Source organism: Embleya sp. NPDC020886, assembly GCF_044333915.1.
In the GTDB taxonomy this organism is placed as follows: domain Bacteria; phylum Actinomycetota; class Actinomycetes; order Streptomycetales; family Streptomycetaceae; genus Embleya.
Window position 1 is genome coordinate 242373 of record NZ_JBIRRX010000006.1, and the last position, 56978, is coordinate 299350.

The window sequence follows — 56978 nt, forward strand, 5'->3', positions numbered from 1 at the left end:
ACCCCTCCTCAACCCCAAGCCCCCCAACCTCACCAAACATCCGCCTGGACGAACGCCCCACTCCATCCAACCAGCCGGCCGACCCCCCCAGCCCCGCAACCTCACCCCACCCGAAGCCCGCCCGCCCCGCCCCTCACCGCTCCGCCAAGTAGGCCGCCGCCACCGCCCGCAGGTGGTCGTGTCGGCCCTCGTAGGCGCGGTGTCGGCCGAGGAGGGCCTTCGGCAGCTTCCCCACCATCGTGTAGTTCGTGTCGCACACGTTCGCCGCCGGGGCCAGCCCCGTCTGGCTGACCAATTGGTAGGCGTCGAGCAGGTCCAGGTCGAGCAGGTCCGCCGTCCAGTCCACCAGGTCGCGCTGGCTGATCCGGAAGGCGTCCTCCAGGGGGCGGGCCGAGCCGGTGGTGAGCAGGTGGTCGTCGTTCTCCAGGCGCGGCGACACCGGGGCACCGCCCTTGATCAGGTCGACCACGATCACCGTGCGCATCGCGGCCTCGACCGCCGTCCCGCAGACCTCCCCCTCGCCCTGCCGGGCGTGGCCGTCGCCGATCGAGAGCATGCCGCCCGCGACGTTGACGCCGAAGTACGCGGTGGTGCCGGCGCGCATCTCGGGGGTGTCCATGTTGCCGCCGTGCGCGCCCGGGGTGATCGACATCAGCGTCTCGCCGCCGGCGGGCGCGACGCCGACGGTGCCGTGCATCGGGTCCAGCGGCAGGTCGACGGTGAAGTCGCTCTTCCGGGCCCGGAAGCGGCAGATGCCCGCCGCGACGTCCAGGTCGTACACCCACACCCTCTCCTCCAGCGGCGCGTGCAGCATCGCCGTGGTGTTCGTCGCGGTGAGTGCGCCGAAGTGCGGGAAGGTGCTGGAGATGCCCCAGTCGCGGGCGGGCGTGATGTCCACGAAGTGCACCGCGAGGGTGTCCCCGGGTTCGGCGCCCTCGACCGCGATCGGTCCGGTGACCGGATTGAGGTAGGGGAAGGTGCACACCGCGCTGGGCAGGTCGTCGATGCCCTTGACGTTGCCGCCGAAGCAGTCCTCGGTGGACAGTTCGACGATGGTGCCCGGGCGGACGGTGACCAGGGGTCGGCGTCCGCCGAAGGTGTAGGCGTACTGGTGGTAGGTCGGCCTCAGCGAGACGACTTCGAGCAGGGTCATACGGGTTCCTCGACCTGGTCGATGGCGGAAATTTGGGGCCGACGGCCCGCCAGCACCAGGCCGGCGAGGAGGGCGAGGCCGATCGCGAACCAGATCCCGCCCAGCCGTTTCGCGTCGCCGTCGGCGTTGTAGACGACGTAGGCCAGGATCGCGAAGCCGAGTGAGGGCGCGATCAGGTGTCGCCAGTAGTCGCGGCTGCGCTGCCGGACGAGATGGTGCACGACCACCGACACGTGCAGGACCAGGAAGGTGGTGAGCGCGCCGATGTTGACCAGGCTGCTCAGTGTGGTGATGCCGTCGTCGCGGGTGCTGGTGTACAGGCCCAGGGCGAGCGAGATCGCGGCGACGAGCAGCGTGGCGTTGACCGGGACCCGGTGCTTGGGGTGCACCTTGGCCAGGAAGGACGGCAGTTGCCGGTCCCGGGCCATGGCGTACAGCAGGCGCGAGGTCGCGGCCTGGGCCACCAGCGAGTTGGCGAAGCCCCAGGCGATCGCGGTGGCCACCGCGGTGAGCTTGGCCAGCCAGCCGCCCGCCGCGACCCGGGCCGCGTCGTAGAACGCGGTGCCGTCCGGATCGCCGTTGTCGATCAGCGCCTTGGGGTCGGCCACCAGCAGCGAGGCCACCCACGTCTGCACGATGAACAACGTCCCGGCCAGGAGCAGCGCGGCGACCATCGACCGGCCGATGGCCTTGGCCGAGTCCTTGTTCTCCTCGGACAACATCGAGATGCCGTCGAAGCCGAGGAAGCTCAGCGCCGCGATCGAGACGGCGCCGAAGACCAGGCTCCAGGAGAAGGTGTCGCTGTTGTAGATCGGGGTGAAGTCGAAGCCGCGGCCCTTGCCGTCGATCAGGGCGACCACGCCGATCACGATGAACACGATCAGGATGATCAGTTCGCCGATCAGCATGATCTTGTTGACCTTGGCGGTCATCGCCACGCCGAGGTAGTTGACCGCCGTGTTCAGCAACACGAACCCGACCACCCACATCCACACCGGGATCGAGGTGACCAGCGAGTTCATCGCGACGGCGGCGATCAGGTAGAGCAGGCCGGGGACCAGGATGTAGTCGAGCAGGATCATCCAGCCGGCCAGGAAGCCCACCGGGGCGGCGATGCCGCGTCCGGCGTAGGAGTACACGGACCCGGCCATCGGGAACGCCTGGGACATCTGCGCGTAGGACAGCGCGGTGAACATCATCGCGACCATGCCGATGACGTAGGCGAGCGCGACCATGCCGCCGGAGCCCTGGAACACGCCGCCGAAGATGCCGAACGGCGCGATCGGGACCATGAAGACCAGGCCGTAGACGAGCAGATCACGAAAACTCAGGGAGCGGCGGAGCTCTTGCTTGTAGCCGTACTTCTCGATCGACTCGGAACCACCGGACGAACCGGAACCACCGGTCGAGCCGGGTCTTGCGGTCGATGCGGGCGTGGGGACTTCGCTCATGTCGATCTCTCCTCGGGACGACCCCGAGGGGTCTCGAAGAGACCTTAGAACCAGTTATTTCCAAATGGAAGTACTTTCTCGCCGCGGCAACACGGCGAAATCCAGCCCCTCCGCCCGAGCCAGGTACACCTGCCGACGCGGCGGCCCCAACGGTGAGCGCGCCCAGGCCCCACGCGCCGCGTCCGACCCCCCGTCCAACAGCCGATCCACCGCCGCCGCCAACCCGCTCGGCGCGAGCGCGCCCCGCGCGGCCAACGCCGCGACCAGATGCAGCCCGTCGTACAGGCCCTCCGCGTAGGCGTCCAACACCGGCGCCTGCGGACCGAACAACGACCGGTGCCGCTCGGCCAGACCCAACCGGCGATCGTCGGTCTGCGACGCGAACGACTGCATCACCGCGTACATCGCGCCGGTGTCGTCCCCGCCGTACGCCAACAGCCCGTTCTCCTCCAGCGAGCCGGACAGCCGGACCAGGATGCGATCCAGCCCGGCGTGCCGCAACGCCCGATTGAAGTCGACCAGATCACGGCCGATCAGGCTGAGCAGCAGCGCGTCGGCCCGGGTGCTCCGCAGGCCCGCGAACAACTCGTCCAACCCGGTCCGCACCGCGCCGAAGCCCACCCGCCGCTCGTACACCACACTGCTGCGCGCGTCCGCGATCAACCGGCCGGCGGCGGCGTGGATGGCCTGCGGCCAGATGTAGTCGTTGCCGATCAGCGCCCACCGCCGCAGCCGATGGTGCTCGGTGAGCCACCCGATCGACTCGCGCAGTTGCCGCATCGGGTCGACACCCGTGCAGACCACCCCGGGCAACCGGCCGCCGCCCTCGTGCGGCGGGGTGAAGATGTACGGCGTCCGGCCGCCGACCACCGCCTCGATCGCGCGATGCACGTCGCTGGTGTGGAAACCGACCAGCACGTCCACCGCGCCGGCGTCGCCGAGCATCCCGACCTGCGCCGCGACCCGGTCGGGCGGGCCGCCGGCGTCCACCAGGACCAGCTCCATCGGGCGGTCGCGCACACCGCAGGCCGTGTTGATCTCGTGTGCCGCGAGCAGCGCCGCATCCACCGCGGAGGGCCCGATGATCCCCAGCGCACCGGACTGGGGCACCACGAGTCCCACTCGAAGCACCTGGGGATCCCGGTCGGAATACAGCGCGTCGAGCGGCTCGATCAGGACTGTCTCGACGCTCATAAGGCGAGTAAGTATGCTCCTGGGAACGGCCTGGCGAAGGGGTGATGAGCATGTCCGCCGGCGAAATCGCAGAGCGAGCCGTCGCGCCGCCGCTCCTGGTCGAGCTGCTCACCCTCGCGCAGCGCCGCCTCACCCGCACGCTGACCCACGCGTTGGCCGAGGAGGACTGCACCTTCGACCAGTGGCTCGTGCTGCGCGCCCTGGGCGACGGCGAGGGCCGGCTGATGGGCGATCTGGCGCAGCGCCTGCTGATCCCGCACGCCAGTCTGACCCGGATCGTGGACGCGCTGGTGGACGACGGCTGGATCTACCGACGTCAGTCCGGCATCGACCGCCGCCGGATCGCGGCCCATCTGTCCCGACGCGGCCACGATCGCCTGACCCGGCTGAACGCGCTGGCCGAGGCACACGAATCGGCCGTACGAACCGCGTGCGCGAGCGAGGATCCGGCCACCCTGCTCGCCTTCCTGGCCGAACCACGGACCGACTGACGGCGCGTCGGGCCACCCGTCGCCCCCGTCACCGCCCCGCCAAATACCGCGCGGTCACCCCCACCCCCGCCGTCGCCACCTCCGCAGGCACCCCGCTCGCCACGATTCGCCCACCATCGGCCCCACCACCCGGGCCCATGTCGATCATCCAGTCCGCACCCGCGATCACGTCCAGGTCGTGTTCGACCACCACCACCGTGTTGCCCGCGGCGACCAACCCGTGCAATTGACGCATCAACAATTCGACATCCGCCGGATGCAGTCCGGCCGTCGGCTCGTCCAACAGATACAACGTGTGCCCACGCCGGGCCCGTTGCAGCTCGCTCGCCAACTTGATCCGCTGCGCCTCGCCGCCGGACAGCTCGGTCGCCGGTTGGCCCAGCCGCAGATAGCCCAGGCCCACCTCGCGCAGTGTGGTCAGGCTGCGCGCGGCGGCCGGCACCTCGGCCAGGAAGTCGGCGGCGGCGTCCACGGTCAGCCCGAGCACGTCCGCGACGCTCAGCCCCCGGTAGGCGACCTCCAGCGTTGGCGGGTTGTAGCGCGCCCCCCGGCAGGTCGGACACGGCGCGTACGTCCCCGGCAGGAACAGCAGCTCGACCGCGACGAAGCCCTCGCCCGAACACGTCTCGCACCGCCCGCCGTCCACGTTGAAGGAGAACCGGCTCGCGGTCCACCCACGCTCGCGCGCCGCGTCGGTGTCCGCGAACAGCTTGCGGACCGTGTCGAACAGACCGGTGTAGGTGGCCAGGTTCGAGCGCGGCGTGCGCCCGATCGGTTTCTGGTCCACCCGCACCAGGCGGTCGATCACCTCCAGACCGCGGACCGCTCGGATCTCGCCGGACTCCTGCCGACGTTCCTCGTCCTCCTGCGCCCGGGTGCCCAGGTGCTCCGCCGTCACGTCCGCCAGCACCCCGCCGATCAGGCTGGACTTGCCCGCGCCGGAGACCCCGGTGACCACCGTGAACACGCCCAGCGGCAGCCGCACGTCCAGGTCGCGCAGATTGTGCAGCCGCACCCCGGTCAGCGTCAGCCAGCCGGTCGGCGACCTCGGCTCCCGAGCCGGCGGCGGACCCGCCGGGAACAGGAATCGGCGGGTCGCCGAGTCGGCCACCGCGCGCAGCCCGTCCGGGGGACCGCTGTACAGGATCCGGCCGCCGCCCTCGCCCGCGCCGGGCCCCACGTCCACGAGCCAGCCCGCCCGGCGGGCCACCGCCATCCGGTGCTCGACCACGAACAGCGAATTGCCCGCCGCGCGCAGCCGATCGAGCACCACGAGCAGCGCCTCGGTGTCCGCCGAGTGCAGCCCGGCCGACGGCTCGTCCAGCACGTACACCACCCCGAACAGCCCCGACCGCAACTGGGTGGCCAGCCGGAGCCGCTGCAACTCGCCCGAGGACAGGGTCGGCGTCTCCCGATCCATGCTCAGATAACCCAGGCCCAACTCCACCAGCACCGCGATCCGGGCCACCAGGTCGGCGCAGATCGTCGCGGCCGGCTCGCCGGCGTCCCCCGCACCGGCCAACACCTTCGCCGCCTCGACCAGCGGCAGGGCGACCAGCGCGGCGATGTCGAAGCCGGCGAAGGTCACCGCCAGCGAAGCCGGGCGCAGCCTTCGGCCGTGGCACACCGGACACGGCCCGCTGGTCAGGAAACGCTCGACCCGCTTGCGCTGCGTCGCGCTCTTGGAACTCGCGAACGTCTTCAGCACGATCCGCCGCGCGCTGCTGTACGTGCCCTGGTAGTCGCGTTGGATCCGGCTCGCGTCGCGCACCGGGTGCACGGTGACCACCGGTTGGTCGTCGGTGAACAGGATCCAGTCCCGCTCGACCCGGGGCAGTTCGCGCCACGGCCGGTCCACGTCGTAGCCGAGCGTGGCCAGGATGTCGCGCAGATTCTTTCCGTACCAGGCACCCGGCCACGCGGCGATCGCCCCGTCCCGGATCGACCTGCTCGGGTCGGGGACCAGCGATTCCTCGCTCACCTCGTGCACCCGACCCAGGCCGTGACAGTTCGGGCAGGCGCCGGCGACGGTGTTCGGCGAGAACGCGTCCGAGTCCACCGGCTCCGCGCCGGGCGGGTAGTCGCCGGCCCGGGAGAAGAGCATCCGCAACGAGTTGGACAGCGTCGTGAGCGTGCCCACCGTCGAGCGCGAGGTGGGCGCGGACCGCTGCTGACGCAACGCGATGGCCGGCGGCAATCCGCTGATCTCGTCCACGTGCGGTGCGCCGACCTGCTGGATCAGCCGCCGGGCGTAGGGCGCGATCGACTCGAAGTAGCGCCGCTGCGCCTCCGCGTACACCGTGCCGAAGGCCAGCGAGGACTTGCCCGATCCGGACACCCCCGTGAACACCGTGAACACGTCGCGCGGGATGTCCACGTCCACGTTTCGCAGATTGTGTTCGCGCGCCCCGCGCACCCGGACGAACGGATCGTGCTCGGTCATCACACCGCTCCCTGCGCCACCGGCCGAAGGTTGTCCTATGCCCGCCGAACGGTGATCCACAACCGTCGCGGACCGACACCGGGAGCGCGCCCCGCCCTCTGCCACCCGGGATCGAGGACCGGGACGCACTGGTGATCGTCGGGCTCCGCCACTAACGTCGGCGCGCGCCGGATGGTCCGGGGCGGTCGGGCGGTGGCAAGGGGGCGGCGATGGGGCTGGAGGCGGTCGAGCCGCGGACGCCGGTGTTGGTCGGGGCCGGGGTGGCGCGGCAGCGCTCGGCCGAGGCCGGGGCCGGCGTCGGCGAGTTGGAGCTGATGGCGCGGGCCGTCGAGGAGGCCGCCGAGGGGTCGGGCGCGCTGCTGCGGGCGGTCCGGCAGGTGCTGGTGCCGCGCGGGACCTGGCGGCACGGCGATCCTGGCCGCTGGCTGGCGGACCGGTTCAAGATCGTGGACGCGCACAGCACGTTGGCCGAACTGGGGGTCCTGCAACAGTCGTTGATCACCCGGGCATGTGCCGAGATCGCCGCCGGGCAGGCCGACGTGGTGCTCGTCGTGGGCGGCGAGGCGGCGCATCGGCGACTGCGCGCCCGGATCGCCGGGCTCGAACTCGCGGATCCGGTCGCGGAGGGTGTCCCGGACACGGTGTGGGCGCCCGGCGCGGACATCCTGGCCCGGGTCGAGATCGATCGCCATCTGGCGGTGCCCGCGCGGCAGTACGCGGTGATGGAGTCGGCGATCGGGGCCGCTCGGGACCGGTCGCCCGCGGACGACGCGCGCGAGATCGCCGCGTTGTGGGCGGACTTCTCGACGGTCGCCGCCGACGCCGGGCAGGCGATCCGGGGCCGCGCGGTGCAGCCGGACGAACTGCTGGCACCCACCGGCCGCAACGCGTGGTTGGCGAGCCCGTACTCGAAGTGGCACTGCTCGCAGATGAACGTCGACCAGGCCGCCGCGCTGCTCCTGTGCTCGGCCGAGGCGGCGCGCCGGTTCGGGGTGGCCCGGGACCGGTGGGTGTTCCCGACGGCCGCGGCCGAGGCGAACACCATGGTGCCGCTGGTGGCCCGGCCGGACCTGGGCCGCTCGCCCGGATTCGCCGAGGTCGGCGCGGCACTGGGCGCGGGGGTGCGCGACGCGACGCACCTGGACCTGTACAGCTGCTTCCCGGCGGCGGTCCGGATCCAGCGGCACGAGCTGGGTCTGACCGGGCGCCCCGGCCGGGAGTTGACCGCGACGGGCGGGATGGCGTTCGCCGGCGGGCCGCTCAACAACTACGCGTTGCAGGCGACGGTCGAGGTGACCCGACGGGTGCTCGCGGGTGGCGACGGGTTGGTGACGAGCGTGTCCGGGATGGTCACCAAGCAGGCCGGCGCGTTGTGGTCGGATCGGCCGGCCGCCGACGGGTTCCGGGCGATCGACGTGCGCGCGCAGTTGCCGAGCCGCCCGGTGGACCCGGACTACGCGGGCCCGGCCGAGGTGGTGGGCTGCACGGTGGCGTTCGAGCAGGGCGAGCCGGCGGTGGCGATCGCGGTGGTCGAGGGAGCGGGCGGCGTGCGGTCGGTGGCCTCCTCGACGGACGCCGACGTGCTGGCGTCGATGCGCACCGACCCGTGGGTCGGTCGCTCGGTACGGGTGGGTGGCGAGACGTTCTCGATCTGAGCCGTGGTGTTCGGGTCCGACCCGGCGTGATCGGAGCACGTCGGGGCAGGTGACAGGGCGTGGGATCGCCGGTGGCGCGGGCGGGGCGCCGCTGCCGGTGCTTTCGAGGAACGTCGATGACAGTGACCATCCCGTTGGGATGCCGTGGGGGGACACGATGGTCAGGGTTCTTCTCGCCGAGGACATGCTCATGCTGCGCCGGGCGCTGGTGTCGCTGCTCGAACTGGAGCCCGACATCGAGGTCGTCGCCGAGGTCGATCGCGGAAATCTCATCCTGCCGGTGGCGCTCGAGGTACGGCCGGAGGTCGCGGTGTTGGACATCGATCTGCCGGGTCTGGACGGCATTCGGGCGGCCCGGCTGCTGCACGAGCGGTTACCCGAGTGCCGCACGGTGATCATGACCAACCTGGGCCGGCCGGGCAATCTGCGGCGGGCGATGGCCGCGCACCTCTGGGGGTTCTTGCTCAAGGACGCCGATCCGGACCAACTCGCCGCCGCCATCCGCACGGTGGCCGCCGGTGAGCAGGTGATCGATTCGCGGTTGGCGGTGGCGACGTTGCAGGCGGCGGAGAATCCGTTGAGCGCGCGGGAGACCGAGGTGTTGCGGTTGGCCGCCGAAGGGGTGGACGTGCCGGAGATCGCGCGCGGCCTGTTCCTGTCCGCCGGGACGGTACGCAACTACCTGACCACGACGGTGACCAAGCTCAACGCCCGCAATCGCATGGACGCGGTGCGGATCGCGCGCGACTCCGGCTGGTTGTGACGCGCGTCGACCGGTCGTGCGGCGGCGTCCGCCTCGCGTCGATGCCGTCGTTGATCGGGGTCGGCCGCACCCGGTCGCGGTGCCGGTCGCGCCGATACCGACCACGTCAACCGGGCCGACGCGTGCCCGGTCCGCCGCGAAATGACCGTCCGAACCCGCGAGTTCCCGGTACGCCGAGACGGGGTTCGAAGGCAAGGCCGGGGGCATTCGGTCGTGCGCCGTTCACGATTTCCCTTCCGTCCTCGGGGAAGTCCTGCGATCGGGCCGAGATATCCCGGTCGGTCCAGGGGCTGCGCGTTCGACCGGCGGATACACGTGGCCGGCCGGTTTTCGTCGGTCGGCGATGCGCCGAGATTTTCGACGACCGGTTTCTCGCGGCCGTCGGGGAAAGTGCCGCAGTGGCGGGCAGGTGGACTCGGGTGGGCGGAAGGGCAATGGTGTTCATGGTGGCTCTCGGGGGGTGGGCGGGCGGCGTGCCGGGCCGGTGTGTCCGAAGCCGGCGACCGGACCGGGCACTTCGTCGATGACGAGGGAAGTCTTCCTCCGCGCGCCGTGACCACGTCCGCGACGCGCTGCGGGTTTCCATCGGCCGGAGGGTGAACTCCGGGCATACACAACGGATATCACGAATGCAGCACCCGCCCGATGGAACACGTATTCGATCCGCGCCCCATCGATTGCCGCCGCCGCGCATTCACGCGGAAATCCCGGGGCTCGGCCATAAACCGTGCTGATCGAAACGAACGCAAGCCCTTAACGCCCGACCCCCTGTACACCCCCTTCGATTTCTAGCCTGGAAGCATGACTTCACCCATCGCTCACCCGGAAGCGGCCCCGCCGGATTCGCGGCGCTGGATCGCACTGGCCATCGTCATGACCGCGGCGTTCATGGATCTGCTCGACGTCACGATCGTCAACGTCGCACTGCCCTCCATCCAGCGCGACCTGGACGCCTCCACGAGCCAGATCCAATGGATCACCGCGGGTTATGTGCTCGCGTTCGCGGCCGGCCTGATCACCGGCGGCCGGCTCGGCGACATCCACGGGCGCCGGCGGATCTTCCTGATCGGTGTCACCACCTTCACCGTCGCCTCCGCGCTCAGCGGCTGCGCGGTGAACGCGGACATGCTGGTCGCGTCCAGGATCCTGCAGGGCGCCGGAGCCGCGATCATGGTCCCGCAGGTCCTGTCGATCGTGCACGCCACCTTTCCCGCGCACGAACGTGGCAAGGTCTTCGGCCTGTTCGGCGCCATCGTCGGCATGGGCGGGGTCTGCGGACCGCTGCTGGGCGCGCTGCTCACCGAGTGGAACATGTTCGGCCTCGAATGGCGGACCATCTTCCTGATCAACGTCCCGGTGGGCATCGCCGGCCTGGTCCTGGGCCGCAAGTACATCACCGAGTCCAAGGCCGCCCGCGCCCTGCATCTGGACCTGGTCGGCGTCGGCCTGGTCACGCTGGGCCTGCTGATGTTGCTGTACCCGCTCACCCAGGGCCGCGAGCTGGGCTGGCCGCTGTGGGGCTACCTCTCCATGGCCGGTTCGGTGTTGGTGTTCGCCGCGCTGGCGCTGTACGAGCGGGCCAAGACCCGTCGGGACGGCTCGCCGCTGGTGGAGCTGTCGCTGTTTCGGGTGAAGAGCTTCAGCGCCGGGATCGCCGTGGAGTTCGGCTTCGGTGTCGTGTGCGGCATGTTCTTCCTGGTCTGGACGCTGTACATGCAGGTCGGACTGGGTTGGAGCGTGCTGCGCGCCGGTCTGACCAGCCTGCCGTTCTCGCTGGCGGTCGCCGCCGCGGCGGGGGTGTCGGTGCAGAAGTTGGTGCCGCGGTTCGGCCGCAAGGTGCTCCAGGCCGGTGCGCTGGTGATGGGTGCGGGCATGCTGATCTACCTGTGGGAAGCGGACCGGTACGGCACCGGGATCGCGACCTGGCAGATGGCGTTGCCGCTCCTGGTGATCGGCCTCGGCATGGGGCTGATCGTGGCGCCGCTGACCAACGCGGTGTTGTCCGATGTACCGCGCGAGCACGCCGGATCGGCGTCCGGACTGATCAATACGACGCTCCAGATGGGCAACGCGCTGGGTCTCGGCCTGACGTCGGTGGTCTTCTTCCGGTTGATCGACGACGGCCTCGCGCCCGAGAAGGTGGGGCCCGCGTTCGTGAACGCCTTCGAGAACTCGCTGCTGTGGGCCGCCGTCGTACTGGTCGCGATCTTCGTGCTGATGTTCGCGCTGCCGGCGCGCCCCGCCGTCGATCCGTCGCTGGAGGCCGAGGCCGCGGCGGCTCCGGCGGACGGCCCCGCCGAGGACGCACCCACCGAGTGGAAGTCCCGCAACGGCACGATCGGCGCGCCCCGCTGACCACCTGTCGCCGGGCCGATGCGGTCGCAGGACACCCCCGCGCCCACGTACCGCCATCCGAGGACGGCGGTACGTGGGCGCGGGGGTGTCCTGCTCGGTCAGGCCGGGGTCTCGGCCATCCCCGCGGACAGCGTCGTCCCGTCGATCGGGTCGATCAGCAGGAACGAGCCCGTGCGCCGGGAACGCGCGTACGGGTCGAGGACGACCGGCTCGACGGTGCGCAGCACGACCGTGCCGATGTCGTTGGCGACGAGTTCACCGGGGGAGGGCCGGTGTGCGAGGTCGTCGAGGTTCAGCCGCGAGGGGATCTCCTCGACGATCGCCCGCACCGTCCTGGTGGTGTGCCGCAGCAGCACCCGTTGGCCCGGCGTCAGCGGCCGTTCGTGCAGGTGGCAGACGGTGCCCCGAACGTCGCGGGTGGGGGCGGGCGCGGTGTCCTCGGGGGCGAGCAGATCGCCGCGGGAGACGTCCAGGTCGTCGGCCAGCCGGACGGTCACCGATTGCGGCGCCCACGCGGTGTCCACCGGTTCGCCGAGAGCGTCGATGCCCTCGACGGTGCTGACGCCGCCGGACGGCAGCGTGCTGACCCGGTCGCCCACCCGCAGCACGCCGGAGGCGATCTGGCCCGCGTAGCCCCGGTAGTCCGGGAGCTCGGCGGTCTGCGGACGGATCACGTACTGGACCGGGAAGCGTGTCGGGTCGCCGTCCGGGTCCCGGGTCACCGGTACCGTCTCCAGGTGTTCGAGCAGGGTCGGCCCGCTGTACCAGTGCATCGCCTCGCTCGGCTCCACCACGTTGTCCCCGGTCAGCGCGGAGACCGGGATCGCGGTGACCCGGGCCACCCCGAGCGCGGCGCAGTAGGCGCCGAACTCGTCGGCGATGCCCGCGAAGACGGTCTCGGACCAGTCCACCAGGTCCATCTTGTTGACCGCGAGCACCACGTGCCGGACTCGCAACAACGCGGCCACGGCGGCGTGTCGCCGGGTCTGTTCGACCACGCCGTGGCGCGCGTCGACGAGCACCGCGGCCAGCTCGGCGGTGGACGCCCCGGTGACCATGTTGCGGGTGTACTGCACGTGCCCGGGAGTGTCGGCGAGGATGAACCGGCGGCGGGGCGTGGCGAAGTAGCGATAGGCCACGTCGATCGTGATGCCCTGCTCACGCTCGGCCCGCAGGCCGTCGGTGAGCAGGGCCAGATCGGGTGTGTGCCGCCCCCGGTCGCAGGAGGCCCGCTCGACCGCTTCCAGTTGATCGGCCAGGATCGACTTGGAGTCGTGCAGGAGTCGGCCCACCAGGGTGGACTTGCCGTCGTCCACGGAGCCGGCGGTGGCGAAGCGCAGTGTGTCGACGTTCATCAGAAGTAGCCCTCTCGCTTGCGGTCCTCCATCGCGGCCTCGGACATCCTGTCGTCGGCCCGGGTGGCGCCCCGCTCGGTCAGGCGGGACGCGGTGATCTCGTCGACGACCTTCTCGACGGTGTCGGCGTCGGAGTCCACCGCGCCGGTACAGGACATGTCGCCGACCGTGCGGTAGCGCACGCGCCGGCGCTCGGTCGGCTCGTCCTCGCCCGGGCCGCCCCAGTCGCCCCGCGTCAGCCACATGCCGGCTCGGCGGAAGACCTCGCGCTCGTGCGCGTAGTAGACGGCCGGGAGTTCGATGCGTTCCCGGGCGATGTACTGCCAGATGTCCAGCTCGGTCCAGTTGGAGAGCGGGAAGACCCGCACGTGCTCGCCCGGCGCGTGCCGCCCGTTGTAGAGCTGCCACAACTCCGGCCGTTGCCGACGCGGATCCCAGCCGCCGAACTCGTCGCGCAGCGAGAACACCCGCTCCTTGGCCCGGGCCTTCTCCTCGTCCCGCCGGCCGCCGCCGAACACCGCGTCGAAGCCGTGCCGTTCGATCGCGTCGAGCAACGGCACGGTCTGGAGCGGATTGCGGGTGCCGTCCGCACGCTCGCGCAGTTCGCCGGCGTCGATGAACTCCTGGACGGACACCACGTGCAGGCGCAGTCCGTGGCGGGCCGCCGTGCGGTCGCGGTACTCCAGGACCTCGGGGAAGTTGTGGCCGGTGTCCACGTGCAGCAGCGCGAACGGGGGCACTCCCGGCGCGAAGGCCTTGAGCGCGAGGTGCAGCATCACGATGGAGTCCTTGCCGCCGGAGAACAGGATCACCGGCCGCTCGAACTCCCCGGCCACCTCGCGCAGGATGTGCACCGCCTCGGACTCCATCGCCTCCAGGTGCGCGAACGGATACCCGTTGTCGGTGCCGTCGGCGCGGTTCGCCGCGACGGTCATGCCGATCCCTCCTCGATGAGCAGTGCGCGCAGCGTCGCCGCGGCCTCGGATCCGTGCGCCGGGTCCGCCGCGGTCGACGGTCCGGTCGAGTCCGCGTCGGCGCCCACCCGCACCTCCAGGTAGCGGGTCCCGCTCTCCAGGTGCCAGGCCCGCACCCGGGCCCGGGTCGCCGCGTCGGGGGCGGGCACCGTCACCAGCACGGTGGTGCCGTTGCGGGCCAGGACGTGTGCGACTCGGCCGATCCGCAACGCCTGCCCTCGGCGATCGGCGCCGGAGGGCGTCGGGTCGGTGCCGACGACGCGGTCCAGGGCGGCATCGCTCAGGATCTCCACCCGACGGTGGGCGCGCCGCAACGAGCGGGCCGCGGCTCGGGCGAGCCGGTCCCGGTCCGCGCCGGGCGGCCCGGTGAGCCAGACGGTCGCACCCGGCCGGCAGGTGCAGTACGCGGGTGTGGTCACGACGCACACCACGCTCGGACGGCGGCGGTCAGGATCGTGCCCGCCGCGCGGAACTCCGCCGCGTCCAGCCGTTCGTGCGGGGTGTGGTCCAGCTTGGAGTCTCCCGGGCCATAGGCGACCATGGGGATGTCGTGCCAGGTGGTGGCCAGTGTGTTCATGTCGCTGCTGCCCTTCTTGAGCAGGAATCGCGGCGTGGTCCCGGCGGCGCGGAACGCGCGTTGGAAGAGCTTCACCAGCGGGCTGGAGCGCGTGGTGGACACCCCCGGGGTGGCCCGGACCACCTCCAGCGCGATCGGCGCCAAGGGCAGTGCGCGCAGCGCCGCGAGCAGGTCGTCCACGGCCAGGCCCGGCGGCACGCGCACGTCCACCGTCGCCTCGCCGCGTTGTACGTCGCCGCGGTTGAGCGCGTGGACGCCCAGCACCGCGGTGAGCGCGTCGGGGTTCAGTCGTTCCACCTCGGCGCGGACCGCCCGCAGTCCCTCGACCATGCGATCACCGGCCGTGCGTACACCCTTTCCGGCGGTGTGTTCGGTGTGTTCGGACATGCTCAGCCGCAGCTTGACCAGGCCGTAGTAGCCGATGGTGAGCGCGCCCGCGCCGCTGGGTTCGCCGATCACGACCGCGTCGGCGGGGTAGTGGTCGCGGGCGTGGAAGGCGCCGGCGCCGGTGATCTCCTCCTGCACGGCGCCGATCACGCGCACCTGCGCGTCGTTCGGCACTTCCAGGTCGGCCAACGTACGCAGGTAGGTCACCAGGCTCGCCTTGGCGTCCACGCAGCCGCGCCCGGTGAGCACGTCGCCGTCCCAGCGCACCGGCCAGCGGTGCGGCACGGTGTCCAGGTGGCCGAGCAGCAGCAGTCGGCGCGGGCCGGTGCCGCGCGTGGCCACCAGGTTGCCGGCCGTGTCGATCCGGGCATCGAGATCGTGAGCCGCGCACCAGCCGGCGAGATACTCGGCGAGTTCACGTTCGTCGTGCGAGACCGAGGACAACTCCACTGCCCGGGACAGGAGTTCGAGGTCGGGGTCGGGCGCGGGGGCACGCCAGAACCGGGTCGCGCGGGTGGTGTCGAGGGTGTGCGGACCGGTGATCGCCACGTCGCAGGTGCCGCCGAGGGCGATCTCCGCGGCCCGGACCTTGTGCCGCATCCGGCCACGTGCGTAGCGCTGTCCCTGTCCGGGCAACAGGTCGCGCAGCGTGCCGGTCCCCGCCTCGGGGTCGGCCAGCAGTCCGGCCGTGCCGGTGACCAGGCGCAGGTGGTCGGCGTCCAGGGCCCTCGCCGCCTCGGCGGCCAGCACGTCGGCGTCCACGTTCAGCGCCACGCCCCCGTCGGCATCGGCGACCGGCGGGGACAGGCACACCACGTCGAAGGTGGCCAACAAATCCGTCAGGCGCGCCGTGTCGACCCCGCTCACGCGTCCCACGCGCTGATCGCGGACCACGCGGGTGCGCCCGTCCTCGACCACCCGCAGGGGGCCCACGGCGGTGGCGCGCACGAGGCCGGCGGTGCGGGCCGGGGCGGCGAACACCGACAGGCCGCGTCGGGTCAGCGCCTCGTCCACGCGCGGCAGCGTGAGCTGTTCGTAGGCGGCCAGCAGGTGTGGCAGTTCGGCAGGCGGACAGTAGCGCACGGTATCGCCCGAGCGCAGCGTCAACATCCGCACGTCGCGTCCGATCCGGGCGTAGTGCTCGGTGATGCCGGCCGCGCCGCCGGCGATCACCAGCAGCCGGGCCCCACGACGGCGCAGCGCGAGGATCTCGTCGTAGAGCGATTCGTGCGCGAGCGTCGCGCTGCCCAGCTTGAGCACGTACAGGGCGGCGTCGCGCGCGCGGGTGCTCCCGCTCGGTGCGGCGGACATGCGAGGACTCCTTCGGTGGGTCGGCACGCGTGTGGCCACGCGCGGGGGTCGATCACGTCACGAGGCCCGGGCCCGGTCCCGGCGCCGGGCCGCGGCGGTGCCGGTGTACAGCGAGCCCAGCGCGGCGACCGCGGCCAACAGGAAGGTCGCGGTGTAGCCGACCTCGGCGAGCAGCCCGCCGACCAGCCCGGCGAGGCCGACCGCGAGGTCGAAGAACGAGGAGATGGCGCCCAGTACCGCGCCGCGTTCGGATTCCGGCGGGGTGTCGATCGCGATCATCGCCAGCGCCGGATACAGCAGGGTGAAGCCGCCGCCGGCGATCAGTGCGCCGGCCGCCGCGACCCACAGCGTCGCGGCGAACGCGATCAGCACCAGGCCGAGCGCCTCCACGCACGCGGACACCACGATCACCGGCAGCGCGCCGACCCGATCGGGCACCCGCCCCGCGACCACCCGCACGCCCACATACGCCGCGCTGAACACGCTGATCAGCAGCGAACCGTTGCCGATCCCGCGGTCCGTCAACGCCAGCGCCCCGAAGCTCGCCACCGCCGCGTATCCGAACGCGCCGAAGCCGAGCGAGAGGCCGGGCAGGATCGCGGCGCGCGGCAACAACCGGGCGGACGCCGCGACACCTCGGCGGGTGTCGTCGGGCAGTCGGATCAGCACCGCGACGGCGACGGCGGGCAACACGGCGGCGACCGTCCACACCGCGCCGTACGAGCCGGTCCGGTACGACACTTCGCCCACCGCCGGTCCCACCGCCAGGCCCGCCCACATCGCCAGTCCGTAGAACCCGACCACCTGGCCGCGCCGGTCGACCGGGGTCAGGGCCACCGTCCACACCGATCCGGCGGTGAACAGCAGGGCCTCGCCGACACCGAGCACGAACCGGGCCGCAAGCAACCCGAACAGGGTCGGCGGCAGCGCGTACAGCCCGCCCACCAGCACGATCAGCGCCGCGCCGAGCGTCATCACCGGGCGGCAGCCGCGTTGTTGGGCCAGCCGCCCGGCGTACGGCCGCACCAGCAGGGCCACCACGCCCGAGACCGTGAACGCGACGCCGACCTCGAAGGGTGAGCCGTGCAGTTCCCGGGTGACCAGTCGAGGGATGAGCGTGATCGCCGCGCCGATCGCGACGAAGGAGGTGAACAGGGCGAGCAGGACGCCGGCGAAGGTGCGCGCCCAGGGTTGCGCCGACCGGGCGCGGGCGCAGGCGGTATCCGCCCCGGGCCGGGACGCGGGCGCCGACATCAGCCGATTCCCCGCGAGTTGCCGCCGTCCACCACCACGACCGAGCCGGTGACGTACCCGGCCTGCTCGGCGGCCAGGAAGCAGACCAACGCGCCGAGGTCCTCGGCCCGGCCGATCCGGCCCAGCGGAATGTCCCGGGCGACCTCGGCGAGCCGTTCCTCGACCCGGTCGCCGTACTGCACGTCCAGGATGGGTGTCCGGTGGAAACCGGGGGCCAGCACGTTCACGGTCACCCCGGCCGCGCCGAACGTGTGCACCAGGCCCTTGGCGAAGCCGAGCACCCCGAGCCGGGCCACCGAGGAGAGCCCGCTGCCGGGGTGGGGTTGGCGCACCGACTCCGAGGTGATCATCACGATCCGGCCCCAGCCCGCCGCGGTCAGGTACGGCGCCGCGGCGAGCGCGAGCGACACGTGCGGGAGCAGGTTGCCGTCGACCGCCTGTCGGTACTGCGCGACGGTGAAGCTCTCCACCGGGCCGAACGGCACACCGCCGGAGTTGCTCACCACGATGTGCAGGGCACCGAACTCCTCGGCGGTGCGCCGGACCCAGCCCGCGGCGGCCTCCTCGTCGCGCAGATCGATCGAGTCGGCCAGCACCCGGCCCTTGCCGCACGCGTCGATCTCCTCCCGGGCGCGGGCCAGTTTGTCCGGGTCCCGTCCGCAGATCGACACGTCGGCGCCCTCCGCGGCCAGCGCACGCGCGACGGCGAGACCGATCCCGCTGCCGGCCGCGGCGACGAGCGCGGCGCGGCCATCGAGTCCCAGATCCACGGTCGGCTCCTATCGTTGCTCGGCGGCGGTCGCCGGGACCGGCTCCGCCGGTGCCTTCGTCGGGTGCGCCCGATCGCCGTGCCCGGGCAGCAGGGGATAGCCGTAGCGGCGCAGCAGCGGCGCGGTCAGTGCGGTGACGGTGGCCCGGTCGCGCGGAGCCAGTTCGGTGCGCCACCGCTCGTCGGGACGGATCTCGGTGAGGCCCTGCCGCAGTCGATCCGGGTTGCCGGTGACGGTGTGGTTGCCGCTCAGGTGCACCCGGCCCCGTGCGTCGACCGGCGGCTCGTCGTCGAGTCCGGCGAAGCGCAGCACGTCGGTGAGTACGTCCGCGGGCCGCGCGCACAGGTCCTCGTGGCGCACCCGCAGGTAGCGGCCCACGGCGGTGGCGCCGACCAGTTCGGACGCCAGGTTGAAGGCGTTCCAGTAGCCACTGCTGCGGACCGGGCTCATCGGGTCGATGTACTGCTTGGCCCGCCGATAGGACAGCGCGGTGGCCCGGGGGTCGCGCACGATGTGCAGGACGCGCACGTCCAGGTCGCGGTGGCCGAGCAACGCGGCCGCCTCCGCCGGATACTTCGAGCCGTCCACGATCAGCCGGCCGGCGCCCTCGTCGACGAGCCGGCGATGGATGCGCGCGGTGCGGTCCAGGAGTTCGTCCACTCCCGGGGCCGCAGGCACCTGTCCGCGGGCCTCGGCGAGCCGGGTGCGGACGTGCCGGGTGCGCAGCAGCGCGTGTTGTCGCATGGCCGTGCGTCGCGCGGTCGCCTCCGGCCCGGTGCCGTCGCTCTCCTCCAGCACACCCGACCACAGCGGGCACGTGCGCAGGCTCGCGCCGCAGCCGCAGGTCGAGTTGCTGCCCCGGCCCAGCACGCCGTTGCGCCACAGGTAGTGCAGTTCGCCCACGTGCCGGACTTCGGGCAGTTCGCCCAGGATGTTGCCCAGGAGCGTGCTGCCGCTGCGCATCCAGCCGGTGATGTACAACACGCGTGGGGATCGGTCGGCCATCGCGAGCACACTCCTTTCTCAGTCGCGGGTGAGCAGCAGGAAGTGCTGGGGTAGGTGAACGGCCAGGCCCACGCGGGTGGTTGCCTGTACCACGTCGCCGCCGTCGGGTCCGACGCCGCGACGCAGCGCGAGCGCGGCCACGTCCGGGACGAGCAGGGTCGCGGCGGCGCGGAAGTCGCCGAGCAGTACCCGGTCGCGCGGGATCATCCGGGTCCGGGAGATGGTCACGCCCGCTCGGGCCAGCAGGTCCAGCGTGCCGGTCTTGACCAACTCCCAGTAGGTGAACGGGTGTACGACGATGCCGTCGCACGAACCACCGGTCTCCTCGACCTCGGCGGCGGCGCCGGTCAGGTCCTCGGCCAGGTTCGCGCCGAGCCGGCCCTGCCGGCTCTCGGGCAGCGTGAGCAGGCCGGGAATCGCCTTGTCCTCGCTGCCGTGCAGCAACGTCTCGTTCTCCACCACGGACAGCCGGACCAGCACGCGGTAGTCCACGAAGGACGCGAGCAGCGCGGGCTCGTCGAGCAGCCCGCGGGGGAGCGGTACGGACACCGTCAGGTCGGTGAGTTCGGCCTGCTCCAGGCGGGGCACGAAGGCCCCTTCGGGGGTGCTGCGATAGGAGGTGCCGGCCGCGGCGCGCGTGCGGGCGGGCGGCTCGTGCACGTACGGCACCCGACGGTCGGGCACCGACGCACTCTTGAGCAGGTGCCGCACCGCGTAGCGCGGTCGGGTCGCGAACAGCGGGAAGACCGCGGGCAGATGGGCCCGGAACGGGACCACCCGATCCTCGGCGGCGGGCACGCCGCCCATCGCCCAGGCGAATTCCTCGCCGGGACTGCGGGTGCGCAGCCCGGGGTCGGCGAGCGTGACCCGGACTCCCTGCTCGACGGCGGGCCCGGCGGCGGCTCCCTGCATGGCGACTCCTCGGCTGGATTCGAACTCGGGAAGGTGCCCGAGTAATCGACATTAGGCGCGATCTTCACCGCCGGGGGTCGCCGTCGAACGCGTGTTTTTATGACCCGGATAAGTGCGCGTGATTTCTCCGGACACGCGGGCCGGTGCATACTCGACGAAATGGCCGTCGGCGCCGCGTCGGCAAACGCCCGGTTTTGTGGCGTCGGTCCCCACCGAATGCCCGTTTGCCCGTATGCGCATCGCGCACGACGCACGTCGTCTGCCCGCTCGGCACCGGATCATGCCACGCGATGGCATATTCGCATTCGGCTGTGAAAACTTCATGCCGAAGACGTGAAACGTACCGTGGAACGGCCTGCCGGCGCCCCGTAGGCTGGTTTCGGCCGGCCATACGACGCCGAAGGCACGGAAGCCGGTGGGGTGCAATGTGTCAGGTTTATAGATCTTGTTGCCGCACAGCATCACCTTGGCCCCGTTGCCACCCGAGCGTCAGGTGTGTGGCAAGACCCTTCATGGATGTGAGTGGAGAATGCATCACGACCTGCAAGTCAATCGACTGAGGGCTCTGTTGACCGTGGTCGACCTCGGCGGTTTCCGCCGGGCCGCGGAGGCTCTGCACATCACCCAGCCCGCCGTCAGCCAGCAGATCCGGCAGCTCAACGGTCTGATCAAGGGTCCGATCTTCACCTCGACCGGGCGCAACCTGCGGCTCAGCCCGCAGGGCGAGGAACTCCTCGGCTATGCCCGGCGGATCGTCGCGCTCAACGACGAGGCGGTGGAGCGTTTCGTACCGGCCACCGGGCACGAACGGCTCTCCATCGGGATCGTCAATCAACTCGCCGAGGCTTTACCGGAGTTCCTTCGGCTGGTCACCCGCAGGTTGCCGCAGGCGCAGGTGAGTGTGCGCACCGGCCTGAGCGAGGTGTTGGAGACCCAGGTGGCCACCGAGCAACTCGACCTGGCGCTGCTCCTGCAGACCCGCTCGGACGTAACGGTCGCCACCAGTCGCGGACTCGGCCACCTGCGGATGGACTGGTTCGGCCAGCCGGCGCACGGTGAGAACGCCGCGCTGCCGCTGACCCTGTTCACCGAGCCGTGCACCATGCGCGCCCGGATCGTGGACGCGCTGGACGCCTGCGACGTGCCATGGCGGATCTCCTACGAGGGCCCCGAGTTGGTCGGCCTGCGCGCGGCGGCGAAGGCCGGTCTGGGGGTCGCGTGCCTGGTGGCCAACGGGGACGAACTGTGGGACCTGCCCAAGGCGGTGCGTCCCGGGCTGCCCGCCCCGCCCGGACCGTTGCCGGTGACGATGGCCTTTCCCTCCGCTCTGGCCCCCTCGAACCTGCCGGCCATCGCGGAGAAGGCCTTTCGTCGGGCACTGCTCGGCTATCCGTTCGTGGACGCCCCGCCCGCCCCGGAGCCGGGCCGCGCGGACCGCGGCGACGCCGGCCGGATGCTCGCGCACCGGTAGCCGGCCCCGCGTCGCGACCGGGACGGAAGCCCGGGTCGGGCGCGGCCCCGCCGGGATTCACCGATGGCCGGCTAACCGCGGCAGGCGGCCGCCGCGCCGACGTCGCCGCCGTGCGCGTCGAAGACCAGACCGGTGACGGGCGCGGCCCGCTCGCTCGCCAGATACGCGGCCAACGCGCCGAACTCGGCGCGCTCCCGGCCGCCTTCGCCGCGGATGCGGTCGGCCACCCGAGCGATCTCGGAAGCTGCCCCGGGATCGCCCCACAACCGGGGGCCGGCACCGGGCCCCGCGCCCGGCACCAGCACGTTGGCCGTCACGCCGGTGCCGTCCAGAGTGTCCACCAATCCGCGCAGATAGCCGATCAGGCCCATCCGGGCGAGGCCGGACAATCCCTCGCGCCCGTGCGGGCGACGCGTCCTCGCCGGCGCGATCAGCAACAATCGGCCCCAGCCGCCGCGCTTGACGATGGGCAGCGCGGCCAGCGTCGCGCTCACGTGCGGCAGCAGGTTCGCGTCGATCGCCGCGCGATAGTCGGCCAGCCGGAACCCGTCCACCGGACCGGGCGTGATCGGGCCGGAGTTGGTCACCACGATGTCCAGACCGCCGAAGTTGTCGGCGGTGCGGCGTACCCATTCGGCGACCGCGCAAGGATCGTAGGGGTCCACCGGCATGCTCAGCACGTCGCCCGGCCCCAGCGCGTTGACCTCGACATGTGCGCGGGCCAGCCGGTGCGGGTCCCGGTCGCAGATCGACACGTGCGCGCCCCGCACGGCGAGGCCCTTGGCCGCGGCCAGGCCCACACCGGCGCTCGACGCCACGACCATGGCGACACGGTCTCGCGGTCGAACAATCATGATCGGGCCTTTCGGTGTCATTCTTGCGGCGGCGAATCGCCGAGGCGATTCCATCCGGGAAATACTAATCGCGAAACGACCGGTTGTACCGGAGCCGGCAAGCAGGGCTGCTTATGCGAAAATCCCTCCCGGTTATGACGGGTCGACCATAAGGATTCGCTTTCGGTTCGATCAGATTTCCTCATTGGCATTTACCGGGGAAATCGCGTTACGGTTTATCAGTGGCAACCAGCCGCCCGGGTCGAGATCGCCCGGATTTCACCGCCACAGTCGGAGGTCGAACCCATGCAGCAGGCCGTGCACGCCCCCGAGTGTCCCGAATGTGCGACGACGGTGACGCTCGACGAGGACGCCAGGGTGAGCGAGATCATCGAGTGCGTGGACTGCCGGAGCGAGTTGGAGATCGCGTCCGTGAAGCCGCCGAAGGTCGAGCTCGCGCCCGAGGTCGAAGAGGACTGGGGCGAATAGTCGGAATCGGAGGGAGGGATTCGGTCGATGACTTCGATCCGATCAGCGGTGAACCGGTCGGCGACAACGACGCCGGCCGCGTCCCCGCGGCTCGCCGTGCTCGCGTCCCGGGTGCGGTTCGAGGAGAAGAGCATCATGACCGCCCTCGACCGACGCGGGATCGCGTTCGAACATCTCGATCCCCGCACGCTGTTCGTCGCGAGCGGCACGTCGTACACCGGTCCCCGGCTGGTCCTCAACCGCGAGGTCGGGCACTTCCGGGCCCTGTACGCGGCGAGCGCGCTCGAATCGGTGGGGGTGACGGTGGTCAACAGCGCCGCCGCCACCCACCTCGCCGGCGACAAGTGGTACACCTCGGCGGCCCTGCTCCGACACGGGCTGCCCACGCCCAGGACCGCGCTGGCGATCACGCCCGACGCGGCCCTGGCCGCGCTCGAGGAGATCGGATATCCGGCCGTGCTCAAACCGCTCGTCGGCTCCTGGGGGCGACTGGTCACCCGGGTCACCGACTCGACGATGGCCGGCGCCGTGCTCGAACACATCGCCGCGATGCCCTCCCCGCAGTCGCACGTGGTCTACGTGCAGGAGCAGGTCGCCAAGGCCGATCGCGACATCCGGATCCTGGTCGTGGCCGGCCGAGCGCTCGGCGGTACGTACCGCCGAAGCACCGAATGGCGCACCAACGTGGCGCGCGGCGCGGTGAGCGAACCCCTGGCGCCGAGCGCCGAGCACGCCGAACTCGCGGTCGCCGCCGCGGCCGCCGTCGGCACGGAACTGGCCGGAGTCGATCTGATCGAGGACCTGGAGGGAGGACTCACCGTGCTCGAAGTCAACGACCGGGTGGAGTTCACCGGACTACAGGGCGCCCACGGCCGCGACCTCGACGTGGCCGGCGCCATCGCGGACCTGCTCGCGGCCGGGATGCGGACGTGATCCGGGTCGGGGTCGTCGGGGCGGCCGGATACATCGGCGGCGAGCTGCTGCGGCTGCTCACCGTGCACCCCGGGGTCGAGCTCGCCGCCGCCACCTCGCGCACGCTGCGCGGCAGGCGGATCGACGGGGTGCACCCGAACCTGCGCGGGCGGACCGAACTCGACTTCTGCTCCGAGGAGCAACTCGACTACTACGACGCCCTGTTCCTGGCCACCCCGCACCGCGAGACGATGCGTCGGATGCCGGAGTTCCTGGAGCTCGCGGACACCGTGATCGACCTGTCCGGGGACTTCCGCCTGCACGACAAGGACGTGTACGCCGACTACTACGGCGTCTCGCACACCGCGCCGGACCTGTTGGAGACGTTCGTCCCGGGACTGCCCGAGTTCCACCGCAGGCGACTGCGCACGGCGCGGCGGATCAGCGTACCGGGCTGCATGGCCACCGCCGGGATCCTTTCGCTGGTCCCGCTCGCCGAGGCCGGGCTGATCCGCGGCGAGGTCACCATCGACGCCCGCACCGGCTCCAGCGGCTCCGGCGCCAAGGCCGGCCCGGAGAACCTGCACGCCGAACGAAGCGGCGCACTGCGGGTCTTCGCTCCCACCCGGCACCGACACGAGGCGGAGATCGCCCAGGCCGCCGGGCTCTCGGTACGGATGACCGCGACCGGGATCGAGGCGATTCGCGGCGTGCAACTCGTCGGCCGGGCCCACCTGGTGCCGGGCGCGGACGAGCGCCGGGTCCGCGCCGCCTACCGCTCCCGCTACGCCGCGGAACCCTTCGTGCGCGTGGTCGCCCACCGGCGCGGCATGCACCGCTTTCCCGAGGCCAAGATCCTGGCCGGCTCGAACTTTTGCGACGTCGGTTTCGCGCTCGATCGCGGTTCGAGCCATCTCACCGTGATCGCGGCACTGGACAACCTGGTCAAGGGCGGTGCCGGCAACGCGGTCCAGTGCCTGAACGTCCGGTTCGACATGCCCGAACGGCTCGGCCTGGAGTTCACCGGGTTGCACCCGAACTGAACGTCGGAATCGGCGACATCGCGCACCAACCACACCGACCCAGGCGAGAGGAGCCAGCGATGAGCAGCAGTCCCGCGACCCTGCCCGGTCCCGTCCCGCCGGGCCGGCACGATCGACCGGGTCCGGCCGGAGAACCGGACCCCACGGCGGATGCGATCGAGGTCGCCGGCCGGATCCGCGCACACATCGTGGACATGTGCGCCGGCCCCGAGGGCGGCCACCTGGGCGGCTCGATGTCGCTGGTCGAGGTGCTCGCCACGTTGTACCTGCGGGTACTGCGGATCGACCCCCGTGTCCCGGAGGCACCGGACCGCGACATCCTGCTGCTGAGCAAGGGCCACGGCGGCATCGGCCTGTACGCGACGTTGTGCGAGGCCGGCTTCTTCGCCCCCGAGCGGCTCGCCGAGTACGCGCGGCCGGGCAGCCCGTTCATGGCCCACCCGCACCCGGAGATCCCCGGCGTGGAGATGCCGTCGGGTTCGCTGGGGCACGGCCTGGCCCTGGGCGTCGGCTTCGCGTTCGCGCACCGGTTGGAGGAGGGCGAGCGCCGCTGCTTCGTGGTGCTGGGCGACGGCGAGTTGGAGGAGGGTTCGGTGTGGGAGGCCGCCGCCGTGGCGGGCAACCACGGGCTGGACCGGCTGACCGCGATCATCGACCGCAACGGCCTGCAGATCACCGGCGGGACCGAGTCGGTCGGCGGTCTGGAACCGCTGGCGGACCGCTGGCGCGCCTTCGGCTGGCACGTCCACGAGGTGGACGGCCACGACATCGACGCGCTCACCCGGGTGCTGGCCGCGCCACCGGTGCCGGGCCGACCCACCCTCGTCCTGGCGCACACGGTCAAGGGCAAGGGCATTCCGTTCGTCGAGGGCCAGGCCCGCAGCCACTACGCCCGACTGGGCGAGCGGCAACAGCGGCGCGCGCACGCGGCGTTGCGCACGCAGACCCCCGGGGAGAGCCGATGAGCACCGCCGCCACCACCGCCGAACCGACCCCGAACCCGACCGCGGCGGCCGAGCCCCGCTCCTCGCGTGAGGTCTACCGCGACATCGTGGCCGAACTGCTGCCCGGCGACGAGCGGCTGATCTGCCTGGACACCGACACCGGCCTGTTCACCGGCGTGGACTTCGGCACCGGGCAGGACCGCTACCTGAATCTGGGCATCGCCGAACACACCCTGATGGGCGCCGCCGCAGGGCTGGCCCGCGAGGGCCGGATGCCCTTGGTGAACACGATGGCGGCGTTCGCCGCGTCCCGGGCGCTGGAGGCCGTCAAGCTCGACATCGCGCTGAACGACCTGCCGGTACGCATCGCCGCGACCCACTCCGGCGTCTCGGCGGGCCACCTGGGCCCCACCCATCACGGCCTGGAGGACTTGGCCGTGATGCGCACCCTGCCGAACATGACCGTCGTGGTGCCCGCCGACGCGGCCGGCACCGACACGCTCTTTCGCCAGGCACTCACGCTGCCCGGACCGGTCTACTTCCGAATGGGCCGCAACGCCACCCCCGACCTGCCCGCCGGACCGCCCCTGGAACTGGGCCGGGCACAGCGGCTTCGCCACGGCACCGACATCACCGTCGCCGCGTGCGGACCATACCCGGTCCTCGCCGCCCTGGCCGCGGCCGACGAGTTGAGCGCCGAGGGCATCTCGACCGGCGTCCTGCACGTACACACCGTCAAACCGCTGGACACCGCCGCCCTCGCCGCGGCGGTCCGCCCCGGCGGCACCGTGATCACGGTCGAGGAGCACTGGCGCACCGCCGGCTTCGGCTCCGCCGTCGCCGAGGCGCTGACCGAACTCGTCCCGGTGCGCGTGCGTCGCGTGGCCATGCCGGACGCGTTCGTCTCGGTCGCGGGCGGCCAGCGGTATCTGGTCGAGCGGGGCGGCATCACCGCCCGCGCCATCGCCGCGTACGCCCGTTCGGCCGTCGACCCGACCCGAAAGGACCTGTGATGACCGGCTCGTACCGAGCGAACGGCTGGTGGCGCGAGGAAACCGTCCTGGCCGACCTGCGTCGCGCGGTGGCACGCCATCCCGACAAGGACGCCCTCGTCTGCTACCAGGACGACACCGTGGTGACCCTCACCTACGCCGAACTCGCCCACCGAGTCGACCGGTTCGCCGCCAACCTGGTGCGTCTGGGCGTTGGCCCCGGCGATGTGGTCACCCTGCAACTGCCCAACTCGTGGCAGTTGGTGGCACTGTGCCTGGCCTGCGCGCGGATGGGCGCGGTGGCCGGCCCGGTCGTCCCGGTCATGCGCCGGCGCGAAGTGGAGTTCATGACCGGCCTCACCGAGAGCCCGCTCTACATCGCGGCGGCCGAGTTCCGCGGCTTCTCCTACGCCCGGATGAGCGCGGAGGTGGCGCGGACCGTGCCCACCCTGCGCGGGCGCGTGCTGCTCGGCGCAGGCGGCGACGAAAGCGCCGACGGAGCACTGAGCTTCGAGCGCGAACTGGTCGAGCGCGAACCCACGACGGCCGAACTGGCCGCCCTGGACACGCTGGAGGCCGGACCCGACGACGCCGCGCAGGTGATGTTCACCTCGGGCACCACCGGCGAGCCCAAAGGCGTGGTGCACAGCCACAACACGCTCTACGCGATGAACAAGGCGCAGGCCGACGTGCTCGGACTCACCCCCGACGAGGTCACCGCGATGGGCTCGCCGACCTCCCACCAGGCGGGCTACACCTGGAACTTCGTGATGCCCCTGCTGCTCGGCGCGACCGCCGTCCAGGTGGACGCGTGGGATCCGGCGCCGATGTTGCGCGTGCTGGAGGAGCATGGGGTCACCTTCTTCATGGGCGCGCCCACCTTCCTCTCCGACCTGATCGAGGCACAGCGCACCTCTCCCCGGGACCTGTCCGCGCTGACCACGTTCGCCACCGGTAGCGCCCCGATCGCGCCGATGCTGGTCGAGGACGCGCGCGAGACCCTGGGCTGCCGGTTGTACGCGCTGTGGGGCATGACCGAGAACGGCTGTGTGACCATCACCCGTCCCGAACAACCGGCCCTGCGCGCCGCCGAGAGCGACGGCACCGCGGTGCCGGGGATGTGGGTGCGCATCGTCGACCGCGACCACGGCGGACCCGTGGCCGAGGGGGAGTCCGGCCTGCTCCAGGTGCGCGGTGCCGCGCAGTGTCTGGGCTACTTCCGCCGCCCCGAGGTCTACGCGGCGTCGGTCACCGAGGACGGCTGGTTCGACACCGGCGACCTGGCCCGTTCGGACGGGCACGGCGGTATCCGGATCACCGGGCGGGTCAAGGACTTGATCATGCGCGGCGCGGAGAACATCCCGGTGGTCGAGGTGGAGGCCGCGCTGCTGCGCCACCCCGCGATCAAGGACGTGGCGATCGTCGGCTATCCGGACGCCCGGCTGGGCGAACGCGCGTGTGCGGTGGTGGTCCCGGCGGGACCGGCGCCGACGCTCGCCGACCTTCAGGCCCACCTCGCCGGCCTGGACATGGCCAAGCGCTACTGGCCCGAGCGGGTGGAGATCGCGACCACGCTGCCCCGGACGCCGTCCGGGAAGGTGCAGAAGTTCGCCCTGCGCGACCGGTGCCGACAAGCCTGAGGAGGAACCATGGACTTCACCTTCACCGCCGATCAAAGCGAACTCGCGGACCACGTACGTAAGTTCGCCGACTCTCGGATCGCGCCGCACGCCCGGCAGAGCGATGCGCGCGGCAGCTATCGGCCCGGTCTGCTCGCCGAGATGGGCGCCGAGGGCCTGTTCGGCCTGCGCATCCCGCGGGAGTACGGCGGGAGGGAACTGGACGCGACGAGCGCGGGCATCGCGCTGGCCGAACTGGCCGCGGCCGACCTGTCGGCGTGCTTCCCGGTGCTCAACGCGGCGCTGGTGGGCGGTGTCCTGGCGGCGAACGGTACGCCCGCACAACTCGCCGAATGGTTACCGTCGATCGCCGCCGGCGAGACCATCGTGGCCCTGGCGCTGACCGAACCCGGGCACGGCACGGACGCGGCGAACATCGGGATGCGCGCGGAGCCCACCGCCGGCGGCTGGGTGCTCTCCGGCGAGAAGACCTCGATCATGGCCGCGATGTACGCCACCCACGCGCTGGTGTTCGCGCGCACCGGCGGGGCGGGCGCGCACGGCGTCACCGCGTTCTACGTACGGCTCGACGACGCGCACGTGAGCCGAGAACAGCTCGACGACCTGGGCTGCCGGGCCGGCGGCCGCGGCCGGCTGCTCCTGGACGGGTTGCCGGTGGGTGCACGAGACGTGGTCGGCACGCCCGGCCGCGGCTTCGTCGAGGTGATGCGCGGCTTCGGGGTCTCCCGGGCGTTGATCTCGCTGATGGCGATCGCGGTCGGGCAGGCCGCACTCGACGAGGCGATCGGGCACGCCGGGCGGCGCGAAGCGTTCGGGCAGCCGATCGGCCGGTTCCAGTCGGTGGCCTTCGCCCTGGTCGAGCACGCGACGATGTTGCACGCCGCGCGCCTGCTCGCCTACGAGGCGCTGGCCGTGGCGGACGCCGGCGAGGATCCGCGAATCCCGGCGAACATGGCCAAGTGGTGGGCCCCCAAGGCCGCGATGGACGCCGTGCATCAGGCGCTGCTGACCTTCGGCCAACTCGGCTGGACCGAGGACGGCCCGATCGCCCGCCGGCTCCGCGACGTGATCGGCCTGCAACTCGCCGACGGCACCGCCGCCGCCACCAAGCTCGTGGTGGCCCGCAAACTCCTGGGCCGCACCGCCGCGCCGTGAGAGGAGGGGAAGCCGCCGGGAAACGGCCGGGGACGGCGGGCGACGACGGACGCGGCCGCGAGCGAGGACGCACGGCCGAGGCCGGGCGTTCGAACGCCGAACACGCCTGGGGTCACCCCCCGGACGCACCGGCGTTCGAGGTCGCTCGTGTTCCCCGGTAGGTGGCCATCTTGGCCCGGGTGCCGCATACCGCCATCGAGCACCAGCGGCTGCCCCGATTGCGCGAACGATCGTAGAAGGCCCATTCGCAGCGGTGTTCCCTGCACGACTTCAACCGCTGCCAGGTGCCGTCGAGCCGCGCCTCGACGGTGGCCGCCAGCACGGCGGCCCATACGCCGGGCAGTTCCGTGCGCGCCGGCCGGAGCAGGGTATCCGGCGCGCCGCCGTCGAAGCCGACGACCAGCGGGCATTCCCGCGCGATCCGGTCGAGCACCCGCCGGGCCCGCTCGTCGGCCGGCGCGCCGTTGTTCTCGCGCAAAAGACTCCGCAACGCCTCGCGCAGCGTGATCGTGCGCGCGAGGTCGAGGTCGTCCGGCGCGGTCGCCGTCGGTGCGAAGCCGTTGCGCGCCAGCCAGCGGTTCAGGCCCTGGGCCGAGGCGAACTCGTCCGGACCGAACTCGACGTTGACGCTGTTCACGAACGCCTGCACCCGCGCGAGTCCGCCCGGTGCGACCGCCCGGTCTCCCGGTTGTCGGATTTCGCGTTGTGACTGCATGCCGCCCATGCTACCGGCGTCTCCGTTTCACTGGTGGTTCCCACTCGTCCGTGCTCCCGGCCGGCCACACCCAGGACACGATCGACCAGCACCCCCGCGCCCCCGGTGTATCCGGCCGGATCCAGGAGTTCCGCCAGGCGCTCGGCGGAGATGCGCGCCGTGACCTCCGGCTCGCCGGCCAGCACCTCGGCCAATGTCCGCCCGGTCCGCACCGCGCTCGCGGACGCCGCGGCCGACAGCGCCTTGGCCCGGTCCCGCCCGAGCGCGGGGGTCAGGGTCGCCGCGAGCCGCTCGGTGACCATGTGGGCGCCGGTCGCCGCCACATTGGCGCGCATGCGTTCGGGGCGGACGACCAGGCCCTCGGCGAGCTCGACGGCCGTGTGCGCTGCGCCGCCCGCGAGCCGCAGGCCCTCGCGCAACAACAGCCACTCGGCGTGCCACGCACCCGCCGAGCGCTCGTCCTCGGCGACCGAACACCCGGACAGCGCCGCCGCGATCGCCGGCACCTGGAGCGCCGCGCTGCGCATCAGCGTGGACAACACCGGATTGTGTTTGTGCGGCATCGCCGACGATCCGCCGCGGCCGGCCACGTCGGGTTCGGCCACCTCACCCACCTCGGTCCGCGCCATCACCTGCACATCCACCGCGATCTTGCCCAGCACGCCGGTGGTACCCGCCAGCGCGGCGGCCAGGTCGATCATCGGGGTGCGCACCGCGTGCCACGGCAACGGCGTTCGGGCCAGGCCGACTTCCGCGGCGAACGCGTCGACCAGCGCCTCGACGTAGGCGCCCGGGTCGAGCCGTTCGGCCGACTCGTCGCGGCCCGCGTCCTCGCGCTCCGCGGTGGCGAGCGCCGCGTACTCCAGATAGCCCGCCAGCGTGCCGGCCGCGCCGCCGAGCGACACCGGCAGGCCGTCCGCGAGCAGCACCTCGATCCGTCGTCGGGCATCCAGGACCGACTGTCGCCAGCCCGCCGCCTTGAGGCCGAAGGTGGAGGGCACCGCGTGCTGGGTCAGGGTGCGTCCGGCCAGCACGGTGTCCCGATGCCGCTCGGCGAGCGCGCCGAGCGCGTCGGCGATCCGGGTCAGGTCGGTCCGCACGATGTTCAGGGCCCGCGCGGCGATCAGCATCGCGCCGGTGTCCAGGATGTCCTGGCTGGTGGAACCTCGGTGCACGAACTCTGCGGCTGCCGGGTCCCGTTCGGCCACCGCCCGGGTGAGCGCGGCGACCAGCGGGACCACCGGATTGGCACTCTCCCGGGCGGACACGGCCACCTCGCGCAGATCGAAGCGTTCGGCCCGGGCCGTCGCGGTGATGATCTCGGCGGCGGCCCGCGGCAGGGTGCCCAGCCGCGCCTGGGCCCGGGCGAGCGCGGCCTCCGCGTCGAGCATGGCCTGGAGCCAGGCCCGATCGCATACGGCCGCCTCCACCGGTGTCCCCGCCCGGACCGGGGACAACAGTCCCGCGTCCTGCTCGATGTCCGGGCGATCGCACCCGTGTGGGTCGAGTGGGTCTGGGTCTGTGGTCACACGATCACTCCGTTCGGGGTGATGTCCGGGTCGGTCGACAACACCGGACGCACGCTCGCCGGCACTACGGAGGCGGCGGGCAGCGCGAGGACCGCGCGGGCGATCGCGTCCGAGTCGGCGAGCGTGACCGAGTCCACGCCGGGACGGATCCCGGCGGCGGTGACCCAGTGCACCGATTCGGTCGGCACGCCGTAGGCGTATCGGCGCGGATGCGGCCGACCCCGCCCGTCGATCAGCCGGTACGGCCGCTCGGTCACCGCCAGGCCACCGGTCTCGTAGTCCTCGCCGCCGACGCCGCGGATCCGGTACGGCGCGGCCTGGTCGGTGCTCAGCAGGTGGCGCAGCAGCGGGTCCTCGGTCCGGCGCAGGTCAGGTTCGGGCAACCGGGCTTCGATCAACACCGCGGCGCGTACCGGCGGGCCCGGGACCACGGTGGAGGCGGCCACGAACGCCGGTTCGGCGACGTCCAGGCAGATCCGGGTGCCCGGGCCGGTCAGGGTCAGCACGCCGGCCTCGATCAGCGCGATCATCTGCTCGATCCGCTTCGCCGGCGGGCCGATCGACAGGAAGCCGTTGAGCGGGGTGTACCACCCTTCCAGGTCGTCCCGGTGCGACTCGCCGGTCAGGCCACCGTGATCCACCGCGAGCCGGATCTCGTTGCGCAGGTCCCGCAGGACGTCCAGTGCGGCTTTGAGCGGCCCGTCCACGTTTCCCTCACGGGCCGCCGCGACGTCCCGCTCCAGGTACTGCACCAGCCACCCGGTGAACTCCGCCCGGCTCGCGAACTCCCGCTCACCGCAGGGCCGGGAGATCGCCGACCAGTCCCAGTGCGCGGCCCGCTCGATGCCGTACGCGACCGCCAGGTCGGCACTCTCGTCGTCGTCCGAAACCGCAAGGAACGCCCGGGTGAACGCCGCGCATTCGGCCTCCCGGCGACCTCGCCGGCGCAACAGCGCCGCGTAGTAGACGCCTTCCACCTCGCGCGCGATCAACGGCCACAGGTCCGCGGTGAAGTCGACCGGCCGCCCCGCGCGGGCGCGCCGCCGCAAACCCTCGACGTACTCGGGCGTCAGCAGCCGCGGGGCATGCCGCCCGTACGCGCCCTTCCGGTTCTCGCCCCGCGCCTGGTAGGGCACGCCGCGCCTCGAACTCGCGTACAACACAGGCTCGTTGCCGGACGGATGGTATTTTGTTCGCCCGTCCTCGGCGCGACCGAAGCGGCCGCCCCTGCCACTGGTGAAAAGGGCCATGTAGTCGAAGAAGTTGAGCCCCAGGCCACGCAACAACACGTTCTCGCCGGGCCGGACCCGCTCCAGGTCCAGGTCCGCCGGGTTGGCCGGGGTGATATAGGTCAGGTGGTGGATCCGGGCCAGGCTCGCGGTTCGGGCCTCGCGCGCGGACAGTCGGGCCGGCAGATGCCCCAGGGCCAGTACCACCGCGTCCAACCCGTGCAGTCGGGTGCCGTCCTCCAGGCGCACTCCCTGCGGGCCACCCGGGATGCCATGCGTGTCCGCCAGCGCCACCGCGCGCGAGCGGTGCACCCGCACCGCGACATGTGCCGGCGCGCCGGCCACCACCTGCTCGAACGCGTAGTGCAGGTAGCGGCCGTGGAACGCGCGCGTGGGGTAGTCGTCGGGGCCCAGCGCACGAGCCTCGGCGAGGATTTCCCCGTCGTGCTCGCCCGTCTCGCCCGCGGCCGTCGACCGTGCCCATTCGTACAGACTCGGCCCGGGTACGATCGGCCCCTCGATCCGCGAATTCGCGTCGGTGTACACGGTGATCTGCGCCGCGACGGTGTTCGTCAGCAGGTGCTGCGACTGCTCCGAACGCCAGACCGCGCCGGCCCCCGGCGAGGCGGGGTCGACCACGTGGATCGTGACCTTCGGATGTATGGGCGCGGCACGTTCGTTGGCGCACAGGCGCTCCACGACGGAGAGCCCGCGTGGCCCCGCGCCCACGACGCAGACCCGGATCGGGCCGGCGGCGCTCATGCCGCCGCCTCCGCCGCGCCCGGCCCGCCGACCCGGAACCCGTGCATCCAGGCCACGTGGTCGTGCAGTCGATCGGCCGACATCGCGCCGAGCAGCGCGTTCCTGGACTCGGCCTCGGCACCCGCGGGATGCCACAGGCGGATGCTCTCCCGCGCGGCCAGCGTGACCCGGGTGGTCCGCTCGTGCCGCGCGTCGCGGTACCCGGCCAGGCGCTTCGGCAGTTCGTCGGGTCGCGCGTCCGCCAATCGCGCGCCGAGCACGACGGCGTCCTCCAGGGCCTGGCACGCGCCCTGCGCCGCGTAGTGCAGCATCGGGTGGGCCGCGTCGCCCAGCAGTGCGACCCGGCCGTCCGTCCACCGGGACACGGGGTCGCGGTCGACCAGCATCCAGGTCTTCCAGTCCGCGCCGAGTTCGAGCAGGCGCTGTGCGGTGCCGCCCAGGTCGGCCAGTTCGCGCAACACCCGATCCCGGTGCACGCGCTCGCCGGCGACGGCCTCGGTGCCGCCGTCCGCGCGGCTGGCCGCCAGGTTCAGGAAGCGACCGCCGGCGATCGGGTAGTGCACGAAGTGGCAACCGGGTCCGGCCCACCACACCACCGACCGGTCGAAGCGCAGCGCGTCGGGCACCCGCTCCATCGGGATCACCGCCCGGTAGACGCTGATCCCGGAGATCCGCGGCTCGCCGTCGCCGACCAGCCGGGCCCGGATCGCGGAGTGGATCCCGTCCGCGCCGATCAGTACGTCGCCGGTGATCCCGGTGCCGTCCGCGAGCAGGGCCGTCGCGCTCGTGGTGTCCCGGGCGTAGTCGACGACCTGTGCGCCGGCATACAGCGACACGGTGTCGGCGGCCAGGCACGCGTCGAGCAGCGCCCGATGCAGTTCCGCGCGATGCGCGACCACGTAGGGGCCGGCGAAGCGGCGCCGGTATCGCTCGGTCAGCGGCAGGCTCGCCACATGCGCACCGGTGACGCCGTCCATGAAGCGCAGTTCGGCCATCCGCACCGCGGTCGCACGCACCGCCGCGCCCACGCCCAGGACGTCCAGGGCGTGCAGTCCGTTGGGGGCCAGTTGGATACCGGCGCCGATCTCGGCGAACTCGCCCGCGCGTTCGAGCACGACCGCGTGGTGTCCGCGGGCGGCCACCGCGAGAGCCGTGGCCAAGCCGCCGATCCCGCCGCCCGCGACGATGACCTCGGCCATCACGCACCCCGATCCTCGTCTTCGAGCCGGCGCGCCAACTCGAGACGTTTGATCTTGGTGGTCGCGGTCTGCGGCAGGTCCTCGATCCGGCGCTGGACCGGATCGGCCAGGTCGGGGAGTTCGGCGGTGGCCGCACGCCAGGCGTCCGGGTCGATGGGGCGGTCGTCCCTGGTGCACACCACCGGCACCGCGCTGCCGTCGGCGCCGGGCACGATGACCACCTCGGCGAGTTCGTCCAGCTTGTCGAACAGCGCGTCCTCGGCGGCCAGCGTGGAGCCGAAGCCCTCGATCAGGTCGACCTCGCGGTCCAGCAGATGGATACAGCCCCACCTGGTCCGGTAGCCGACGTCGCCCATCCGCCACCAGCCGTCGGCGGACACCTGCGCGTCGTAGCGATCCTGTTCGCCGAGGTAGGTGAGGACTCGTCCGTCGCTCTTGACCTCGATGAAGCCGGGGTGCTCGGCGGACGGCGGCCGGCCCGCCCGGCCGACCACCCGGGCGGCGGTCATCCCGGGGAAGGGGCGGCCCACACAACGACCGTCGGCGTCCGGGGCCCGGCCCCGGGTGAAGGCGCGGACCACGGCCGGTCCGACCTCGCTCTGGCCGTACAACTGGCCGAACAGCGGCGCGCGGCGCCGGGTGGCGGCCAGCAGTCGGTGCACGGTGCGCGGGTGGATCGCGTCGAAGGTGGAACTGAACAGCTTGACGCCGGCCAGGGGTTCGCGCGGATCGTCGGCCAACTCCTCCCATTCCATGAAGGTGTTGGGATGCGCCTCCAGGATTCCCGGTCGCAGCCGTGCGAACAGATCGGCGGCGCGTCGGGGATCGGAGTCGGCCAGCACGGCGATCGGGAAACCGCGCAGCAGCGCGATGGCCAGCGCGGTGATCAGCCGGGAGTGCACGAACGACACGTGCAGCGCGATGGTTTCCCGGCGCCGCAGGATCGGCGCGACGATCGCGGCCTGCGGGCGGTATCGGGCCTGGAGGCTGCGACCGGTGTGTACGGCGAGCTTGGGCACGCCGGTGGTGCCCGAGGTGTGGGTGATCAGCGTCGGCTCCTCGGCGGGCCGCGTCACCGCGGGCACCCGGGTCGCCCCGGCGAACGCGTCCAGGGTGGTGGCGTCCGGATGTGTGCCCTTGGTCAGCAGCACCCGCGCCGTCTCGGCGAAGAGCGCGCCCGGCAGCCCGTCGAGCTTGGCTTGGTCGGTGACCAGGAACGGCCGGTCGGTGCGCCGCACCAACTCGGCGACGGTCGCGCCGTCGAGCATCGGCGACAGCAGCACCGGCACCCCGCCGATTCGAGCGATCGCGCAGGCCAAAAGCGTGATGTCGAAGCCGTCGCGCTTGTGCACCACGACCCGGTCGCCGGGTCGGATCCCGGCCGCGTCCAGCCGGGCCGCGAAGTCGTCCACCAGGTCGGCGATCTCCGGGATGGTCGCGCGCCGGCCCAGATCGGGAGCGATGTCCAGGTCGTGGTCGAGGATCAGGACGTTGGTCGGGTGTCGGGCCGCCGCGCGTTCGAAGAGCGTGCCCAGTCGGATGCCGCGATTGCCGATGCGCTGCAAGAACATGAGGTCATACCTTCGTCGGTGGGTTCGGGCGGGCCGACGACCACGCCGGGAGGGTGCGAGACGGCGGGCGGTGGACCCGATCGGCCGCGGGCCGGGCAGGGCGGGCGCCGGCGGCGACGGTTCAGTGCCGGCCGGTGGTGGAGCGCTCGGCGATCCGCTTGACGCGTTCGAGGGTGACCGGCAGATCCGCGGCGAGTTTGGCGCCCCACTCGGCCAGGAAGCGCCGCGTCTGCGCCTCGTCCATCGCCGCGGTGATGCCGCGGATCCCCTCGGTCGCGTGGCCCATCCGGAACCGGTGGGTCAACACACAACCGCCGGTGGCGGGCTCGATGTCGTAGCGCCACACGCTGTCCTGCCGGACCCCCGCCGAGTCCCGCATCGCCCAGCCGAAGCCGTGCCCGGGGTCGGCGGCGATCACTTCGGATTCGGTGAACCACGTGCCTCGGACCACCGGCGCCCAGCCGACCACGTCCGGGGCCCGCAGGTTTTCGCCGCGGAACACCGCCCCCACCGTGCCCGGTTCGCCGCTGATCCAGGTGCCGCCGACACACTCGGGACTCCACTGCGCGCTGCGCGGCAGGTCGCTGACGAGTGCGTAGACCTCGGCCGGATCGGCCGCGATGTGCGTATGCGCCGCCACCAGGAACAGTGGCGCACGCTCGCCGACCTCGAAGGTCGCCGAGCCGGGTGCGTTGGTCATCTCCTGGTGCCCCTTTCGGTGTCGCCGACATGGCGAGAGCATTGCTACCACTCATCACGTTATGGTGGTAACAGTGCGGCGACCACGCCCCGGCGATAAGACGTGCTTCTCGTATCGCGAAGCCACGCGCGTTTCGAACCGGCGGGTCACGCACGGGAATTCACGTCGGCCGATGCCAGACTCCGTTACATGCGCGCTGCCTACCTCGAACGGCTCGGCCCGCCATCGGAGATCCGCTTCGGCGAGCTGCCCGACCCCCGCCCCGGCCCCTGCGACGTGCTCGTCGACGTGTGGGCCGGCACGGTCAATCCGGTCGACACCTTCGTACGTTCCGGGCGGTTCGTCACCCCCGTGGCCTTCCCGTTCGTGATCGGTCGCGATCTGGTCGGCCGGGTCGCCCGGGTCGGCCCCGGTGCGCCCGGCTTCGCCGTCGGTGACCGGGTATGGAGCAACAGCCTCGGCCACGGCGGCCGGCAGGGTGCGGCGGCCGAACGGGCGGTGATCGCCGCCGACCGGCTCTACCGACTCCCGCCGGGGGTGGATGCGTTCGCGGCCGCGGCGGTGCTGCATCCCGCGGCCACCGCCCACCTCGCCCTGTTCGCGCACGGTGGTCTGCGCGCCGGCGACACCGTGCTGATCGCGGGCGCCGCCGGAAACGTCGGCAGCGCACTGGTCACTCTGGCCGCCGAGGCGGGTGCCCGGATCCTGGCCACCGCCTCGGCTCGGGACGCCCGATACTGCCGCGAACTGGGCGCCGAGATCGTCTGCGACTATCGCGATCCCCAGGTGACCCGACACCTCGCCGAGGCCGCCCCGAACGGCGTCGACCTGTATCTGGACACCTCCGGCCACAACGACCTCGTGGCGGCGGTCGGCCTGCTCGCTCGACGCGGCCGGATCGTTCTGCTCGCCGGCGCGGGATCGGGCACCGCGCCGGTGTTGCCCGCGAGCGAGCTCTACATGAAGGACGGCTCGATCCGCGGCTTCGTGATCTCGCACGCCGGCATCGACGAACTCGCCGCCGCCGCGGACACGATCAACCGCCTGCTCGGCGCCGGCCGGCTGCGTCCGCGCACGATGGAGATCCTGCCGCTGTCCGCCGCCGCCGACGTGCATCGTCGGATGGAACGGCACGAACTGCACGGCAGGAGGGTGGTACTGCGCACCGACGGCGCACCCCGACCCGCCGCATTCGGTCCGGCCCGGGCGTGACCCCGCACGATCCGCGGCGTTGTCACCATGTCGGACCGGTACCGCCGAACACCGAGGGAGCACGGATGTTGCAAGGTTTGGCCCATGTCAGGTATCAGGCGGCGGACTTGCCCGCGGCCCGTCGTTGGTACACCGAACTGCTGGGCGTGGAGCCCTACTTCGAGCGACCCGGGTATGTGGAGTTCCGGGTCGGCGACTTCCGGCAGGAACTGGGACTGGTGGACGCCCGCTACGTCTCGGAGTTGGGCGCACACGGCACGGCCGAGGCAGGCGGTGCCGTCGTCAGTTGGCATGTCGAGGATCTTCCCGCCGCCCTGGCCCGGTTGTCGGCCATGGGTGCGAGGGAGCACGAGCCGGCGCGCGACTTCGGCGAGGGCTTCGTCGGTGCCTCGGTGCTCGACCCGTTCGGGAACGTACTCGGCATCATGCACAACCCGAACTACCTGGACGTCCTGGCCGAGACCGGCAAGGGCTGAGCCCGGCGACGCGGCTCGTCGTCCCCGTCGGGCGCCCCGGAGACGACGGCCGCTCGCCCGAGGGTTCAACGCGCGTGGGCCGCCTCGATCACCTCGACCATGCGGTCGATCGTGGGCTCGTGCAGTAGGTCACCCAACTCGACGTCCACGTCGAAGAGTTCGCGTACCTGCTCGGTCAGGCGGGCCCCGCGCAGCGAGTCGCCGCCGAGTTCGAAGAAGTTGTCCCGCACGCCGATCCCATCCAGTTCGAGCACCTTCGTCCACAACTGCACGAGCGAGTGCTCGGTGTCGGTGTGCGGCTCCCGGTACGGGCTGTCCAGGTCCGGCCGCGAGCGCGGCGGTTCGGGCAGCGCGGCCCGGTCGATCTTGCCGTTGACCGAGGTCGGCAGCCCGCCCACGACATACGCGGACGGCACCATGAACGCGGGCAACTTCTCCCGCAGCGCCCGACGGATGTCGCGAACCGCCGGCGCCGGTTCACCCTTCGGCTCGATGTACGCGGTCAGTCGCACGTCCCCGTCCGCATCCCGATGTGCCAGGACCGCGACCTGGGCGACGCCCGGCTGCCTCGCGGCGACCACCTCGATCTCGCCCAGTTGCACGGTGTTGCCCTGAACCTTGAGTTGGTTGTCCACCCTGCCGATGATCTCGATGCCGCCGTCCTGCCAGTACCGCGCCATGTCGCCGGTGCGGTAGAGCATCGGGTTCGGGTCCACGTCGATCGGGTTGGGCACCCACTTCAGCGCGGTCGCCTCGGGCCGGTTCAGGTAGCCGGCCGACAGGCTGTGGCCCGCGATGCACAGTTCGCCCACCACACCCGGCGGCACCGGCGCGAGGTTCTCGTCCAGCACGTAGATCTTGACGTTCGGGATCGGCCGGCCGATCGGCGGCAGCCGGCGACCCCGTCCCTCCGGCCCCAACTCGCGGCCCAGCTCGGTGATATCGCAGCCGGCGACGGTGGTCGCCTCGGCGGAGCCGTACAGGTTGATCAGGCGGAACGGCAGCCCGGCGGGCGGCCAGGACTGGATCCGCTCGCCGCAGACCCTGATGTTCGCCAACGGGGTGTCGGCGGGCCAGTCCAGGCTCCACAACCGCTCGGCCATCGGCTTCATCAACAGCGTGGTGGTGATCCGCTTGTCCAGGTACCAGTCCTGGAGCAAGTGCGGGGATGCCACCACGGACACATCGGGGATGTGCACCGTGCCACCCGCGGCGAGCACCGGGAAACACTCGACCTCGACCATGCCGTAGCCGGGCGCCGCCAGCCAGGTGCCCTGGGTGTCGGTGTTCATCCCGGTCATCTCGCACATGCTGTGGATCTGATTGCGCGCCGCCCCGAACCGGACCAGAACCGCTTTCGGCGCACCGGTGGAGCCGGAGGTGTAGCAGATGTGGATCAGGTCGTCGACGTCCACCGGCGCGCTCACCTCGGTGCTCGGCTCGGTGTGCCAGTCGGCGACGTCGAGCGCGAGCACCGGGCAGTGTCCGCGGACCGTGTCCTCGTGGGCGGACAGCGTCACCACCGCGGCGGCCGAGGCGTCCTCGACCATGAAGCGCACCCGATCGGCGGGAAAGTCCGGGTCGAGCAGGATCGCCGCAGCCGCGAGCTTGAAGCAGGCGAGTTGGGCGATCAGGCTCTCCGCGCCGCGCGGAAAGCAGACTCCGACCCGGTCCTGCCGGCGAACACCGATCGCGGCCAGGCGGTGTGCGAGTCGATTGGCCCGGTCGTCCAGTTCTCGATAGGTCAGCGCGGTGTCGGGCAGCGCGATCGCGGTCGCCTGGGGGGTTCGGCGCGCGAAGTCCGCGACGATCTCGTGGAAGAACGGCTCGGGTACGGACTGTTCGGTCCGGTTCCATTCGACCAGGATGCGCTGCCTCTCCTCGTCGCCCAGCAGCGGCAGATCACGGACGAGCACGCCTTCGTCGTTGCTCAGCGCGGTGAGCAGACGGGCCAGGTGCCGGCCGTACTGGGCGGCTGCCTCGTCGTCGAACTCGTCCTGGAAGAGCAGCAGTTCGTAGGTTCCCCGGTCGACGGTCAGGGTCAGCGCGGCGCGGTCGGCAACGTCTTGCGCGGCCGCGTCGGCCACCATGCCGTGGCAGGGGCGACCGGCCGCCGGTTGGGCGGGCGGCGCGGCGGCGACGGCGGCGAGCAGTTCCGCCGCCGTCTCGTCGCCGGACACCCGCGGTTCGATGATCTCGGTCGGGCCCGGACCGATCCGGCGAGCGATCAGCAGATCGGTCTCGCCGGTGTAGCGGTGGATCAGCGCCGCGAGCGCCGCCGACGCGTACCGCTGCGGATCCGACTTCGCCCGCTCGGGGGCGGCGATGGCGATCCGATGCACCGCACCGGTGCGATCACCATCGATGTGCCGGGCGAGCGGAAGTGCCGAACTCGTGGTCGTGGCCACCGGAATCGTTCCTCTCGAATTCTCGGGTGTCTGGGTGCCTGGGTGCCTGGGCGTCTCGGTGTCCCGAGCGCCGGGGGAGGTGTCGGGAGCCGGGTGTCGGTTCGAGCGCTCAGGCCACCATCACCGACGGATCGGCCGCCCGCCGGGCCGTCACCGCCTCCGCCAGCCGCTCGACCATGTGCGTGGTCTGCTCCCAGCCCGCACACGCGTCGGTGACGCTCTGGCCGTAGGCGAGGCCGTCGGTCCGACCCAGGATCAGGTCCTGTCGGCCGCAGGCCAGGAAGCTCTCGATCATCATCCCGGCGACGCCGGACTCACCGTCGGCGATGCGTTCGGCGACGTCCTCGACCACGTTGGCCTGTTCCTCGTGGTCCTTGCCGCTGTTGCCGTGACTCGCGTCGATGACCACCCGCCCGGGCAGTCCCGCGGCCTGCAACCGATCGAGCGTCTCGGCCACGTCGGGCGCGCTGTAGTTGGGGCCCTCGGTGCCGCCGCGCAACACCACGTGGCAGTCCGGGTTGCCGCTGGTGGTCACCACCGCCGCCTGCCCGTCGTCGGTGATGCTCGGGAACACGTGGCTGTTCGAGGCGGTGACGATCGCGTCGATCGCGTCGTCCGTACGACCGGCGGTGGTGTTCTTGATCCCGACCGGCATGTCCAAGCCGCTGGTGAGTTGGCGGTGCACCTGACTTTGCACGGTGCGCGCACCGATCGAGGCCCACGAGACCGCGTCGGCGAAGTACCGGGCGATCATCGGGTCGAGGAACTCGCAACCGATCGGCAGTCCGGTCTCCAGGATCCGCACCATCAGTCCGCGCGCCATCCGCAGCCCGGTGTTCAGGTCGTACGACCCGTCCAGGCCGGGATCGCTGACCAGTCCCTTCCAGCCCATCCGGGTACGCGGCTTCTCCACGTATACACGCATGACGATCAACAGTCGGTCGGCCACCTGCCGGGACAGCTCGGCCAGGCGCTCGGCGTAGACCAGCGCGGCCTCGGTGTCGTGAATCGAGCACGGACCGGTGACCAGGACCAGGCGATCGTCCTTCCCGTTCAGGATCCGCTTGACATCCCGGCGCGCCGCCAGCACGGCCTTGCGGGTCTCGGGCGGGATCGCTATCTCCTTCCGCAGGGCGGTCGGCGACATGAGTCTGTCGACCGCGGTCACGCGGGAGTCGGGGTTGCCGCCGAGGCTCATGACGGAGTTCCTTCCTTTCGCTCGCGGGGCCGGGACCGATCCGTCGCGAACACGGCGGCGGAGAAGGTGAAGCCCATGCCGGTGCCGATCACGAGCACCCGCGCCCCGGGCGCCAACAGGTCCGCCTTGAGCAGGTGGTCGAGCGCGTAGATCTGGTCGGCCGCACCGAGATGACCGATGGTCAGGCCGAGTTTGTGCAGATCGCGGCGGGGGGTGATGCCGAGCGGCCGTACGAAGCTCTCCCGGTAGAGCGTGCTGCCGACGAACGGAGTGACGAACCAGTCGATCTGCTCCTGCTCCAGTTCCGCGTCGGCCAGGGCACGGGCCACCACGCTGCGGGTGCGATCCGCCGAACGGGTCTGTACGTCCCGGATGGAAATCTCGCCCCGGGCCAGGAATTGCCGGGTGCGGTGCCGGATGTCGCCGAGTTCGGCAGGCGCGGTGCGAAACGGCTCGTCGCCGCGGGAGAGCCCCTCCAGGACCGTGTCGGTCTCCGAGACGAGCGAGACCAGCCGCAGCCGACCACCGCCTCGGGCGAGCACGGCCGCCGCGGCTCCGTCGCCGAACACGATGCCCGGGGAGGTGTGCCAGCGATCGGTCGGCGGCGCGAACCGGTCCCCCAGCGTGATCAGCGCGGACGGCAGCGCGGGGCGCGACGCGAGCATCGCCGCGGCGATGTCGATGCTGGCCAGCGAGCCGTTGGACCACGCGGAGACGGTCGTGGGTATCCCGTCGACGCGCGGACCCAACAGTTCCTTGGCGATCCAGCACGCCGCGGGCCACATGTCGATGCCCTGGAAGTGCCCGTGGCTGTGCAGGTACAGGCTGCCCGGGTCGACCACGGTGCCGTACTCCTGGGCGTCCTTGATCGCCTGGCGCCCCGCGATCACGGCCATCTCCGGCGGCGCGAGCCGGGCCTGGGCGACGCTGACCATGCCGGTGCTCTCGGCGGCCTCGCTCTCGTAGTGGCCGGCCGCGACCGCGTCCGCGACCGGAGTGCGCTCGCCGAGTGTGCCGCCGGTGCCGGTGAGCCAGATGTCATCGAAGCGCATGGCTCGGGCTCCCCTCCGGGGTCGAGGCGACCGGCAGGTCGCGCAGGTGGTGCCCACCGGAGGTGATGCGTGCGCCACCGCCGACGCCGACCAGAATCTCGTGCGCGACGCGGACCAGAACCCGGCCCACGGCCGAGTCGATCGCGCCGGCGAGGTGCGGCACGCTGGTGCGGTAACCGACCTCGAACACGGCCTCGCAACCGTCGTCGGTGTCGGTGCACGTCCACGCGCCGCCGAACTGTTGGAAGTCGCCGTCGACCTGTTCGAACTCGATCCGGTACGGCTGCTGCCCACCACTCGCGTCCCGGGTGCGTTGCGTCCACCGGGCGGTGCCGCCGCGGAAGGCGAGCGTCCACTCGCGCAGGTCGTCGCCGACGTCCCGGACCGAGACGATCTCGGCGGCCCGGTCGGGGAACGCCCGCTCGTCGCGCAGTCGTTCGATCGCGCTCGCCGCCGAGCACGGCAGTGCGGCCTTGAGGGTGCGGGAAGTCATCGGGCTCCTCCGAGTCGGGGCGTCGGGCGCACGATGCTGACGCCCTGTAGATGCGTGGTGCGCAACATGGGATGGCTCGCCTCGCCGAAGGCTCCGCCGGTCAGGCCGGTGCCGCCCGAGTTGGGCAGGAACGGGAGGAAGTTGCCGTGCGAGTCGTTGATCTTCAGGTTGCCGCCGTTGCCGACTGCCGACAGGAACCGCTCGATGTGCTCCGGGCCGGTCGACCAGAACGAGTTCCGCAGGCCGTAGGCGTTGCTGTTGACGAAGGTCAGAATCTCGTCGAACAATCGCTCGTCCGAGTCGCCCGGCTCGGGCACGATGATCGGCAGCAGCGGGAAGAACGTCTCGTCCCGGACCACCGACAACGAGCGGGCGTCGCCGAGTCCGGCCACCCGCACGATCGTCGGTTCGATGAAGAAGCCGGTGTCCGACGGGGTGCCGTCCACCTCCAGGCGACGGCCGCCGTGCACCAGGGTCGCGCCGCCCATGAGGGCTTCGGTCAGGCAACCGAAGAACCAGTCGGCGCCGAGCACGGGGGTGAGCACCACGCCGGGCTCGTCGGGATGGCCGGGGTGGATCTTGCCGGTCGCCACGATCAGCCGTTCGATCAGCTCGTCCGCGATCGCGGGGTGGGCGACCACCTGGTTGGGCACGTTGCAGATCTGACCGGAGTTCAGGAAGAACTGGGTCACGGTCTCCACCGCGGCGTCCAGATCGGCGTCGGACCACACCACGCAGCAGTCGTTGCCCGCGAGTTCGAGAATCGGCTTCTTGCCCGCGGCGATGCAGTCCCGCTCGAAGGCCAGGCCCTGCTTGCTGCCGCCGTAGTAGACGATGTCGTTCACGTGTTCGCTGGCCAGCCAGGTGTCGACGGCCGGCGGTCCGCAGTAGGCGTTCAGCGTGCCGGCGGGCGCTCCGGCGGCCTCCAGCACCGGCGCCACCACCTCGCGCATGGCGTACATGCAACTGAGCGCGACACCGCGCGGTGCGCGGACCACGACCGTGTTGCCCGCCAACAGCGCGGTGATCGCGGACAGCGCGTTCACCGTCGCCGCGTTCTGCGGCGGGTTGACACACACCACACCGTCGGCCACGCGTCGCAGGATCATCTCGCGCTCTCCGTCGTGACGACGGAACTCCAGTTGTTCGGCGCACCATTCGAGCGTCTCGGGGCTCCACCCGGTGAGCGGGATCCCGTCGATCATCGCCTCGGCTCCCGAACGGGGCTGCCCCTCGGCGACCAGGATCTCCACCAGCGGATCCCGGTGTTCGCCCAGCCGCCGCGCGATCGCCCGCCCGATCTCCATCCGGGTGGCGAGCGGCGTGCGCGCCCACTCGGGCGCGGCACCGGCGGCCGCCTCGAGCGCCGCCGCGATCATGCCTTCGTCGGCGACCGCACACGCTCCCGCGAGCCGATCGCCGGCGCTCTCCCGGTCGACCTTGCCCAGGTCGAGATCACGCTTCAACCGCAGACTGGGAAAGGTGTCCTCGATGATGGCGCGCGCGGTGACGGTGTGCACGTACTCCCCGCCTTCGCCGCCGATGTCCCGGCCGCCGATGTAGGCGGGATACACCCTGGTGGTCACGGTTCTCCCTTTCGAGCGAAGGATGTGGTTACCGGCAAAAACGCTACGCAGGTAACAGAACCGGAACAACGCACCCGCGATAAGAGTTCGTTCTCACCCTGCGAACCGGACCGACGGGCCGGGCGGCCGGAGACCGATCCCGCCTACCGAAGCTCGGTGAGCGCCAATCGCTCGACGTGCCGAGCGATCCTTCGAGCCCGCGTCCGGGCCCGCTTGGCATCGGCCACCGAAAGCAACACCTGATACCGCCGACTCGCGCTCAACGCCGAGAACGCCCCAGCCGCAGGCGGACACGCGTCCAGCGCCACCCGCAGGTCCGCCGGTACCTCCGCACTGCGTGGCGGCTCCATCGCCGCGTCCCAACGCCCGTCCGCCTTGGCGGCCTCGATCCGAGCCAACCCCGAGGGCCGCATCCGCCCGCGCTCGATCAACGTCTGCGCCCGCCGGCAATTGATCCTCGACCACCTGCCGCGCGCCCGACGCGGGGTGTACCGCTGCGCCCACCACCCCGGCGGCGTACCACCGGAGAACGCCTTGCCGTCGATCCAGCCGTAACACAACGCCACGTCCAACGCCTGCCCTCGGGTCACCGACGGCTCCGCCGTGCCCTTCTTCGCCAACGCCACCCACACCCCGTCCGAGTCGGCGTGGTTCGCCTCCATCCAGCTCCCGAATGCCTCCGCCGAGGCGAAGTACAGGGTCTCCTCACCCTCGTCGCCGCTCATGGGCGCACCTTCTTCTCCGCCAGATCCCCCAACAACCCACCCAGAATCTCGGCTCCGTGATCGGTCAACACCGAAGCCGGATGGAACTGCACCGAAGCGAACCCGGGCCCGCGCAGCGCGTGCACCTCGCCACTGCCCGCGTCGCGGAACACCTCGACCGCACCGTCCCGCACCGCGCACCGGATCGAATCGGTAGGGCTCGATGCCGCGAACGTGTTGTAGAACCCGACGCGTTCGGCCCGCCCGAAGCAGTCGACGGTCCGTTGGGTGCCCTGATTCGGCAGCGGATTGCGCACGATGTCCAGGCCGAGCATCGTGCACAACACCTGATGGGCCAGACATACCGACAGGAACGGCGTTCTTGCCGCCAGCAGCGTGCGCGTCACCTCCCGGATCCGGGCGATCTTGGGATGCGCGTGATCCCGCGGATCCCCGGGGCCGGGGCCCACGATGACCAGATCGTGCTCGTCCAGGCGATAGTCCTCGTCGAACCGCCGCACGGTCACCACCAACCCCTGCGCGGCCAACAGGTGTCGACCCATCGAGGTGAAGGTGTCCTCGGCGTCGATCACCAGCACGGTACGACCCGCCAACCTCGGTTCGGCCCGGGTGCGTTCCCCCGGCCCGGCGAACCAGAAACCGGCCAACGGCCGGTTCCGCGCCGCCAACGCCCGTCGTACCTCCGGATGCTCGCCGAGATCGGCGCCGGTCCCGGCCGACCGGCCGACCGCACCGCCCACCGGACCGCACAACACCTCCAGCAGGCCCGCCGCCTTGGCCCGGGTCTCCGCAGCCTCCGAGGCCGGGTCCGAATCACGCACCAGCGTCGCGCCCACCGGGATCCGCACGTGTCCCGCCGGATCGACGTCGGCCGTCCGGATCAAGATCGCCGAGTCCATCGCCCGACCACCGTGCGCGTCCCGCCCGATCAAGGCGACCACGCCCGCGTAGTAACCGCGCCCGGCCGGTTCGTGCCGCGCGATCACCCGGCACGCGCTCTCCAACGGGCCGCCGGTGACCGTCGGCGCGAACATCGTCTCGCGCAACATGTCCCGTACGTCCAGCGAACTGCGGCCCTCGATCAGGTACTCGGTGTGGGCCAGCCGCGCCATGCGTTTCCACCGCGGTCCCACCACACGACCACCGAGGTCGCACACCCGGCCCATCATCTTGAGTTCCTCGTCGAGCACCATGTACAGCTCGCCGGCCTCCTTCTCGTCGGCGAGGAAGTCCAGCACCTCGCCCAGGTCCGGTCCACCGTCCGGATACCGATACGTGCCACTGATCGGATTCATCACCACGGTGCCCGCGTCCAGGCTGATGTGCCGCTCCGGCGAGGCGCCCACGAACGTCCGGCCGGCCGTGTGGATCACGAACGTCCAGTACGAACCCGGATCGCGTCCGAGCAACCGACGGAAGAAGGCCAACGCGGTATGCGGCGACCAGTTGCCGATCTCGACCCGGAACGAGCGCTTGATCACGAAGTTGGCGCCGGTACCGCGCCCGATCTCCTGCGCCAGCACCGTGCGCACCGTATTCGCGTACTGCTCGTCGTCGGCGTCGAAGCCGCCGCGGCCCAGCTCGATCGGCCCGTCCGGCAGCCGATCGAGGATCTCCGCGACGGACACCGCGTCCTGGTCCACGACGGTCATCGCCAGCAGCGGTGCGCCGTCGTCGGGAAATTCGTAGCCCCGCTCACCGATCTGCCGATACGGCAGCACGGCCAGCGTCTCGTGCCGGCCGCGACCGCCGGCCGGCGGCAGCGGGATGTCCGCGATCCGGTCCGGCTCGGTGATCCGCCCGATCAGTACGTCGATCCGCTCGGGACCGGCCGCGCCCGGCCGATGCAACAACGCGAACGGCGGCGGGTCCGGGGCCAGGATGCGATCCAGGACGGATGGTTCGGGCAGCGGGCCGGTCATCGCCGCGCTCCGCCCGACATCGCCGTCGACATCGCCAACGCGACCCGGGTGGACACCGTCACCGAGCACCGGGACGCCACATAGTCCAGCGCCATCCGGTGGTACTGCGGCGAGAAGTCGGCCACCGCGTCGGCCACCACGAAGGTCTCGATGTCGTGCGAGAAGGCCTCGTGCGCGGTCATCAGGATGCCCACGTGCGCGTAGACGCCGCAGATCACCAACTGATCCCGGCCGTGCGCGCGCAGCAGGTCGAGCAGGCCGGTGCGAAAGAACGCGCTGGGCCGCCATTTGGTGAACACGGTGTCCGCCGCGTTCGGCGCGATCCGGTCCGGGATCATCCGCTGCCCGGGCTCGGCGGTCATCCCCGGGCCCCAGAAGTCCTTGAGCAGGCCGCGCTGTTCGTCGCTCATTCCGCCGGGTTGCGCGGTGTACGCGACCGGCGCTCCGCATTCGGCGAACCGGGCCCGCAGCGCCGCGACGTTGTCCATCAGGTCGGCCATCGGCGCCCGGTCCGCGTCGAAGGGCCGCAGGAAGTAGTGCTGTAGATCGTGGATCAGCAACATCGCGCGCGCGGGATGGATCGTCCAGGACGCGACGTTGCGCGGCAGCTCGTCCTCGGTCGGCATGGGGTAGGACGCGATCGCCGGGATCGCCATGACGCCTCCGTTCTCGTGCGGTGGGGGACGCTCGACAAAGCGCGCGCTCAGTTGCCCAGCGCGGCGCCGCCGTCGACCGTGAGCTCGTGGAGCGTGATGTGCGCGGCACGGTCGGAGAGCAGGAACAGCACCGCGTCCGCGACGTCTTGCGGGCGGGCGAGTCGGCCGAGCGGAATGCCGACCCGGAAGGTGGCCGCGGTGCCCTCGATGGAGGCGGCGCGCGCGTCGCCGTCCGCCCACAACGAGGTCAGCATCGGAGTGTCGGTGGAGCCCGGGGCGACCACGTTGCACCGGATGCCGTGCCCGGACAGTTCCAGGCCGAGCGACTTGGTGTAGACGGTCGCCGCGGCCTTGGACGCCGCGTACGCCGCCATGTCCCAGCGCGGGGTGCCCGCCGCGTTGGAGGCCACCGTGACGATCGCGCCGCTCGCGCGCGGGATCATCCGGCGGGCCACCGCGCGGCAGACGTGAAAGACGCCGGTCGTGTTGACCGCGAAGGTCTGCTCCCAGTCCCGATCGCAGAGTTCGACCGCGGCGCCGGTGCGCAGCACCCCCGCCGCGTTGACCAGGTAGTCGATCGGCCCGAGTTCGTCCTCGACGCGGGCCACCACCGCGTCCACGTCCGCGCTCGATCGCACGTCGGCGGCGTATCCGCGCACGCGGTGTCCGGCCTCGGTCAGTTCCTCGACCGGCGGGCCGAGCGCCTCGGCGTTCGCGTCGAGGGCCGCGACCGCGATCCCCTCGGCGGCCAGCGCGCGCGTCACCGCGCCGCCGATGCCGCCTGCCGCCCCGGTGACCAGGGCCGTGGTGTCCCGCATCGGGCCCACCTCACTTCCGCTGTCGTCGAGATGTGCGGGGTCGTCCGGTGAGCGAGGCCACCACGTCCGGGTCGATGCCCAGGCAGCGCACCGAGAACGAGCCGAGCGCCGCCAGGTAATCCGCTTCCAGGTCGGCCTCGTCGATGCCGTCGGCCCGACCGCCCTCGACCAGGACCCGACCCGCGACCACGACGGTGTCCACGTCGGTGGATCCACCGAGTGCGAGGAAGCCCTCCAGGGGTCGCGGGTTGAGCAGATAGCGCCAGTCGTCGGTGGGGATCAGTTGGAGGTCCGCCTGCTTGCCCACTTCGAGGCTGCCGATCTCCGCGGCCCAGTCCAGGCCGCGGGCGGGCAGCCGGGTGGCCATCGCCAGCGCGTCGGTGGGCAACACCTCGGTGGGATCGGCGTACATCTCGTTGTACATCTGCCAACAGGCCCGCATGGCCTCGGCCATCCCGCCGATCGGCAGCGAGGCCCCGTCCGTGGACAGCGAGACGTCCAGACCGGCGCGCCGGAATCGGGGCATCGCCCGGGTCTCGGTCAGTGCGGACTCCCCGGCCGGACCGTACTTCGCCGGCGAGTGGCTGATGTGCGCGTTCGCCTCGATCAGCAGCTTGCTCTCGTCCTCGTCCGCGAACGCGCAGTGCACCGCCATGAACCGGTCCGACAGCAGCCCGAGTTCGGCGAAACGGCGGACCGGGGTGTTGCCGTGGTAGGCCAGCATCACCGCCGACTCGTTGCGCAGCGCACCCACGTGCGTGCCGAACGGGACGTCGTATCGATTCACCAACTCGGCCAGTCCGGCGCCGAGTTCGTCGCTCATGTTGGTGCCGTAGACTGCGGTCGGCCAGGCCCGGACCAGGTCGTCGGGGGCGGCCGCGACCTCGCGCAGCACGTCCTCGATCCGGCGCAGTTCGTCGTCCGCGTCCCGGGTGCGACGAAAGCGTGTCTCGCCCGCCGCGCACACCGCGTCGCTCGCCCACGTGCTGACCACACAGCGCATGCCCAGGTCCCGCGCCGCCCGGATCAGCGCCTGGGGCCGGTTGAACGAGCCGACGTCGCCGAGGGTGGTCGTACCCGACCGCAACTGGGTCCACATCGAGTAGCGCGCGATGGCCGACGCCTCGTCCGGGGTGAGCAGTTCGAGCTGATCATGGAAGACGTCGAAGGCGGTCGAGATCTGTCGGACGTCGCCGCCCAGGGCCATGAACGCGGGTTTGTCGTCCCGGTCGGCGGGTGGACGCAGGGCCCCCTTGAACGGGAAGCGCAGCGCGAACATCTCGTGCCAGTGCGCGTTCACGAAGCCGGGCAGGATCATCTTCCCGCGTGCGTCGATCGTGCGCAGGCCCGCCCGCAGCGCCGGTGTCAACGCGGCCTCGACGTCGGCGGTGGTTCCGACCGCGGTGATCCGCCCGGCCTCGACCAGGACCGAGCCGTCCGGGATCACTCGTGCGCCGGTGTCTCCCGGATACAGGCAGCCGCCGCGAACCAACAGCGCGCTCATCGCTTCGCCCCCGGCGACCCTTTCGCCCCGGCCGAGGCCAACCGCTCGGTCCACGCGTCGATGGTCGGTTCGGCGGCCAGATCGCGGAATTCGATCGCCAGGCCCTGCCGTCGCCACCGGTTGACCAGCCGCATCATCTCCAGCGAACCCAGGCCGAGCAGCACGAGGTTGGCGTCGCCGGCGATCTCACCGGGCGGGGTGCCGATCATCGCCGAGACGCTCGCGCGCAGGTCGGCCGAGGTCGGCGGCGCGGGAGCGGGAGCGGGCCCGGCGGTCCCGGCCGTACCGCCGGCGCCGGCGTCGTGGTCGGTGCCGGCATTGCCGGCGGTACTGGTGGTGCCGTCCATGTGCGGTTCACCCTTCCCGGTGTTCGCAGACGCTTGCGGCCGGTCCCCAATTCCGGCTCAGTGTCGGGTCGTTCGCCGCGGCCGTGAGGATCTTCTTGTCCACCTTGCCGAGCGCGGTCAGCGGGAAGGCGTCGACGTGTTCCATCCGGTCGGGCAGCTTGTACTCGGCCAACCCGCGCTCGTGCAGGGCCCGCTTGAGGTCGGCCAGGGTGAGTGGTTCGCCGCGGCAGATCACGAACGCGTGGATGCGCTCGCCGAGAAACTCGTCCGCGACCGGGACCACCGCGGCGGCGTCGACCGAGGCGCAGCTCAGCAGGTGGCCCTCCACCTCGCCGGCGGCGATCTTGTCGCCGCCGCGGATCACCACGTCCTTGAGCCGTCCTTCGATCACCAGGTGCCCGGCCGGGGTCAGTCGGGCCAGGTCGCCGGTGCGGTAGAAGCCGTCCGAGGTGAAGGCACGCCTGTTGTGCTCGTCGGCGCGGTAGTAGCCACGCAGTGTGTACGGGCCGCGGGTGAGCAGTTCGCCGACCGTGCCGAGCGGCACGTCGGCGTCCTGCTCGTCCACCACGCGCACCTCGTCGGCCGCCGAGATCGGGCGGCCCTGCGTGGTCAGGACCGCCTCCGCGCAGTCGTCGGCGCGAGACATCGCAAGCAGGCCCTCGGCCATCCCGAACACCTGCTGCAGTCGGCTGCCGAAGCCCGGCTCGATCCGGGCGGCCAGTTCGACCGGCAGTTTGGCACCGCCGATCTGGATCAGCCGCAGGCTCGACAGGTCCGCCGCTCCCCACTCCAACGCCTCCAGCCACAGTCGGGCCACGGTGGGCACGACCGAGGTGAAGGTGACCCGCTCGTCCTCGACGGCACGAAAACAGTCGTCCGCGGAGGGGTCCTCGGCCAACACGACCGTGCCGCCGGCCCCGAGCGTGCCGAGCACACCGGGGCAGCCCCAGGTGAAGTTGAACTCCACCGGCAGCGCGGCCAGGTACACGTCGTCCGGGCCGACCTCGCATACCTCGGCCGCGGTCCGGATCTGATACGCGTAGTCGTCGTGTGTGCGCGGAATCAGCTTGGGCAGCGCGGTGGTTCCGCCGGAGAGCAGGAAGAACGCCACGTCCGCCGGGTCGTTCGCGGGCAGCGGGAGCGGATCCGCGTCCACGCTCGCCAGTGGGACCACCGCTGCGCCGGCCGCGGCCGGCGGGTCACCGTGCACGAACACCGTGCGCAGAGTCGGGATCTCGTCGAGCATGCGGAGTGCGAGACCGGCGTGGTCGAAGCCCCGATGACGATCGGGCACCACGTATCCCGACGCCCCGGACGACGCGCACAGGTGCCGGATCTCGTTGGCACGGTGCGACGCGAGCGAGAACACCGGCTTGACGCCGACCCGGAACAGCGCGAACGCGACGATCACGAATTCGGCGACGTTGGGCAACTGCAGCACGACCCGCTCGCCGGGTCGCAGGCCCAGCCGGCGGAAGCCGGCCGCCGTCCGGTCGATGCGATCGGCCAAATCGCGGTAGGAGTAACGGCGTTCGCCGCCGACCAGGGAGGTGCGGTCGCCGTGCGTGTCGGCCCAGACCCGGGGCAGGCCGCCGAGGTCGACGCCCGGCCACAGCCCTTCGCGTCGATAACGCGCGGCGACCTCCGCCGGCCACGGCACACATCCGTCCGGCATCGGTCAGCCCTCCTTCGCGGGCTCGTACGGGGCGACGATCTCCAGCACCACGCAGTCCGTCTCCATGCCCGGCCCGGCGCACAACAGCAGGACGTGATCGCCCGGGACCACCTCGCCGCGGGTCCACACGTGTTCGAGGCCGATGAACGGGTCCGCCGCACCGGCGTGCCCGAGCGTGCGGGTGAGTTCCCAGGTGCCGCGTGTGTCGTCGATGCCCAGCGGGTCGAGGTAGATGCTCTCCAACGCGCCTCGGGTGTAGCCGGAGTGGCAGATCCGGGCCACCTTGTCCAACGCGAGACCGGCCTCGCCCAACGTATGTTCGACGGTCTCGGCCACCACGTCACCGAAGTGCCCCATCGGCGGGGCCACGCCCTGGGCCCACTGCTCGCGCCAATAGGCGCTGCGCTCCTCGAAGTTGAGTGAGCGGCCGATGGTGATGCCGGGCGGGAAGCGCTTCTCGCCGCCTCGGTGCAGTTCCTCCATCGACGGATTCGACACCGCCCCGAAGGCCAGCACCCGGGCGAAGCCGGCCCGCCGGGATACCACCGCCGCCGCGCCGCCGTCCGCGAGCAGGAACAACTTCGACGCCCGCCAGCGATCCACCAGCGGGGTACCGAAGTTGTCTCCGCAGGTCAGCAGCACCGCGTCGTGCTCCGGGTTGCCGAGCAGCCGGTACGCGGCGCTCTCCAACGCGGCCAGCGAACCGAGGCAACCCGGCCCCACCTGGACCGCGGTGATCGGCCGATCCAACGTGTTGCGCAGCACGTAGTGCGGCGCCGACCAGCCGTCCGGGCCCTGGTGGTGGGTGGCGGTGTGCAGCAGCGCGCCGAAGTCGTCCCGGTCGTGGCCCGACCGGCGCACCGCGACCTCGGCCGCCCGCACCGCCATGTCCGGCCCGGGCAGGTCCCGGGCAACCATCACCGACTCCATGCCGGACGCCTCGCGGTCCGCCGGGTCGTACCAGGACGCGCCGACCGCGAACGCGGTGCTCACCACATCGGGTCGATACGTGCCCACGCCCGCGACGAATACGTCCTCGTGGAACCTCATCACGCGTCCTCCTCCCGCGCGGGCACCAGGTAGCGCGCCACGCTCTCCAACTTCTCGCAGGTCTCCTCGAACTCCCGTTCCGGCGTCGAGTGGCCGACGATGCCGGCGCCCGCACGCAGCCAGGTGTGCCCGTCCTTGCGGTAGGCGCTGCGCAGCACCAGGGCCGCGTCCAGTTCGCCGATGTGGTCCACCGTGAGCACCGCGCCGCTGTACAGGCCCCGCGTGCCGGGCTCGTGTCGGCGGATCGAGGCGTACGCGGCGTCCTTGGGCACGCCGGACGCGGTCACCGCCGGGAAGACGGCTGCGAAGGCGTCCCAGATGCCCGCGCCCGGCGCCAGTTGTCCGCAGACCTGCGACGCCAGGTGCTGCACGCTGCCGCGCTCGCGTACGGCCATGAACTCGGGCACCGACACGCTGCCCCGCACACACACGTCCTCGAGTTCGTCGGTCCCGGTCTTGACCGAGATCGCGTGCTCGTAGACCTCCTTCGCGGAGGCCAGCAGGTCGGCGCGCAGGTTCTCGTTGACGAGCAGATCGGGGGTCAACGCCCGGGTACCGGCCAGCGGTTGGCTGACCACGGTGCCCGCCGCGGACACCTTGACCACGATCTCCGGGCTGAAGCCGATCGCCTCGATGCCGCCGAGGTCGAGCAGGAACGAGCGGGCCGGGTCGTTGCTCCGCCGACCGGTCACGTAGGTGGCGATCAGGTCGATGTCCTCGTCCACGTCGACCACCCGGGAGAGGATCACCTTGTGCAGGTCGCCGTGGTTGATCTCGTCCACCGCGAGCTTGACCGCCTCGCGGTACTCGAACTCGCCCCGGCCGTGCACGTCCAGCGGTCGGGCCGGCTCGGCGGACCCCGCGACCGGCGTGCCGATCGTGGTCATCAGGGCGCTCAGCGTCTCCTGGTCGACCGCGCGCAACAGCGCGTGGCCGTCCTCCAGTCGGACCTCGGCGCGCGGCACCACCAGGTGCAGCAGCCGCTCGTCGCCGACGTGGGTGAGGTCGCCGTCCTTGGCGTAGGAGAGTTCGAACGCCGCCCAGCCGTACGCGCGCCACTCGGGCACCGCCACGGTGTCCAGGAGTCGGGACACCAGGTCCAGCGGCCGGTCGTCCCAGGGCAGCACGGTGTCCGGCTCGTGCTCGCGGCTCAGCCTGGCACCGTGCCGGTCCAGCGTGAGTTCGGCCCGTACCCCGCCCGCGTACGCCCACATGCCGTCGTTCTCGTAGACCACGTAGGACGCGTGCAGCCCGGAGCCGGCCAGTCGGGCCGCGACGAGCAGCGGCTCCTCGGCGAGCGGGATCTGCGTCTCGAAGTAGTGCAGCCACCTGGTGGGACTCATCTGCGAGCGTCCTCTCGTAGCGGTCGGGACCGCGCGTCGACGACCGCGACGCACACAGGCCGCGGGCCGGGGGCGGGGACGGTGGTGGGGCGCGGCGGGCCGGAGTCGGACCGATGCCTGGGGTTACCGTCAACGACGATACGGAGGTAACCGGGTGGGAACCACAAGCCCGCGATAAGGGGTTCTTCTCGAAACGCGAAGTCGGCGCATCCCGGGGGAATGCGCAGACGCGGGGGTCCGACCGCCACCGGGACCAGGCGGGGTCCGGCCGTGCGCCGCTACCGCGGCGTCAGGTCGTCGTCCTCCTCCTCGATCGGCGCCGGTACCGCCTTGGGGCCGAACAGGCGGCGCAACACGGGTTCGGCGTAGCGCGCGGTGAAGGGGCCGGCGACCACCAGGATGAGGACGTAGGCGGCGGCGAACGGTCCCATCCGGGGTTCGACGCCCGAGGTCGCGGCCAGGCCGGCGATCACGATGGAGAACTCGCCGCGCGCCACGAGCGCGCCGCCCGCCCGGTAGCGGCCGGGTTTGGCGATGCCCGCGCGGGCGGCGGCCCAGTAGCCGGTGGCGATCTTGGTCAGCGCGGTGACCAGGGCCAGCGCCGCCGCCGGCAACAGCACGCCGGGCAGCGCGCTCGGGTCGGTGGACAGGCCGAAGAAGACGAAGAAGACCGCCGCGAACAGGTCGCGCAGCGGCGCCAGCAGGGTCTGTGCGTGTTCGGCCACGTCACCCGAGATCGCGATGCCGACCAGGAAGGCGCCGACGGCCGCGGAGACCTGGAGCTTGTCCGCGACGCCGGCGACCAGCAGGGTCAGGCCGAGTACGCCGAGCAGCAGGAACTCCGGCTCCTCGCTGGAGAGCGCCTTGGAGATCCGGCCGCCGTGTCGGAGCGCGAGGAAGAGCACGATGCTGATCGTGCCCAGCGCGATGGCCACGGTGAGCGAGCCGCCGAGCAGCCCGACGCCGGCCAGCAGCGCCGTGAGGATGGGCAGGTAGAGCGCCATCGCGAGGTCTTCGATGACCAGGACGGACAAGACGACCGGGGTCTCCCGGTTGCCCAGGTGGCCCAGGTCGCCGAGTACCTTCGCGATCACCCCGGACGAGGAGATCCAGGTGACGCCGGCCAGTGCGAGCGCGGCGGTGGTCCCCCAACCGAGCAGCAGCCCGGCCAGGAAGCCGGGGACCGCGTTGAGCAGCGCGTCCATCGCGCCGGCGGGCGCGGCGGTGCGCAGGTTGGTGACCAGTTCGCCGGCCGTGTACTCCAGGCCGAGCAACAACA

48 protein-coding genes (1 of these 48 only partly in view) are annotated in these 56978 nt (G+C 71.7%); 14 read left to right on the plus strand and 34 right to left on the minus strand.

Features of this window, described 5'->3' with window-relative positions; translation table 11 throughout:
- Positions 1 to 133: 133 nt before the first annotated feature.
- The 3 genes from ACH4U8_RS23160 to ACH4U8_RS23170 are packed head-to-tail and all read right to left on the minus strand — an operon-like array spanning position 134 to position 3798.
- Positions 134 to 1153, minus strand: a complete 1020-nt coding sequence (locus ACH4U8_RS23160) for an acetamidase/formamidase family protein (RefSeq protein WP_360310729.1) — start codon at positions 1151 to 1153, stop codon at positions 134 to 136.
- Positions 1150 to 2604, minus strand: coding sequence for an APC family permease (locus tag ACH4U8_RS23165; RefSeq protein WP_360310731.1), 1455 nt, complete (start codon positions 2602 to 2604; stop codon positions 1150 to 1152). The genes ACH4U8_RS23160 and ACH4U8_RS23165 overlap by 4 nt, the downstream gene beginning before the upstream one ends.
- 54 nt (positions 2605 to 2658) lie before the next feature.
- Positions 2659 to 3798: a substrate-binding domain-containing protein gene (locus ACH4U8_RS23170; RefSeq protein ID WP_395779834.1), complete on the minus strand. Its 1140-nt coding sequence runs from the start codon at positions 3796 to 3798 to the stop codon at positions 2659 to 2661.
- 50 nt (positions 3799 to 3848) lie between these two features.
- Between ACH4U8_RS23170 and ACH4U8_RS23175 the strand changes: the two genes are divergently transcribed.
- A complete protein-coding gene (locus ACH4U8_RS23175; RefSeq protein WP_395779836.1) occupies positions 3849 to 4289 on the plus strand; it encodes a MarR family winged helix-turn-helix transcriptional regulator in 441 nt (146 codons plus the stop codon).
- Between the two features lie 28 nt (positions 4290 to 4317).
- Here the strand turns inward: ACH4U8_RS23175 and ACH4U8_RS23180 are convergent, their stop codons facing one another.
- The gene (locus ACH4U8_RS23180; protein ID WP_395779838.1) at positions 4318 to 6732 is read right to left on the minus strand and encodes an ATP-binding cassette domain-containing protein; all 2415 of its coding nucleotides are present in this window, start codon (positions 6730 to 6732) and stop codon (positions 4318 to 4320) included.
- Positions 6733 to 6941: 209 nt separating this feature from the next.
- Between ACH4U8_RS23180 and ACH4U8_RS23185 the strand changes: the two genes are divergently transcribed.
- The 3 genes from ACH4U8_RS23185 to ACH4U8_RS23195 all read left to right on the plus strand — a co-directional run bounded on the left by ACH4U8_RS23185 (position 6942) and on the right by ACH4U8_RS23195 (position 11505).
- On the plus strand, positions 6942 to 8387 hold the full coding sequence (locus ACH4U8_RS23185) for a hypothetical protein (protein ID WP_395779840.1): 1446 nt from the start codon (positions 6942 to 6944) through the stop codon (positions 8385 to 8387).
- 157 nt (positions 8388 to 8544) lie between these two features.
- The gene (locus ACH4U8_RS23190; RefSeq protein ID WP_395779842.1) at positions 8545 to 9150 is read left to right on the plus strand and encodes a DNA-binding response regulator; all 606 of its coding nucleotides are present in this window, start codon (positions 8545 to 8547) and stop codon (positions 9148 to 9150) included.
- Positions 9151 to 9951: 801 nt separating this feature from the next.
- Positions 9952 to 11505, plus strand: coding sequence for an MFS transporter (locus ACH4U8_RS23195; RefSeq protein ID WP_395779844.1), 1554 nt, complete (start codon positions 9952 to 9954; stop codon positions 11503 to 11505).
- A 98-nt stretch (positions 11506 to 11603) separates the two neighbouring features.
- Here the strand turns inward: ACH4U8_RS23195 and ACH4U8_RS23200 are convergent, their stop codons facing one another.
- The 8 genes from ACH4U8_RS23200 to ACH4U8_RS23235 are packed head-to-tail and all read right to left on the minus strand — an operon-like array spanning position 11604 to position 20050.
- Positions 11604 to 12860 (minus strand): sulfate adenylyltransferase subunit 1, encoded by a 1257-nt coding sequence (locus tag ACH4U8_RS23200; protein ID WP_395779846.1) that lies wholly within the window; start codon positions 12858 to 12860, stop codon positions 11604 to 11606.
- Entirely contained in the window at positions 12860 to 13795 is a 936-nt protein-coding gene (gene cysD, locus ACH4U8_RS23205) for a sulfate adenylyltransferase subunit CysD (protein ID WP_360321642.1), read from the minus strand. Before cysD ends, ACH4U8_RS23200 begins: the two co-directional genes overlap by 1 nt.
- Entirely contained in the window at positions 13792 to 14253 is a 462-nt protein-coding gene (locus ACH4U8_RS23210) for an adenylyl-sulfate kinase (protein ID WP_360321639.1), read from the minus strand. The genes cysD and ACH4U8_RS23210 overlap by 4 nt, the downstream gene beginning before the upstream one ends.
- On the minus strand, positions 14250 to 16109 hold the full coding sequence (locus ACH4U8_RS23215) for a M20/M25/M40 family metallo-hydrolase (RefSeq protein ID WP_360321636.1): 1860 nt from the start codon (positions 16107 to 16109) through the stop codon (positions 14250 to 14252). The genes ACH4U8_RS23210 and ACH4U8_RS23215 overlap by 4 nt, the downstream gene beginning before the upstream one ends.
- A 57-nt stretch (positions 16110 to 16166) precedes the next feature.
- Positions 16167 to 17363 carry an MFS transporter gene (locus ACH4U8_RS23220; protein ID WP_395779848.1) on the minus strand — a complete coding sequence of 399 codons (1197 nt, stop codon included), beginning with the start codon at positions 17361 to 17363 and terminating at the stop codon, positions 16167 to 16169.
- Complete coding sequence (locus ACH4U8_RS23225) at positions 17363 to 18133, minus strand: SDR family oxidoreductase (protein ID WP_360321630.1); 771 nt, start codon at positions 18131 to 18133, stop codon at positions 17363 to 17365. Before ACH4U8_RS23225 ends, ACH4U8_RS23220 begins: the two co-directional genes overlap by 1 nt.
- Before the next feature lie 9 nt (positions 18134 to 18142).
- Positions 18143 to 19138 (minus strand): sulfotransferase, encoded by a 996-nt coding sequence (locus ACH4U8_RS23230; protein WP_395779850.1) that lies wholly within the window; start codon positions 19136 to 19138, stop codon positions 18143 to 18145.
- 18 nt (positions 19139 to 19156) lie between these two features.
- Positions 19157 to 20050 carry a family 3 encapsulin nanocompartment shell protein gene (locus ACH4U8_RS23235; protein WP_395779852.1) on the minus strand — a complete coding sequence of 298 codons (894 nt, stop codon included), beginning with the start codon at positions 20048 to 20050 and terminating at the stop codon, positions 19157 to 19159.
- A gap of 529 nt (positions 20051 to 20579) precedes the next feature.
- Between ACH4U8_RS23235 and ACH4U8_RS23240 the strand changes: the two genes are divergently transcribed.
- Positions 20580 to 21521, plus strand: coding sequence for a LysR family transcriptional regulator (locus ACH4U8_RS23240; protein ID WP_360321621.1), 942 nt, complete (start codon positions 20580 to 20582; stop codon positions 21519 to 21521).
- A gap of 71 nt (positions 21522 to 21592) precedes the next feature.
- On the opposite strand, the gene ACH4U8_RS23245 is transcribed toward ACH4U8_RS23240, so the two are convergent.
- Complete coding sequence (locus ACH4U8_RS23245) at positions 21593 to 22345, minus strand: SDR family oxidoreductase (RefSeq protein WP_360321618.1); 753 nt, start codon at positions 22343 to 22345, stop codon at positions 21593 to 21595.
- Between the two features lie 315 nt (positions 22346 to 22660).
- Between ACH4U8_RS23245 and ACH4U8_RS23250 the strand changes: the two genes are divergently transcribed.
- From ACH4U8_RS23250 to ACH4U8_RS23280, 7 genes are read left to right on the plus strand one after another with little or no spacing between them, the layout of a single operon-like run.
- Positions 22661 to 22843 carry a lysine biosynthesis protein LysW gene (locus tag ACH4U8_RS23250; RefSeq protein ID WP_395779854.1) on the plus strand — a complete coding sequence of 61 codons (183 nt, stop codon included), beginning with the start codon at positions 22661 to 22663 and terminating at the stop codon, positions 22841 to 22843.
- 27 nt (positions 22844 to 22870) lie between these two features.
- The gene (locus ACH4U8_RS23255) at positions 22871 to 23776 is read left to right on the plus strand and encodes a RimK family alpha-L-glutamate ligase (protein WP_395779856.1); all 906 of its coding nucleotides are present in this window, start codon (positions 22871 to 22873) and stop codon (positions 23774 to 23776) included.
- Positions 23773 to 24798 carry an N-acetyl-gamma-glutamyl-phosphate reductase gene (gene argC, locus ACH4U8_RS23260; protein WP_379988103.1) on the plus strand — a complete coding sequence of 342 codons (1026 nt, stop codon included), beginning with the start codon at positions 23773 to 23775 and terminating at the stop codon, positions 24796 to 24798. Before ACH4U8_RS23255 ends, argC begins: the two co-directional genes overlap by 4 nt.
- A 59-nt stretch (positions 24799 to 24857) precedes the next feature.
- Positions 24858 to 25763 (plus strand): transketolase, encoded by a 906-nt coding sequence (locus ACH4U8_RS23265; protein WP_395779858.1) that lies wholly within the window; start codon positions 24858 to 24860, stop codon positions 25761 to 25763.
- Positions 25760 to 26755 (plus strand): transketolase family protein, encoded by a 996-nt coding sequence (locus tag ACH4U8_RS23270; RefSeq protein WP_395779860.1) that lies wholly within the window; start codon positions 25760 to 25762, stop codon positions 26753 to 26755. The genes ACH4U8_RS23265 and ACH4U8_RS23270 overlap by 4 nt, the downstream gene beginning before the upstream one ends.
- Complete coding sequence (locus ACH4U8_RS23275) at positions 26755 to 28374, plus strand: AMP-binding protein (protein ID WP_379988101.1); 1620 nt, start codon at positions 26755 to 26757, stop codon at positions 28372 to 28374. The genes ACH4U8_RS23270 and ACH4U8_RS23275 overlap by 1 nt, the downstream gene beginning before the upstream one ends.
- 9 nt (positions 28375 to 28383) lie before the next feature.
- Positions 28384 to 29529, plus strand: coding sequence for an acyl-CoA dehydrogenase family protein (locus ACH4U8_RS23280; protein ID WP_395779862.1), 1146 nt, complete (start codon positions 28384 to 28386; stop codon positions 29527 to 29529).
- A 112-nt stretch (positions 29530 to 29641) separates the two neighbouring features.
- On the opposite strand, the gene ACH4U8_RS23285 is transcribed toward ACH4U8_RS23280, so the two are convergent.
- The 6 genes from ACH4U8_RS23285 to ACH4U8_RS23310 form a co-directional block, all read right to left on the minus strand.
- Positions 29642 to 30166, minus strand: a complete 525-nt coding sequence (locus tag ACH4U8_RS23285; RefSeq protein ID WP_395779864.1) for a CGNR zinc finger domain-containing protein — start codon at positions 30164 to 30166, stop codon at positions 29642 to 29644.
- Positions 30163 to 31773, minus strand: a complete 1611-nt coding sequence (locus ACH4U8_RS23290; protein ID WP_395779866.1) for an adenylosuccinate lyase family protein — start codon at positions 31771 to 31773, stop codon at positions 30163 to 30165. Before ACH4U8_RS23290 ends, ACH4U8_RS23285 begins: the two co-directional genes overlap by 4 nt.
- Complete coding sequence (locus tag ACH4U8_RS23295) at positions 31770 to 33764, minus strand: FAD/NAD(P)-binding protein (protein WP_395779868.1); 1995 nt, start codon at positions 33762 to 33764, stop codon at positions 31770 to 31772. Before ACH4U8_RS23295 ends, ACH4U8_RS23290 begins: the two co-directional genes overlap by 4 nt.
- Positions 33761 to 34963 (minus strand): FAD-dependent monooxygenase, encoded by a 1203-nt coding sequence (locus tag ACH4U8_RS23300; RefSeq protein WP_395779870.1) that lies wholly within the window; start codon positions 34961 to 34963, stop codon positions 33761 to 33763. The genes ACH4U8_RS23295 and ACH4U8_RS23300 overlap by 4 nt, the downstream gene beginning before the upstream one ends.
- Positions 34963 to 36534 carry a class I adenylate-forming enzyme family protein gene (locus ACH4U8_RS23305; RefSeq protein ID WP_395779872.1) on the minus strand — a complete coding sequence of 524 codons (1572 nt, stop codon included), beginning with the start codon at positions 36532 to 36534 and terminating at the stop codon, positions 34963 to 34965. Before ACH4U8_RS23305 ends, ACH4U8_RS23300 begins: the two co-directional genes overlap by 1 nt.
- 121 nt (positions 36535 to 36655) lie before the next feature.
- Positions 36656 to 37234 carry an SRPBCC family protein gene (locus ACH4U8_RS23310; RefSeq protein ID WP_395779874.1) on the minus strand — a complete coding sequence of 193 codons (579 nt, stop codon included), beginning with the start codon at positions 37232 to 37234 and terminating at the stop codon, positions 36656 to 36658.
- Between the two features lie 189 nt (positions 37235 to 37423).
- Here ACH4U8_RS23310 and ACH4U8_RS23315 point away from each other — a divergent pair, with 189 nt between their 5' ends.
- Positions 37424 to 38446, plus strand: a complete 1023-nt coding sequence (locus ACH4U8_RS23315; RefSeq protein WP_379988095.1) for an NADPH:quinone reductase — start codon at positions 37424 to 37426, stop codon at positions 38444 to 38446.
- Positions 38447 to 38511: 65 nt separating this feature from the next.
- Complete coding sequence (locus tag ACH4U8_RS23320; RefSeq protein ID WP_360321573.1) at positions 38512 to 38922, plus strand: VOC family protein; 411 nt, start codon at positions 38512 to 38514, stop codon at positions 38920 to 38922.
- A gap of 65 nt (positions 38923 to 38987) precedes the next feature.
- On the opposite strand, the gene ACH4U8_RS23325 is transcribed toward ACH4U8_RS23320, so the two are convergent.
- The 15 genes from ACH4U8_RS23325 to ACH4U8_RS23395 all read right to left on the minus strand — a co-directional run.
- Entirely contained in the window at positions 38988 to 41330 is a 2343-nt protein-coding gene (locus ACH4U8_RS23325; RefSeq protein WP_395779876.1) for an amino acid adenylation domain-containing protein, read from the minus strand.
- A 109-nt stretch (positions 41331 to 41439) separates the two neighbouring features.
- The gene (locus tag ACH4U8_RS23330; protein WP_395779878.1) at positions 41440 to 42528 is read right to left on the minus strand and encodes a 3-deoxy-7-phosphoheptulonate synthase; all 1089 of its coding nucleotides are present in this window, start codon (positions 42526 to 42528) and stop codon (positions 41440 to 41442) included.
- Positions 42525 to 43580, minus strand: coding sequence for a ketoacyl-ACP synthase III family protein (locus ACH4U8_RS23335; protein ID WP_395779880.1), 1056 nt, complete (start codon positions 43578 to 43580; stop codon positions 42525 to 42527). Before ACH4U8_RS23335 ends, ACH4U8_RS23330 begins: the two co-directional genes overlap by 4 nt.
- Complete coding sequence (locus ACH4U8_RS23340; RefSeq protein WP_360321561.1) at positions 43567 to 44073, minus strand: SRPBCC family protein; 507 nt, start codon at positions 44071 to 44073, stop codon at positions 43567 to 43569. The genes ACH4U8_RS23335 and ACH4U8_RS23340 overlap by 14 nt, the downstream gene beginning before the upstream one ends.
- Positions 44070 to 45659 (minus strand): aldehyde dehydrogenase family protein, encoded by a 1590-nt coding sequence (locus tag ACH4U8_RS23345; protein WP_395779882.1) that lies wholly within the window; start codon positions 45657 to 45659, stop codon positions 44070 to 44072. Before ACH4U8_RS23345 ends, ACH4U8_RS23340 begins: the two co-directional genes overlap by 4 nt.
- 143 nt (positions 45660 to 45802) lie before the next feature.
- Positions 45803 to 46384 (minus strand): YdeI family protein, encoded by a 582-nt coding sequence (locus tag ACH4U8_RS23350; protein WP_395779884.1) that lies wholly within the window; start codon positions 46382 to 46384, stop codon positions 45803 to 45805.
- Positions 46381 to 48306 (minus strand): anthranilate synthase family protein, encoded by a 1926-nt coding sequence (locus tag ACH4U8_RS23355; protein WP_395779886.1) that lies wholly within the window; start codon positions 48304 to 48306, stop codon positions 46381 to 46383. Before ACH4U8_RS23355 ends, ACH4U8_RS23350 begins: the two co-directional genes overlap by 4 nt.
- Positions 48303 to 48962, minus strand: coding sequence for an isochorismatase family protein (locus ACH4U8_RS23360; RefSeq protein ID WP_395779888.1), 660 nt, complete (start codon positions 48960 to 48962; stop codon positions 48303 to 48305). The genes ACH4U8_RS23355 and ACH4U8_RS23360 overlap by 4 nt, the downstream gene beginning before the upstream one ends.
- A gap of 47 nt (positions 48963 to 49009) precedes the next feature.
- Complete coding sequence (locus tag ACH4U8_RS23365; RefSeq protein WP_360321546.1) at positions 49010 to 49780, minus strand: 2,3-dihydro-2,3-dihydroxybenzoate dehydrogenase; 771 nt, start codon at positions 49778 to 49780, stop codon at positions 49010 to 49012.
- Positions 49781 to 49790: 10 nt separating this feature from the next.
- Positions 49791 to 51284, minus strand: coding sequence for an amidohydrolase family protein (locus ACH4U8_RS23370; RefSeq protein ID WP_395779890.1), 1494 nt, complete (start codon positions 51282 to 51284; stop codon positions 49791 to 49793).
- Positions 51281 to 51631 (minus strand): phosphopantetheine-binding protein, encoded by a 351-nt coding sequence (locus ACH4U8_RS23375; RefSeq protein WP_395779892.1) that lies wholly within the window; start codon positions 51629 to 51631, stop codon positions 51281 to 51283. The genes ACH4U8_RS23370 and ACH4U8_RS23375 overlap by 4 nt, the downstream gene beginning before the upstream one ends.
- A 7-nt stretch (positions 51632 to 51638) precedes the next feature.
- Positions 51639 to 53306 carry a (2,3-dihydroxybenzoyl)adenylate synthase gene (locus ACH4U8_RS23380; protein WP_395779894.1) on the minus strand — a complete coding sequence of 556 codons (1668 nt, stop codon included), beginning with the start codon at positions 53304 to 53306 and terminating at the stop codon, positions 51639 to 51641.
- Positions 53307 to 53309: 3 nt separating this feature from the next.
- A complete protein-coding gene (locus tag ACH4U8_RS23385) occupies positions 53310 to 54356 on the minus strand; it encodes a ketoacyl-ACP synthase III family protein (RefSeq protein WP_395780091.1) in 1047 nt (348 codons plus the stop codon).
- A complete protein-coding gene (locus tag ACH4U8_RS23390; protein ID WP_395779896.1) occupies positions 54356 to 55699 on the minus strand; it encodes a salicylate synthase in 1344 nt (447 codons plus the stop codon). The genes ACH4U8_RS23385 and ACH4U8_RS23390 overlap by 1 nt, the downstream gene beginning before the upstream one ends.
- 278 nt (positions 55700 to 55977) lie before the next feature.
- A protein-coding gene (locus ACH4U8_RS23395) for a cation:proton antiporter (RefSeq protein WP_395779898.1) crosses the window boundary here: on the minus strand, positions 55978 to 56978 show its 3' portion. Its footprint extends 205 nt past the window's final position; 1001 of the gene's 1206 nt are visible here — the last part of the coding sequence; its start codon lies beyond the right edge, outside the window — the gene reads right to left on this strand; it ends in the stop codon at positions 55978 to 55980.

Bases quoted from the DNA above. Each gene is read 5' to 3' on its own strand.
- ACH4U8_RS23385 (WP_395780091.1), bottom strand. From the start codon at position 54,356: ATGAGGTTCCACGAGGACGTATTCGTCGCGGGCGTGGGCACGTATCGA.
- ACH4U8_RS23270 (WP_395779860.1), top strand. From the start codon at position 25,760: ATGAGCACCGCCGCCACCACCGCCGAACCGACCCCGAACCCGACCGCG.
- ACH4U8_RS23240 (WP_360321621.1), top strand. From the start codon at position 20,580: ATGCATCACGACCTGCAAGTCAATCGACTGAGGGCTCTGTTGACCGTG.
- ACH4U8_RS23275 (WP_379988101.1), top strand. From the start codon at position 26,755: ATGACCGGCTCGTACCGAGCGAACGGCTGGTGGCGCGAGGAAACCGTC.
- ACH4U8_RS23350 (WP_395779884.1), bottom strand. From the start codon at position 46,384: ATGAGCGGCGACGAGGGTGAGGAGACCCTGTACTTCGCCTCGGCGGAG.
- ACH4U8_RS23380 (WP_395779894.1), bottom strand. From the start codon at position 53,306: ATGCCGGACGGATGTGTGCCGTGGCCGGCGGAGGTCGCCGCGCGTTAT.
- ACH4U8_RS23295 (WP_395779868.1), bottom strand. From the start codon at position 33,764: ATGAGCGCCGCCGGCCCGATCCGGGTCTGCGTCGTGGGCGCGGGGCCA.
- ACH4U8_RS23375 (WP_395779892.1), bottom strand. From the start codon at position 51,631: ATGGACGGCACCACCAGTACCGCCGGCAATGCCGGCACCGACCACGAC.
- ACH4U8_RS23255 (WP_395779856.1), top strand. From the start codon at position 22,871: ATGACTTCGATCCGATCAGCGGTGAACCGGTCGGCGACAACGACGCCG.
- ACH4U8_RS23245 (WP_360321618.1), bottom strand. From the start codon at position 22,345: ATGGTCGTGGCGTCGAGCGCCGGTGTGGGCCTGGCCGCGGCCAAGGGC.
- ACH4U8_RS23265 (WP_395779858.1), top strand. From the start codon at position 24,858: ATGAGCAGCAGTCCCGCGACCCTGCCCGGTCCCGTCCCGCCGGGCCGG.
- ACH4U8_RS23300 (WP_395779870.1), bottom strand. From the start codon at position 34,963: ATGGCCGAGGTCATCGTCGCGGGCGGCGGGATCGGCGGCTTGGCCACG.
- ACH4U8_RS23390 (WP_395779896.1), bottom strand. From the start codon at position 55,699: ATGAGTCCCACCAGGTGGCTGCACTACTTCGAGACGCAGATCCCGCTC.
- ACH4U8_RS23190 (WP_395779842.1), top strand. From the start codon at position 8,545: ATGGTCAGGGTTCTTCTCGCCGAGGACATGCTCATGCTGCGCCGGGCG.
- ACH4U8_RS23370 (WP_395779890.1), bottom strand. From the start codon at position 51,284: ATGAGCGCGCTGTTGGTTCGCGGCGGCTGCCTGTATCCGGGAGACACC.
- ACH4U8_RS23175 (WP_395779836.1), top strand. From the start codon at position 3,849: ATGTCCGCCGGCGAAATCGCAGAGCGAGCCGTCGCGCCGCCGCTCCTG.
- ACH4U8_RS23310 (WP_395779874.1), bottom strand. From the start codon at position 37,234: ATGACCAACGCACCCGGCTCGGCGACCTTCGAGGTCGGCGAGCGTGCG.
- ACH4U8_RS23180 (WP_395779838.1), bottom strand. From the start codon at position 6,732: ATGACCGAGCACGATCCGTTCGTCCGGGTGCGCGGGGCGCGCGAACAC.
- ACH4U8_RS23235 (WP_395779852.1), bottom strand. From the start codon at position 20,050: ATGCAGGGAGCCGCCGCCGGGCCCGCCGTCGAGCAGGGAGTCCGGGTC.
- ACH4U8_RS23355 (WP_395779886.1), bottom strand. From the start codon at position 48,306: ATGACCGGCCCGCTGCCCGAACCATCCGTCCTGGATCGCATCCTGGCC.
- ACH4U8_RS23335 (WP_395779880.1), bottom strand. From the start codon at position 43,580: ATGCGCTTCGATGACATCTGGCTCACCGGCACCGGCGGCACACTCGGC.
- ACH4U8_RS23320 (WP_360321573.1), top strand. From the start codon at position 38,512: ATGTTGCAAGGTTTGGCCCATGTCAGGTATCAGGCGGCGGACTTGCCC.
- ACH4U8_RS23315 (WP_379988095.1), top strand. From the start codon at position 37,424: ATGCGCGCTGCCTACCTCGAACGGCTCGGCCCGCCATCGGAGATCCGC.
- ACH4U8_RS23250 (WP_395779854.1), top strand. From the start codon at position 22,661: ATGCAGCAGGCCGTGCACGCCCCCGAGTGTCCCGAATGTGCGACGACG.
- ACH4U8_RS23160 (WP_360310729.1), bottom strand. From the start codon at position 1,153: ATGACCCTGCTCGAAGTCGTCTCGCTGAGGCCGACCTACCACCAGTAC.
- ACH4U8_RS23305 (WP_395779872.1), bottom strand. From the start codon at position 36,534: ATGTTCTTGCAGCGCATCGGCAATCGCGGCATCCGACTGGGCACGCTC.
- ACH4U8_RS23330 (WP_395779878.1), bottom strand. From the start codon at position 42,528: ATGAGCCTCGGCGGCAACCCCGACTCCCGCGTGACCGCGGTCGACAGA.
- ACH4U8_RS23365 (WP_360321546.1), bottom strand. From the start codon at position 49,780: ATGCGGGACACCACGGCCCTGGTCACCGGGGCGGCAGGCGGCATCGGC.
- ACH4U8_RS23195 (WP_395779844.1), top strand. From the start codon at position 9,952: ATGACTTCACCCATCGCTCACCCGGAAGCGGCCCCGCCGGATTCGCGG.
- ACH4U8_RS23280 (WP_395779862.1), top strand. From the start codon at position 28,384: ATGGACTTCACCTTCACCGCCGATCAAAGCGAACTCGCGGACCACGTA.
- ACH4U8_RS23165 (WP_360310731.1), bottom strand. From the start codon at position 2,604: ATGAGCGAAGTCCCCACGCCCGCATCGACCGCAAGACCCGGCTCGACC.
- ACH4U8_RS23360 (WP_395779888.1), bottom strand. From the start codon at position 48,962: ATGGCGATCCCGGCGATCGCGTCCTACCCCATGCCGACCGAGGACGAG.
- ACH4U8_RS23185 (WP_395779840.1), top strand. From the start codon at position 6,942: ATGGGGCTGGAGGCGGTCGAGCCGCGGACGCCGGTGTTGGTCGGGGCC.
- ACH4U8_RS23230 (WP_395779850.1), bottom strand. From the start codon at position 19,138: ATGGCCGACCGATCCCCACGCGTGTTGTACATCACCGGCTGGATGCGC.
- ACH4U8_RS23200 (WP_395779846.1), bottom strand. From the start codon at position 12,860: ATGAACGTCGACACACTGCGCTTCGCCACCGCCGGCTCCGTGGACGAC.
- cysD (WP_360321642.1), bottom strand. From the start codon at position 13,795: ATGACCGTCGCGGCGAACCGCGCCGACGGCACCGACAACGGGTATCCG.
- ACH4U8_RS23340 (WP_360321561.1), bottom strand. From the start codon at position 44,073: ATGACTTCCCGCACCCTCAAGGCCGCACTGCCGTGCTCGGCGGCGAGC.
- ACH4U8_RS23215 (WP_360321636.1), bottom strand. From the start codon at position 16,109: ATGTCCGCCGCACCGAGCGGGAGCACCCGCGCGCGCGACGCCGCCCTG.
- ACH4U8_RS23170 (WP_395779834.1), bottom strand. From the start codon at position 3,798: ATGAGCGTCGAGACAGTCCTGATCGAGCCGCTCGACGCGCTGTATTCC.
- ACH4U8_RS23220 (WP_395779848.1), bottom strand. From the start codon at position 17,363: ATGTCGGCGCCCGCGTCCCGGCCCGGGGCGGATACCGCCTGCGCCCGC.